This window comes from Trichocoleus sp. ST-U2 (assembly GCF_039961875.1).
In the GTDB taxonomy this organism is placed as follows: Bacteria; Cyanobacteriota; Cyanobacteriia; order Cyanobacteriales; family FACHB-T130; genus FACHB-T130.
The window spans coordinates 1-57,671 of the sequence record NZ_JAMPJY010000016.1 but is presented as its reverse complement, the minus strand read 5'-3'; the positions used below and the strand labels follow the sequence as shown (position 1 = coordinate 57,671).

52 protein-coding genes and 1 tRNA gene (1 of these 53 running past the window's edge) are annotated in these 57,671 nt (G+C 47.1%); 25 read left to right on the top strand and 28 right to left on the bottom strand.

What is annotated here, in order from left to right:
- Nucleotides 1–320 carry the 3' portion of a DUF3172 domain-containing protein gene (locus NC996_RS13025; RefSeq protein WP_190434040.1) on the top strand. Its footprint begins 220 nt before the window's first position, so the window shows 320 of its 540 coding nt (coding positions 221–540); its start codon lies off the left edge, out of view; the stop codon is at nucleotides 318–320.
- A 103-nt stretch (nucleotides 321–423) separates the two neighbouring features.
- On the opposite strand, the gene NC996_RS13020 is transcribed toward NC996_RS13025, so the two are convergent.
- Nucleotides 424–1,830, bottom strand: a complete 1,407-nt coding sequence (locus NC996_RS13020; protein WP_190682428.1) for an AMIN domain-containing protein — start codon at nucleotides 1,828–1,830, stop codon at nucleotides 424–426.
- Between the two features lie 235 nt (nucleotides 1,831–2,065).
- Between NC996_RS13020 and NC996_RS13015 the strand changes: the two genes are divergently transcribed.
- The gene (locus NC996_RS13015) at nucleotides 2,066–3,640 is read left to right on the top strand and encodes an ATP-binding protein (protein ID WP_190682426.1); all 1,575 of its coding nucleotides are present in this window, start codon (nucleotides 2,066–2,068) and stop codon (nucleotides 3,638–3,640) included.
- A 2-nt stretch (nucleotides 3,641–3,642) separates the two neighbouring features.
- Here NC996_RS13015 and NC996_RS13010 read toward each other — a convergent pair whose 3' ends face one another.
- Nucleotides 3,643–4,065: a pentapeptide repeat-containing protein gene (locus NC996_RS13010; RefSeq protein ID WP_190411938.1), complete on the bottom strand. Its 423-nt coding sequence runs from the start codon at nucleotides 4,063–4,065 to the stop codon at nucleotides 3,643–3,645.
- A 323-nt stretch (nucleotides 4,066–4,388) separates the two neighbouring features.
- On the opposite strand from NC996_RS13010, the gene NC996_RS13005 reads away from it, so the two are divergent.
- On the top strand, nucleotides 4,389–4,604 hold the full coding sequence (locus NC996_RS13005) for an RNA-binding S4 domain-containing protein (protein WP_190682423.1): 216 nt from the start codon (nucleotides 4,389–4,391) through the stop codon (nucleotides 4,602–4,604).
- A gap of 4 nt (nucleotides 4,605–4,608) precedes the next feature.
- On the opposite strand, the gene NC996_RS13000 is transcribed toward NC996_RS13005, so the two are convergent.
- The 5 genes from NC996_RS13000 to NC996_RS12980 all read right to left on the bottom strand — a co-directional run bounded on the left by NC996_RS13000 (nucleotide 4,609) and on the right by NC996_RS12980 (nucleotide 10,726).
- The gene (locus tag NC996_RS13000) at nucleotides 4,609–5,103 is read right to left on the bottom strand and encodes a hypothetical protein (RefSeq protein ID WP_190411775.1); all 495 of its coding nucleotides are present in this window, start codon (nucleotides 5,101–5,103) and stop codon (nucleotides 4,609–4,611) included.
- A gap of 295 nt (nucleotides 5,104–5,398) precedes the next feature.
- Nucleotides 5,399–6,652, bottom strand: a complete 1,254-nt coding sequence (locus NC996_RS12995; protein WP_242037446.1) for a pentapeptide repeat-containing protein — start codon at nucleotides 6,650–6,652, stop codon at nucleotides 5,399–5,401.
- A gap of 203 nt (nucleotides 6,653–6,855) precedes the next feature.
- A complete protein-coding gene (locus tag NC996_RS12990; RefSeq protein WP_190411776.1) occupies nucleotides 6,856–7,503 on the bottom strand; it encodes a pentapeptide repeat-containing protein in 648 nt (215 codons plus the stop codon).
- Nucleotides 7,504–7,642: 139 nt separating this feature from the next.
- Nucleotides 7,643–9,055, bottom strand: a complete 1,413-nt coding sequence (locus tag NC996_RS12985; RefSeq protein WP_190682420.1) for a DICT sensory domain-containing protein — start codon at nucleotides 9,053–9,055, stop codon at nucleotides 7,643–7,645.
- A gap of 99 nt (nucleotides 9,056–9,154) precedes the next feature.
- Complete coding sequence (locus tag NC996_RS12980) at nucleotides 9,155–10,726, bottom strand: photosystem II high light acclimation radical SAM protein (protein WP_190526405.1); 1,572 nt, start codon at nucleotides 10,724–10,726, stop codon at nucleotides 9,155–9,157.
- Nucleotides 10,727–10,761: 35 nt separating this feature from the next.
- On the opposite strand from NC996_RS12980, the gene NC996_RS12975 reads away from it, so the two are divergent.
- From NC996_RS12975 to NC996_RS12945, 7 genes are all read left to right on the top strand, one after another.
- Complete coding sequence (locus NC996_RS12975) at nucleotides 10,762–10,917, top strand: hypothetical protein (protein ID WP_190536950.1); 156 nt, start codon at nucleotides 10,762–10,764, stop codon at nucleotides 10,915–10,917.
- Nucleotides 10,918–11,382: 465 nt separating this feature from the next.
- Nucleotides 11,383–11,769 (top strand): DUF1830 domain-containing protein, encoded by a 387-nt coding sequence (locus NC996_RS12970; protein ID WP_190536951.1) that lies wholly within the window; start codon nucleotides 11,383–11,385, stop codon nucleotides 11,767–11,769.
- Between the two features lie 318 nt (nucleotides 11,770–12,087).
- Nucleotides 12,088–12,525, top strand: coding sequence for a DUF4079 family protein (locus NC996_RS12965; RefSeq protein ID WP_190411781.1), 438 nt, complete (start codon nucleotides 12,088–12,090; stop codon nucleotides 12,523–12,525).
- A 258-nt stretch (nucleotides 12,526–12,783) separates the two neighbouring features.
- Complete coding sequence (locus NC996_RS12960) at nucleotides 12,784–13,107, top strand: hypothetical protein (protein WP_190526401.1); 324 nt, start codon at nucleotides 12,784–12,786, stop codon at nucleotides 13,105–13,107.
- 355 nt (nucleotides 13,108–13,462) lie between these two features.
- Complete coding sequence (locus tag NC996_RS12955) at nucleotides 13,463–14,368, top strand: PhnD/SsuA/transferrin family substrate-binding protein (protein ID WP_242034047.1); 906 nt, start codon at nucleotides 13,463–13,465, stop codon at nucleotides 14,366–14,368.
- Between the two features lie 68 nt (nucleotides 14,369–14,436).
- Nucleotides 14,437–16,344: an ATP-binding protein gene (locus NC996_RS12950; protein WP_190682417.1), complete on the top strand. Its 1,908-nt coding sequence runs from the start codon at nucleotides 14,437–14,439 to the stop codon at nucleotides 16,342–16,344.
- A gap of 379 nt (nucleotides 16,345–16,723) precedes the next feature.
- The gene (locus NC996_RS12945; RefSeq protein ID WP_190411785.1) at nucleotides 16,724–17,839 is read left to right on the top strand and encodes an AI-2E family transporter; all 1,116 of its coding nucleotides are present in this window, start codon (nucleotides 16,724–16,726) and stop codon (nucleotides 17,837–17,839) included.
- A 7-nt stretch (nucleotides 17,840–17,846) separates the two neighbouring features.
- Here the strand turns inward: NC996_RS12945 and NC996_RS12940 are convergent, their stop codons facing one another.
- A complete protein-coding gene (locus NC996_RS12940; RefSeq protein WP_190682414.1) occupies nucleotides 17,847–22,586 on the bottom strand; it encodes a PAS domain S-box protein in 4,740 nt (1,579 codons plus the stop codon).
- A gap of 270 nt (nucleotides 22,587–22,856) precedes the next feature.
- On the opposite strand from NC996_RS12940, the gene NC996_RS12935 reads away from it, so the two are divergent.
- From NC996_RS12935 to NC996_RS12920, 4 genes are all read left to right on the top strand, one after another.
- Entirely contained in the window at nucleotides 22,857–24,755 is a 1,899-nt protein-coding gene (locus tag NC996_RS12935) for a response regulator (RefSeq protein WP_190682411.1), read from the top strand.
- A 469-nt stretch (nucleotides 24,756–25,224) separates the two neighbouring features.
- Nucleotides 25,225–26,814, top strand: coding sequence for an ADP-ribosylation family protein (locus NC996_RS12930; protein WP_190682408.1), 1,590 nt, complete (start codon nucleotides 25,225–25,227; stop codon nucleotides 26,812–26,814).
- 192 nt (nucleotides 26,815–27,006) lie between these two features.
- A complete protein-coding gene (locus NC996_RS12925; protein WP_190682404.1) occupies nucleotides 27,007–28,068 on the top strand; it encodes a DUF3365 domain-containing protein in 1,062 nt (353 codons plus the stop codon).
- A gap of 71 nt (nucleotides 28,069–28,139) precedes the next feature.
- On the top strand, nucleotides 28,140–28,586 hold the full coding sequence (locus tag NC996_RS12920) for an NADAR domain-containing protein (RefSeq protein WP_190682401.1): 447 nt from the start codon (nucleotides 28,140–28,142) through the stop codon (nucleotides 28,584–28,586).
- 256 nt (nucleotides 28,587–28,842) lie between these two features.
- Here NC996_RS12920 and NC996_RS12915 read toward each other — a convergent pair whose 3' ends face one another.
- The 13 genes from NC996_RS12915 to murG form a co-directional block, all read right to left on the bottom strand.
- Nucleotides 28,843–29,604 carry a phycobilisome rod-core linker polypeptide gene (locus NC996_RS12915; protein ID WP_190411791.1) on the bottom strand — a complete coding sequence of 254 codons (762 nt, stop codon included), beginning with the start codon at nucleotides 29,602–29,604 and terminating at the stop codon, nucleotides 28,843–28,845.
- 80 nt (nucleotides 29,605–29,684) lie between these two features.
- A complete protein-coding gene (locus NC996_RS12910) occupies nucleotides 29,685–30,431 on the bottom strand; it encodes a phycobilisome rod-core linker polypeptide (RefSeq protein WP_190411792.1) in 747 nt (248 codons plus the stop codon).
- Nucleotides 30,432–30,502: 71 nt separating this feature from the next.
- On the bottom strand, nucleotides 30,503–31,336 hold the full coding sequence (locus tag NC996_RS12905) for a phycobilisome rod-core linker polypeptide (RefSeq protein ID WP_190529577.1): 834 nt from the start codon (nucleotides 31,334–31,336) through the stop codon (nucleotides 30,503–30,505).
- Between the two features lie 72 nt (nucleotides 31,337–31,408).
- Complete coding sequence (locus tag NC996_RS12900; protein ID WP_190682398.1) at nucleotides 31,409–32,032, bottom strand: HEAT repeat domain-containing protein; 624 nt, start codon at nucleotides 32,030–32,032, stop codon at nucleotides 31,409–31,411.
- 247 nt (nucleotides 32,033–32,279) lie between these two features.
- Nucleotides 32,280–33,152, bottom strand: coding sequence for a HEAT repeat domain-containing protein (locus NC996_RS12895; RefSeq protein WP_190429924.1), 873 nt, complete (start codon nucleotides 33,150–33,152; stop codon nucleotides 32,280–32,282).
- A gap of 68 nt (nucleotides 33,153–33,220) precedes the next feature.
- Nucleotides 33,221–33,598 carry a phycobilisome linker polypeptide gene (locus NC996_RS12890; RefSeq protein ID WP_242030379.1) on the bottom strand — a complete coding sequence of 126 codons (378 nt, stop codon included), beginning with the start codon at nucleotides 33,596–33,598 and terminating at the stop codon, nucleotides 33,221–33,223.
- A 65-nt stretch (nucleotides 33,599–33,663) separates the two neighbouring features.
- On the bottom strand, nucleotides 33,664–34,539 hold the full coding sequence (locus NC996_RS12885) for a phycobilisome linker polypeptide (protein WP_190411796.1): 876 nt from the start codon (nucleotides 34,537–34,539) through the stop codon (nucleotides 33,664–33,666).
- A 132-nt stretch (nucleotides 34,540–34,671) separates the two neighbouring features.
- Nucleotides 34,672–35,160, bottom strand: coding sequence for a phycocyanin subunit alpha (gene cpcA, locus NC996_RS12880; RefSeq protein ID WP_190411797.1), 489 nt, complete (start codon nucleotides 35,158–35,160; stop codon nucleotides 34,672–34,674).
- Between the two features lie 92 nt (nucleotides 35,161–35,252).
- Nucleotides 35,253–35,771: a phycocyanin subunit beta gene (locus tag NC996_RS12875; protein ID WP_190411798.1), complete on the bottom strand. Its 519-nt coding sequence runs from the start codon at nucleotides 35,769–35,771 to the stop codon at nucleotides 35,253–35,255.
- Nucleotides 35,772–36,327: 556 nt separating this feature from the next.
- Nucleotides 36,328–37,287, bottom strand: coding sequence for an RluA family pseudouridine synthase (locus tag NC996_RS12870; protein WP_190682395.1), 960 nt, complete (start codon nucleotides 37,285–37,287; stop codon nucleotides 36,328–36,330).
- 173 nt (nucleotides 37,288–37,460) lie between these two features.
- Nucleotides 37,461–37,976 carry a DUF29 family protein gene (locus tag NC996_RS12865; RefSeq protein ID WP_190682392.1) on the bottom strand — a complete coding sequence of 172 codons (516 nt, stop codon included), beginning with the start codon at nucleotides 37,974–37,976 and terminating at the stop codon, nucleotides 37,461–37,463.
- Between the two features lie 138 nt (nucleotides 37,977–38,114).
- The gene (locus NC996_RS12860; RefSeq protein ID WP_190411801.1) at nucleotides 38,115–38,465 is read right to left on the bottom strand and encodes an S-layer protein; all 351 of its coding nucleotides are present in this window, start codon (nucleotides 38,463–38,465) and stop codon (nucleotides 38,115–38,117) included.
- Between the two features lie 147 nt (nucleotides 38,466–38,612).
- Nucleotides 38,613–39,671 (bottom strand): undecaprenyldiphospho-muramoylpentapeptide beta-N-acetylglucosaminyltransferase, encoded by a 1,059-nt coding sequence (murG, locus tag NC996_RS12855; protein WP_190434002.1) that lies wholly within the window; start codon nucleotides 39,669–39,671, stop codon nucleotides 38,613–38,615.
- 147 nt (nucleotides 39,672–39,818) lie between these two features.
- Between murG and NC996_RS12850 the strand changes: the two genes are divergently transcribed.
- Together NC996_RS12850 and NC996_RS12845 are read left to right on the top strand one after the other, a co-directional pair.
- Complete coding sequence (locus NC996_RS12850) at nucleotides 39,819–40,646, top strand: nuclear transport factor 2 family protein (protein WP_190682390.1); 828 nt, start codon at nucleotides 39,819–39,821, stop codon at nucleotides 40,644–40,646.
- Between the two features lie 180 nt (nucleotides 40,647–40,826).
- Nucleotides 40,827–41,600 carry an SDR family oxidoreductase gene (locus NC996_RS12845; protein ID WP_190682387.1) on the top strand — a complete coding sequence of 258 codons (774 nt, stop codon included), beginning with the start codon at nucleotides 40,827–40,829 and terminating at the stop codon, nucleotides 41,598–41,600.
- 83 nt (nucleotides 41,601–41,683) lie between these two features.
- Here NC996_RS12845 and NC996_RS12840 read toward each other — a convergent pair whose 3' ends face one another.
- The gene (locus NC996_RS12840; protein WP_190411804.1) at nucleotides 41,684–43,045 is read right to left on the bottom strand and encodes an NAD(P)/FAD-dependent oxidoreductase; all 1,362 of its coding nucleotides are present in this window, start codon (nucleotides 43,043–43,045) and stop codon (nucleotides 41,684–41,686) included.
- Between the two features lie 511 nt (nucleotides 43,046–43,556).
- On the opposite strand from NC996_RS12840, the gene NC996_RS12835 reads away from it, so the two are divergent.
- On the top strand, nucleotides 43,557–44,195 hold the full coding sequence (locus NC996_RS12835) for a Uma2 family endonuclease (protein WP_190682385.1): 639 nt from the start codon (nucleotides 43,557–43,559) through the stop codon (nucleotides 44,193–44,195).
- Between the two features lie 176 nt (nucleotides 44,196–44,371).
- Here NC996_RS12835 and NC996_RS12830 read toward each other — a convergent pair whose 3' ends face one another.
- Together NC996_RS12830 and NC996_RS12825 are read right to left on the bottom strand one after the other, a co-directional pair.
- Nucleotides 44,372–44,962 carry a TetR/AcrR family transcriptional regulator gene (locus NC996_RS12830; RefSeq protein ID WP_190682382.1) on the bottom strand — a complete coding sequence of 197 codons (591 nt, stop codon included), beginning with the start codon at nucleotides 44,960–44,962 and terminating at the stop codon, nucleotides 44,372–44,374.
- Between the two features lie 92 nt (nucleotides 44,963–45,054).
- Nucleotides 45,055–45,609: a GNAT family protein gene (locus NC996_RS12825; RefSeq protein WP_190426544.1), complete on the bottom strand. Its 555-nt coding sequence runs from the start codon at nucleotides 45,607–45,609 to the stop codon at nucleotides 45,055–45,057.
- Between the two features lie 248 nt (nucleotides 45,610–45,857).
- Here NC996_RS12825 and NC996_RS12820 point away from each other — a divergent pair, with 248 nt between their 5' ends.
- The gene (locus NC996_RS12820; RefSeq protein WP_190682378.1) at nucleotides 45,858–47,207 is read left to right on the top strand and encodes a cytochrome P450; all 1,350 of its coding nucleotides are present in this window, start codon (nucleotides 45,858–45,860) and stop codon (nucleotides 47,205–47,207) included.
- 376 nt (nucleotides 47,208–47,583) lie between these two features.
- Nucleotides 47,584–49,446: an aspartate kinase gene (locus NC996_RS12815; RefSeq protein WP_190682375.1), complete on the top strand. Its 1,863-nt coding sequence runs from the start codon at nucleotides 47,584–47,586 to the stop codon at nucleotides 49,444–49,446.
- A gap of 159 nt (nucleotides 49,447–49,605) precedes the next feature.
- On the opposite strand, the gene NC996_RS12810 is transcribed toward NC996_RS12815, so the two are convergent.
- The 3 genes from NC996_RS12810 to NC996_RS12800 all read right to left on the bottom strand — a co-directional run bounded on the left by NC996_RS12810 (nucleotide 49,606) and on the right by NC996_RS12800 (nucleotide 51,578).
- On the bottom strand, nucleotides 49,606–50,001 hold the full coding sequence (locus NC996_RS12810) for a phage holin family protein (protein WP_190411809.1): 396 nt from the start codon (nucleotides 49,999–50,001) through the stop codon (nucleotides 49,606–49,608).
- A gap of 107 nt (nucleotides 50,002–50,108) precedes the next feature.
- A complete protein-coding gene (locus NC996_RS12805) occupies nucleotides 50,109–50,792 on the bottom strand; it encodes a biopolymer transporter ExbD (RefSeq protein WP_190411810.1) in 684 nt (227 codons plus the stop codon).
- Between the two features lie 102 nt (nucleotides 50,793–50,894).
- Complete coding sequence (locus NC996_RS12800; RefSeq protein ID WP_190411811.1) at nucleotides 50,895–51,578, bottom strand: MotA/TolQ/ExbB proton channel family protein; 684 nt, start codon at nucleotides 51,576–51,578, stop codon at nucleotides 50,895–50,897.
- 214 nt (nucleotides 51,579–51,792) lie between these two features.
- Here NC996_RS12800 and NC996_RS12795 point away from each other — a divergent pair, with 214 nt between their 5' ends.
- Complete coding sequence (locus NC996_RS12795) at nucleotides 51,793–52,110, top strand: YkvA family protein (RefSeq protein ID WP_190411812.1); 318 nt, start codon at nucleotides 51,793–51,795, stop codon at nucleotides 52,108–52,110.
- A gap of 148 nt (nucleotides 52,111–52,258) precedes the next feature.
- On the opposite strand, the gene NC996_RS12790 is transcribed toward NC996_RS12795, so the two are convergent.
- A tRNA-His gene (locus NC996_RS12790) sits at nucleotides 52,259–52,331 on the bottom strand.
- A 121-nt stretch (nucleotides 52,332–52,452) separates the two neighbouring features.
- Here NC996_RS12790 and NC996_RS12785 point away from each other — a divergent pair.
- The 5 genes from NC996_RS12785 to cobA all read left to right on the top strand — a co-directional run bounded on the left by NC996_RS12785 (nucleotide 52,453) and on the right by cobA (nucleotide 57,320).
- A complete protein-coding gene (locus NC996_RS12785; protein WP_190411813.1) occupies nucleotides 52,453–52,833 on the top strand; it encodes a DUF4359 domain-containing protein in 381 nt (126 codons plus the stop codon).
- Between the two features lie 177 nt (nucleotides 52,834–53,010).
- On the top strand, nucleotides 53,011–54,426 hold the full coding sequence (locus tag NC996_RS12780; protein ID WP_190682371.1) for a serine/threonine-protein kinase: 1,416 nt from the start codon (nucleotides 53,011–53,013) through the stop codon (nucleotides 54,424–54,426).
- A 292-nt stretch (nucleotides 54,427–54,718) separates the two neighbouring features.
- The gene (locus NC996_RS12775; RefSeq protein WP_190411815.1) at nucleotides 54,719–55,408 is read left to right on the top strand and encodes a manganese catalase family protein; all 690 of its coding nucleotides are present in this window, start codon (nucleotides 54,719–54,721) and stop codon (nucleotides 55,406–55,408) included.
- Nucleotides 55,409–55,644: 236 nt separating this feature from the next.
- Nucleotides 55,645–56,511 carry a sirohydrochlorin chelatase gene (locus tag NC996_RS12770; RefSeq protein WP_190682509.1) on the top strand — a complete coding sequence of 289 codons (867 nt, stop codon included), beginning with the start codon at nucleotides 55,645–55,647 and terminating at the stop codon, nucleotides 56,509–56,511.
- Nucleotides 56,508–57,320 (top strand): uroporphyrinogen-III C-methyltransferase, encoded by an 813-nt coding sequence (gene cobA, locus NC996_RS12765; protein ID WP_190682368.1) that lies wholly within the window; start codon nucleotides 56,508–56,510, stop codon nucleotides 57,318–57,320. Before NC996_RS12770 ends, cobA begins: the two co-directional genes overlap by 4 nt.
- Nucleotides 57,321–57,671 lie beyond the last annotated feature (351 nt).

Genomic DNA, 57,671 nt, shown 5'->3' with positions numbered 1-57,671 from the left:
TGCAGTTTGGAGCCAGCGCGATGGTGATGGATACTCGCGTCTATGTAACCCTAAATCCCTTTAACGTTTACGTTTCCCAGCCCAATATGCGACCGGGTTGTGTTTTGCGTAGTAACAACTGGTCTATTTTGGAACAAAGAAAGCTGGTAACAGCGGATCAGGTGCGGGATTGCAAGAACCGGATGAACACCTTTGGCTATACCGGCAGTTTGGACGGGCAACCAGATATCCGCTGCATCTATCAGAATGATGGTGCCCAGAATTTCTTCCTGAATCAGCCAGGAGCAGGCGCACCGCCGCCGGAAACAAATAATTTCTAAGGGGAATGGCTAATGGCTAATCGGTAATCGGGATTGGTAATCGGGATTTGTTCGTTCCAATAACCCATTACCGATCGCCTTTGTTTGCCATTAGCAACTCACTTTACCGCCAATCTTCGCTGAGCTGAACTTGCAGTATTTGATTCGGTTGAATAATAGCGGTTTGAGGAGCTGTCAGATAGGTAGTGGCAGCACCGGCGGCAGCGCCTCCCAACAAACCGACGCCTGAAAAGCCTCCTAATAGCATGACGGCTAAGGCACCAATGGCAGAATTCCGGACAACTCGGTTCTGTGAAACTTGACGGTTGCCATCTAGGGAGTCTGATTGGGCGAGGAGGGGAAAATTGCGTCCACCCAGGCTAATCGCTTGGGTAATGAAGCGACTGCCGCGCCGGTCGATCTCAAAGCGTCCGATCACCTGCGTACCGACTGGGGCGATAAGTTTACCAGTGCGATCGCGTATTTCTTCCTCTAGCAGCAACACTTCCTGGCGCGAAACACCATCTCGCAGTGTTAAAACCTTGTCGCCCGGATAACGCAGGCTCAGCGGAGTGCCAGAAGGCAGCAGAACGTCTGGATTCAGAGATGCCGTTGGCGCTTGTATCGGTGCCGATATGGAGCTGGAAGGATCGGGCACAACCGTCGCCGTCTTAGGTAGGGGCGGCACGACAACCATTGGAGAGGCGGTGGTTCTCGGTGCGGCAGTTGTCGATGTGGCAGGTATTGACATGGGCACAGACGCACCCGCTTCTAGAGAAGGTACTGGGGCTACTCTGGTTCTCCTTGCAGGCACTTGGGGGGGATTTTCCTCCATCGGCAACGGTTGACCAAATTCAACCACTCTGGTGACAGAGGAAGACTGAGGCTGCCTCACGGGTACTGGTGGTGCTGTAGCGATCGCGCCAGAAAGAGGAGGTACGCTCACTAACACAGGATTATTCGTCGCAATTCTCCCTGGAGGAACTGTTGGCGTCGCTAAATTGGGTAACGTAGTTGAGTTATTCAGAGACGGCACGCTCACGACACCCGGCGTTGGGTTCCCTGGGAAGATAGGGGGAGGCAGGGACGGAGAAACCCCGCTCCTGCTGGGAGGCACTGCTTCTGGAGCGAGAACGTTAGCAATCAGGGGACGCAATACCCAGCGATTCCCAGGTTCTACTTGCAATTGCACTTGTTGGGGGGATAAAACTACCTCTGGTGCGAGATCCAGCACTATTCGGGTAATGCCAGCCTCGAACTGAGAGACTCGAATTTGGCGGATTGGGCCAGAGTAACTTTGTTGAGTTTCCACCATTCCCACTTGAGTATTGGGTAAATCCAGAACAATCCGAGACGGTTGAGCCAGAAGAAAATAACGCGGCGTCGTTCCCTCATCCAGAGTGATTTCTAACTGATTCAGCGCTGGGTCAAATCGCCAATTTGTTAACCGGGCAGCGATCGCTTTTAACTCCATGCCGCTCCCTATAATCGCGATCGCGCCAACCAAACTAAGCGTTTTCAATCTACTCATAAAAAGTCGAAATCCCAGTATCAATTTTTCTCCCCACATCGCAATTGACTGAAATAACGTTCCAGATACAACAATTGTCTCCGTAATTTCAGCGATCTACATCACAAATAAAATGGATTTATATCACCAAATCATCACATAAAAGATCACACTTCAAACGCGAGTGCTATCACCCAGTAATTTCTCGGATGGTTTCATACTACGAGTATTGGCTAACTAAACTCTGAGACGTCCCATGTTCCTAAGCCGTGACAATGTGCCAATTGATGCTTCTAGCTGGGTGGAGCGGTGGAAAAAAGTCCAGAGAAAGCTTGTCAAGCGAACGATGCAGTTGCAGCAAGCCAATCGAGAACTAGCGCAGCAAATCACCGAGCGTCGGCAGGTGGAAGAGGCTTTGCGGCAAGCAGAGGAAAAGTATCGGAGTATTTTTGAAAACGCTGTCGAGGGAATATTTCAGACAACTCCGGACGGGCGTTACATGAGTGTGAATCCAGCACTGGCAAGGATTTACGGCTACGCTTCACCGGAGGAACTAATTGCCCATCTAACGGACATCAAGCACCAGCTGTACGTAGATCCCAATCGGCGTGACGAATTTCTGTATTTACTGCAAGAACACGGTTCGGTGAGTGGGTTTGAGTCTCAGGTTTATCGAAAAGACGGCAGCATCATCTGGATTTCGGAAAATGCACGGGCAATACGCCAAGAGCTGCGATCCGCGAAGCAATATGAAGCGGTAAGCAGCTATAGTGTGGCATACACTAAGGACGAGCAGTGCTTCGGTCATACATTATGCGATCGCGCGGCTGCCTTACTCTACTGCGAAGGCTTCGTCACCGACATCACCGAACGAAAATCTGCTGAAGCAGCCTTAAAAGCATCGGCAGTAGAATTCAAACAACAAGCGAACCATCTGCAATTAGCCCTGTGCGAACTTCAACAAACCCAGACGCTTCTGATCCAAAGTGAAAAGATGTCTAGTCTAGGGCAGTTAGTTGCTGGGGTTGCCCACGAAATCAACAACCCAGTTAACTTTGTTTGCGGCAATCTGGTTCATGCGAATCAATATGCCCAAGATTTGCTAAACCTCCTACAGCTTTATGGCAAACATTATCCCCAGCCAGTGCCTGAGATTGAAGAGGAAGCTGAGGCAATCGATCTGGATTTTTTAATTTCGGATTTCCCCAAAACCTTATCCTCCATGCAAATCGGGGCTGACCGCATTCAGCAAATTGTCCAGTCCCTGCGAAACTTCTCGCGGATTGACGAAGCCCAGATGAAGGCAGTTGATATCCACGAAGGCATTGACAGCACGCTACTAATTCTCCACAGCCGCTTGAAATCCAGAGGAGTCAATACGGGGATTGCCATTCTCAAAGAATACGGCGATTTGCCATCCATAGAGTGTTACGCCGGACTCCTCAACCAAGTATTTATGAATCTCATTTCTAATGCGATTGACGCCCTGGAGGAGACAGAGGCGCGAAGAGGCAGCGCACAGGAGATGCTACATTCTTCCTTGCTCGGCTCTTCCCCGGCTCCCCTGCCTTGTATTCGGATTCGTACCGATGTCCTCGACAACGGAAAAGCAAGTATCCGGATTATCGACAATGGCCCCGGAATGAGCGAAGAAATCCGCACTAGAATTTTTGAACCTTTCTTTACGACAAAGCCCACTGGTAAAGGCACGGGGCTGGGTTTGTCAATCAGCTATCAAATCATCGTCGAGAGACACGGCGGCGTTTTGAAGTGTAATTCAGCACCAGAGCAGGGAACCGAGTTCGTCATCGAAATTCCGATTCGGCAGTAAATTTAGGAATAAGTATCTTTTAGCAGGTTGGTACCGTCTAGTTTCGCGCCTGTCAGGTAAGCCCCCCAAAAGTTTGCTCCGTCCAAGTTTGCCCCGCTCAAGTCTGCTTCTGTCAAATCTGCCATTTTCAAGTTTGCCCCGCTCAAATTGGCACCCCTGAGATTTGCCCGAAACAAATTCGCTCCACTAAGATTCGCCCCGCTCAAATTTGCTCCACTGAGATTGGCTGTGCCTAAACTTGCCTCCATTAAAGAGGTTTGGCTCAGGTTAGCTCCACTCAAGTCAGTTTCGCTGAGCGATCCCTCCTGGAAGTTCGCTAGACTCAGATTTACGCCTTTAAGATCGGTTCCAATTAAGTCTGCACCTTTAAAATCTCGTTCTCCCGCCGCATATCGCTCCAGCAGTTCATCCTTCTCAACGATCATCCACTCCTCCTTTTCTGGTTGGTTAATGTAGCTTGGCGCAACTGCTGAAATTTTTGGTAGTGGTAAATCTGTAGCGCTCGGTTGGGTTTTGAGGCAGCAAAAGAGTTTTTTCTTTCAAAACTCAGACGCGAACTGACAAGTCAGCGCTAGGCTAACGCCTCGCTTCGCTGTTTTCATGCCCAAAGGGCTGTACGCTATCGCTGCAAGTCTTTTCCAACTTAAAACTTTTTACCACTTACCCAAAAACTGTTATTCCCATATCAATTAGGATTGCTATATTAGCCCTCAGCATAATACGGTTACGTTGGAGTGCAACACTTCTTATGGCGGTAAATGACAGCACAATTAAGCTCGATCAGTTTTTAAAGTGGGTAGGGATGGCGCAGACGGGTGGACAAGCTAAGCTTTTGATTCAACAGGGTTTTGTTCTAGTCAACGGCACCCTGGAAACCCGGCGAGGACGACAGTTAGTTTCCGGCGATCGCGTAATGGTGGGAAAACGAACTGTTGAGGTTGAGTTGAACAATGTTGAGTCCTAGCAACTTAGAAATTTGTTCCTTTTAACAGATGTCGTCTGATTGCGTTGACGTAAGCAAAGACTGGGAATTGATAATACTCAACAACAACATCTACGACAAAAGCAAGATGAGCTAAAAAGGTTAACCCAATCCAAAGAGTAGGCACCCAAGATAAGGGAGTACCGGGTATTGGGGGGAAAAAGTAGGTAGACAAGGCAACAAGAGTAGTCGGTAATAAGACTAAGGCAACTGCTGCCAACCCAACACCCCAACCCAACTCATTCCCCTTACGATGGGCACCTTGCCAAGTTCGACCATTCCAGCGCCAAGTTATTGGTGATGCGCTATCTGCCATTTTCACAGATTGTTGAATCGGATCGGCAGTGAAAATATGATTGCAAAAGTTACAAGCCCATGCCTCCATTAACGGCATTGCTGCAATCTCACCGTGCCGACAAACTGGACAAGTGTAAACACCGTCCAACCTAAAATTGTTGTCTGGATTTATTGAATGAAACATCCGCTTAACAAGTATGAAAATTAATCAAGGCTTTCTTTGAATTATAATAACAACCAAATATTTGCGGTTTAATCGTTGGAGTGATTTATGATTAAATCTAGACAATTTATATAAAAAAAAGACTGAAAATTTTTAATATTTATGCAGAAAAAGATTGGTGGATAGATAAAAGTTTAATCTTATCGTTGTTGCTGAAGCAGTGATTCAAGAAAGTTTGATGGGTTTACAGTGGCTGAAAATGCTGCGGTTAGTGGCTGATTTTATAGCTGGAGTGGTGACGCTGAGGTAGCGATCGCTAGTCCTCCTCAAAAATTGCCCCTCGCTGCTTGAGATCGAGCTTCATTGCCTCAGAAAGCCCCAAAACTCCTTCAAACAAAGCATCCTCCACATTTGCACCCTTGAAATCGGCACGCTTAAGCTCAGCATCTTTGAAATTTGCGCCGCTCAAGTTAGCACCGCTTAAATCAGCATCGCTGAGATTGGCAGCCGTCAGGGAGGCATTCGTCAAATTGGCATTGGGAAGGTATGCACTGGTTAAATTTGCACCGCTAAGGTCGGCACTAGTTAAATTGGCACGGGGCATTTTAGTCCGCAAATCTGCTTGAGTAAGGTTCGCGTGCAACAGATGAGCATCTCGCAGATTCGCATTACAAAGGCAGGCATGGGAAAGGTTGGCACCGCTTAAGTTGGCACGGCTCAAGTCGGCAAAGGTGAGATCGGCATTGCTGAGATTGGTATGATTGAGATCAGCGTTGCGGAGGTTGGCGCTGCGGAGGTTAACACCACTCAAGTCGGCTTCAGCAAAATCCTCAGATGGATTGATGCCCAGCATTTTCGCGCCGCTGATGAAGTCATCTGCCTTGGCTGCTGCCAATAGTTCCCGTATGATTGTCAGATACTGCTGCTGGTAATCGCGAGCCGCCGGCAAGTCTCCGAGGGCGGTGTAAGCAAGTCGGAGATTTTTAAGCGCCTGTCCTTCCCCCCGAACGTCTTGTAATTCTTTGGCGATCGCTTTTGACTGGTGAAAGCAGAGAATCGCTTTTATATGTTCTTCCAAAGAATGATAAGCCGCCCCCAAATTCGAGAGCGTTTGCACCTCACCTGGACGATCTTGGAGTTCCCGCACAATCGCTAACCGTTGTTGCTGGTACTCAATCGCTTTTGTATCCTCACCGAGAATGTAGTAAGCATTTCCCAGATTTCCCAGCGCATTTGCCTCGCCGCGCCTGTCTTGGATACGTTGAGCGATCGCTAAGTGCTGTTGATAGAATGCGATCGCCTGAGGTAAATCTCCTAAAGCCTTATACGCAGCCCCCAAATTGCCTAAAGCCGCTCCCTCAACGATACTCGCTTCGCTGCCTCGACAGAGGCTAAGTGCCTGTTGCCAAGACTGCATTGCCTCTTGTAGAGATGTAATAACCTTTGTTTCTACATACGTCTGATATTGCTCAATTCCTTGTTTCAGTAGTCGGTTCGCTTCGTCGATCATCACCGCAATGTACAGATGAAGTAAAGCTTTTCGAGGCTCAAACTTTTCGCTCCCCGGCATTGTCTTCACTCCCGAATCCTCCCCTACAAGGCAGGAACAAAGATTAAATTTTTTTAGGCTGGAGAGGGGCTGGCTCCCCTTCCCCGTAGAAAACATTTATTCGGCTTCCCTCTCCTTGTAGGAGAGGGTTAGGGAGAGGTGGGAAGGGGCTGAGGGTTAGGTTTTTTTGAGTCCACTGAGAACCGCTAGCAGCAGAGATTTTCTCAGGCTTTTGAAGCCATGCGCTCCGCACAGGTTCCAGTCAAACAAGCTCGATCCAAAGTTACACCAGTCAAGTTAACACTATCTAACTCAGCGCAGAGCAAATTTGCTCCTGTCAAATTTGCTCCGGCAAGATTTGCACCCCGCAAGTCTGCTTCTTCTAGATTTGCTTCGCTAAGCAAAGCGCCACGTAAATCCGCTTGGCTTAAGTCTGCACCTTGCAGATTGGCACCGCTCAAGTTTACACCCCGCAAGTCAGCGCTCCGCAAATCCACGCCTTGCAAGTTGACACTCATTAAGTTGGCACCACTCAAGAAAGCACCAGCAAAAGACGCTTGAGTAAGCTTGGTTCCCATCAAGTTAGCGCCTCGCAAATTTGCCCCGCGCAAGTCAGCACCGCATAAGTCAGCTTGCATCAAGTTAGCGCCCAGCAGGTTTGCCCGCAAGTCAGCGCCTACAAGTTGCGCTTCGATTAAATTTGCACCATCAAGACGGGCGCGTTCCAAGTTGGAGCCACTAAAATTTGTGCCGACGAGGTTGGCACCGGCGAGATTGATACCTCGCAAATCTACTCCTGAAAAATCTTCGTCTTCTAAATCTGTACCTGGCAGTTGCTTGAGTTTGCCGGAGCGAATTGCTTCAATGTCCATTTGCTAATTGCTAATTGCTAATTGAAGGATTGCTAATGAGGAAAAAAGTTTTAAGTTGTAAAAGGCTTGCGGTTATCGCGTCTGAGTATGGCATTAAAAAGCTCTCTTTTCACTCAAAACTCATAACTCATCACTTTCATTACCCATTGCCCATTAAGGATGGTTGCACTGCTGTACCGGCATAGAGATTTGCATCCAAGAGCCACATTCCCGCCGTCACTTTGCTTGGCGTGACAGGTAGAGTCAAACCCTGTTGCATCCCCATGACGAGGAGTGATAGAGTTTCAACCAATTTGGGATCGAAGCGATCGCCCTGTTGTTGCCGACACTCTTCCAAAGCTTTGGATAAATTCTCTTCGCTGTCGGGATTGGCATTTCTCGCTTGCGCCAGTCGCCACTGAAAGTCTGAGACTAATTCCAAAATTCTCGATTCCAAGGGAATTTCATCACCCGCTAACCCGGCTGGCTCACCCGTCCCGTTCCACCACTCGGTTTGGTGAGTGACGATTTGGGCAACTGCCCGCAGTTGTGACATTCTTCTCAATACTTGCGCTCCTGGCACCAACGGACAAGTCAGCGCACAACTCGGTGCCTCTTCGTCGTAGCGACTCGACTTAGCCGCAGCCAATACACTTTCCGCCCCTTGCAACGGATCGATGCGGTGCAGCAACCCGGCAAGGCGCAGGCGTTTCATCTGCCAAGCGGGTAAATCGAGCATTTGCCCGATCATTTCGGAGAACGCCACCACTTCTGCTGCTGCCATTGGGTTAGTGACATCTGCCATATCCATGAGTTGCGCCATCCGCAAGAATGCCTGGATTTCGTTGGAAACTAAGTTTCGATCCAGCGCTTGTTGGCGAGATCCGGCGGGGATGTCTAGATTAGTGCCGGTTGATATATCTTCTTGCCCATGCTGGAGATACTCCACTACGGAAGACACCACTGCACCGAGATTGTAAGGGGTTCCTAAGGAGGGCTGCATGGACTCCTTGCAGGCGATGAGTTTTTTCTCTAGTTCCGGGTTGTAGCGACCAATATGGGCGATCGCTATATCCACCGTTTCTTTCACTAACTCTGGCTCAAACGTCCACAGCCCATAGAATTTGCGCTCCAAGTCAGACGCGGGTAGCCCTGCTGCACCATAATCTTCTTCCGAAAGCTCTTGACACAGCACCATCGCCGTGTACGTCGGCGAAAAGATGATTAAGTGCCACTCTTGGGCAACCGGATCGGAGGGATCTAAGCCCACTAAATCCACGTTTGGGCGTTGGCTAGTTGGGTGTTCGGTAAACCCCGAATCTGACGCCGCCATAATCGCGATCTGACCTGCTTTCTGTGCGATGTCTCCATAGCGATCGGCTTCTTGCAGATACCATTTGCCTCTTTGAAAAGCGGCAATGGTCAAGGGAGAACTGTCCTCCGTTAAGATGTGGTCTTCTAGCGCATGGCACAGGGCAACGAGGGTGTTTTTGTAGTACACCCCAAATCGAATTGGTCTTTTACTCGATCTGTGGGCAACTTCTAGCTGTTGCAGAATGGAGCCTTCTAACATAATTTTGGTTTTATTAAATGAACCGCAAAGACGCAAAGAGCAAGGGAAGAAGAGCAATGCAGGCTAGGGTGGGCAATCGCTACTTAGCTATTTATGAAGCTAAGATACCGTAACTAGGTGTTTTTCTTTTGGCTGAATCGGTGCCGCAAGGGCTTCTTCTAAGTCGGCACAACCAAGTTTTTCCTCTAGGATTTTCATCACTTCTCGCCCGAAATCGTTGGGGTTTTGTTGCCATGCTTGCAGGCAAACTTCCCCAAAGAATGAGCCGAGGGGTTCTGGATTCCAAAGTAATTTTTTGGCTGTCCACGGCATAATGCTCATGGGATTGTATCCGGGTTTAAGGACATTCTGCTCGAAGGCATATTCTTCTAAATGAGTATGGGGTTGTAAACCAATAAAGAAGATTGCCGGTTCGACTTTATCTGCACCAAATATCCGCTCTAGTTCCCGGTGGTAGGCAATGGTTTGGCGAATCGTTTCATGCGTTTCGTCGATTACATTAAATGAGTAATTGACGGAAACCAAATCGTTGAAGCCTGCTGCTTTTAAGTCGCGGCAATTTTCTAAGACGGTTCGCAGGTTATAGCCCATCCGCATCTTCCGCACAAGTTCTTGGGAACCGCTGGTAATGCCGATTTCAAAGTAGTTCATGCCGGTTTTTGCCATCAAGTCGCATAACTCAGGCGTTAAATTGTCTGCCCGAATATAAGCTGCCCAATGGATATCTTTCATCCCAGCATCGAGGATTTTCTGCAATAGCTCAACGGCGTCATCGATAAATTTCCGAGCTGGGATAAACTGAGCATCAGTAAACCAGAAGTTACGAATCCCTCGGTTATAAAGTTGTTGCATCTCTGCGACAACTTCATCGGCTGGGTTAATCCGTACCTGCTTGCCCTCAATCACTGTATAAATGCAGTAACAACAGTTGTGGGGACAACCCCGCTTTGTCTGCACGCCAACGTAGAAATCTTCGTCTTGCAGATAATATTGAAACTCAGGCCAAATGGTTTCGATGTAGTCGTAATTGCAGGCGGTTTTTTCGATATTCGTAGGACGTTCGTGGATCATGCGATCGCGTGGCGTTGTCTCTCCCACCACATAGCATCGTTCATCCCGAAAATCCTGCCCTCGCAGCATTTTCTCCAGCAGCGCTTCGCCTTCACCCACCGAAACAACTGTCCCGGATGGCAGACTCTTACCGAGTTGTTCGTAAAATACGCTCACAGCACCGCCACCGACAACGGCTTTGGCTTCTGGATGATATTTTTGAGCGCGTTTGAGTCCCCGTTTGATTAATCCCAGGTTGCGCCACAGTTCGGTGTAGTATGCCGTGGTGACGCGCAACCCTCCCAGTGCCCCGCGCAATTTCAGCAGCGGATTTTTGGCGTAGTAAAACTCAAAGGCGTGCTGGAGTGGGTTGCCACCTCTGCCGCCCACGGGCGCATAAATCTGAATATCGCGCCAGGAAAATACCAGCAATGTGGGTTTGAATTCATCAACACACGTATCCAACGCCCCAGTGAAATCCAGAGGCGGCACGGTTCCTAAGTCAAAGATCCGCTGTTCGACTTCTGGGAATTGCTTGTGTACGTGATCGGATAAGTAAACCACTCCGATAGGGAAAATCGGGTTGCAGGGGAGGCGGACGTAGAGAATTCGATTATTCATCGTGGTTTTTTGTATCTAAATTTACTACTACTGAGATGGAAAGCGACAAATGCGATCGCTTTCTCAAAAATTATTCTGGCTATGACTTGCTCTCAGGATTCGAGCCATGTTTGGTATCTTTAGCGACTAGATGTGAATCCGCCATTGACCCGCAGGCATTACTGGCGACAGCAGCACCTCTGTATCTATAAATGAAATGATTCTGAAAGGTCTTTATATAACTTTACGATAACATTGACTATCCTCAGTCTTGCCCTGATTTTGGTTCTGGAGCCAAAAAAGAAAGCCGAACACTGCAAAATCGATCTCTAGTGGCAGCCGGTTCTCAACAACAAGTCAAAATTCAGCACCAATTCATTGCTTATCCTGGAAAAACCTTGGCTTCGCTTGCATTTTCATCTGGCAATGCTGGCATGAGACGTGAGGGAGGTATTTTTACCGGGAGTCATAGTGCGAGTCGGAAGCTTAAGCACGGAAAATTGCCGTTACAATCGCCAGTAGCAAAGGTTACTAAAAGGGGAATTTTTTCCTCTAACTTTGGGGGGATATCTCACCAGAATATTCAGTTGGTATTCGTGTTTACAACAAGCCGGGATCGCCGAATGTTAGCTTAGTTATGGTAATCCTAGGCAGTGGCGCAAAGCTCCTCAGCAGTTATGGCTCAAATACTCGATCCCCTTCCTTCTGGTAACAGCGATCGCATTCTGTGCTGCTACGTTAATGCTACAAGCCACATTCAAATTGCTCGGATCTCTAACGTTCCGAACTGGTACTTTGAGCGCGTTGTCTTTCCAGGACAACGCTTAGTGTTTGAAGCAATGCCCGAAGCGAATCTGGAAATTCATACAGGGATGATGGCAAGTGCCATCCTCTCAGATACCATTCCCTGCGATCGCTTGTGTATCAGTGAAGGCAATGATTCTGAGTCAAATACAATCGACCTACACGATCAAGAAAACAACGATAATACCCGAAAGCTTGAAATCCAGAAAAAGAGAAATTTAGAAACCGTAGAATCTTTAACAACCGCTTATATTGGCTAGTTTTGCTGAAAAAATTCAGTAATTTCAGGGTTGTCATAAGCGACAGCTCTTTTTTATAGGATTTTTAGCGATTAGCGATTAGCTTTTAGGGAAATTAACTGGTTAATTCTCGTATACGTAGATAGACAAATTCTTTTTTCTCAGCGATCTAGCAGTCCTATTATGATTCGTAAAAGCGAGATCCTAGGGCACCTCTTCCGAAGTCGGGGAGCTGAAGGGCTGGTATCTCTCCGCTAAAAGTAGGATTGCTATTGCACCAAGCGAACAGCTTAAGATGAAAAGTAGATGCTGCTGTAGCTGAATGTAAATAAGTAACGAGTGAATCTACCTTCTTTTCTCTGGCTCTGGAAAATTGCTGCATGGTCGATGGGCTTGTCGATATTAGCCTACCTATTGCTGGGAGTTACTGGCAGTTGGATGTTTGCGGCTCGTCAGCAAAGAAGTTCGCAACCGCGATGGTTGCGTCTTTTTCACTACGCCACTGGCGCAATTCTGGTGGCTCTCGTCTTGCTGCTGCTCGCCATTGGGATTGTCGGCACGTTAGGTCATTATGGCAGCCTCGCTCATTCGGCGCACTGGATTGCCGGGTGGGCAGTGGTTGTATTAGTGTTGCTCTCAGCGGGAAGTGCAATTCTGATTAATCCCAACCGAGCTTGGGCGCGTTCGGTTCATATTGCAACCAATCTAGTGTTATTCGTAGGATTAGCTTGGGTTTCGTTAACCGGCTGGAGCGTGGTACAAAAGTATTTACCCTAGATTTAACCTTACTAGGATGGTCACAGACTAAAGTCTATGCTGTTTAGATAACCATCTTTCTTCGCAAAGCTGGTGAGCATGGATGGGAAACCCCCGCCGCTACAGAGCTTTTTCACGGAGCAGGCTGGAAATCCGTCGGTGGGGTGAGTGGCACTAACCGAAAATTCGTGAAAATACACAAAGTTATTTCCTTAAGCGAACAGCTTAGGGTTTTTGACTCGACTAAGATGAATTAAAGTAAGCCTTTACCGCTGAGCGATGCGCGATCAAATAATCCCAGGCGTGATTTTCGTAGTAGCTCTTGCTATTTTTTTAGGCGGTATCGTGGGCGTGCGCTTCCCCCTCGGTAGTGAGAGTGCGGGGCAAGTAGTTCCTGCGGGTAGTCAAACGACAACACCATCGCCCTCTCCTACACCGACCACTACGGTTAGCCCAGTTCCAACCGTAACCCCTACGGCAACAACCCCTCCAGTAACGCAACAGCAACAACAACAACAACAACCTGCAACCCGCAGCAATCCTTATACCCCATCGCAGGTAGACCTACCACCCGAAGAAGATCCGGTGCCAGCGTTGTGGTAATCGGCTGTTAGAAATTGCAAAGGAATACAACGTGCGATGGAGTCGCTACACGAGGTTCGTGTAAGCGATCGCATTCCTCTCGCCATAAAGTCGTATCGTCGCCTACAGTAAGACAAGCGCGAACCGACAGGTCGGCGCTTCGCTATCGCCAAGGTTAATACTCATAGAAATATGGGCGGCTTTAATCTTGCGTTCTGCAAGAAAATCAGCCGCTTATGCCTGCAACTTTAATAACGACAAACCTTTTTATAAGACTTTTAAAGTTATTTTTTTATTCTACGATTAGAATTAAATAGCTTACGACCTATTCTTAACCAAAATCTAATTTTAATTAGTTAGAATTATTTCTATTTGTTTGTTGGCAAAAATTATGCGTCGCCGCCATTTTTTTTGGTATTCCCTAATATTAATCACAAGCTGTACCGCAGCAAGTAACCCTAATGATAGAGATTCGCCTTCAAATGCCAGAAATTTCCCTGAAAAGCTCCGATTTACAGTAACCGAGATTCCGAGCCTTGAAGAGTTGCAGCGTAATTATGGGGGATTGCGGACGGCACTAGAGGAGGTACTGGAAACGAAACTTGAGTTTGTTCCCGTTGAAACATACATCGCCGCCGCCGCCGCCTTACAGTCAGATCAGCTGGATCTTGTTCTCACAGGCCCCTCGGAATATGTAATCATGCGTGCTAGGACAAATGCGGTTCCTGTCATCGGCATTACTCGACCAAACTACCATGCAGCTATCTGTGTCTCTGCTAACAGCAAGATCGAGTCAGTAGCACAGTTAAAAGGTAAAAAAATTGCCATGTGGCAGTTAGGCTCAACCAGCGGTTATCTGGGTCCCACCAAGTTTTTGATTGATGCTGGATTAGATCCTAAATCTGACCTAAAAATCCTCATGTTAGGAAGTCAGGGACTACCCGCCTTGAAAAAAGGTGAGGTCGATGCTTGGGGAGGGTCTACTGTTAAGTATGAGAAATTCCTCCAAGATGAAGGCTTATCTGAGAGTGAGTTACCGCTAATCGTGAAAGGGCCGCTTCTCCCCAAGGACTTATTTGTTGCCAGTAGTAAGCTCGATCCTGAATTCGTTAAAGAGATGAGAGATCGCGCAATTAAAAATCAGGACAAACTAATTCAAAGTCTTTTATCCGTCGAGGAAGGTAAGTACAAAGGCTCTCAGATAGTTCCGGCGAATGATGCTGATTACAATATGATTCGCGAAGTCTATAAAGCTATTGGACAAGGTAGTTTTGTTCAATAGCTTTAATCGCTTGATTCGACTATTTTTGGATATTTTTCTTGTTTTTTTAAACCTCTAGACTTTCCTCAATGGATCTCAAAAGACATGGGGTTGCAGATAAGCCTAACTTAGATAACCAAGGGAACACCTTGAAATTTTCTACAAACTGGGTAAGACGCTTCATTCCGCGCTTGAGTATAGCCAAAAAAATTGGTTACGGTTATTCCTTGGCTATCGGCATAGCGGTTTTAGGAACAACGATTGGTCTAATTAGCGGAGATTATTACGAAAAGAAGGCTCAAAAGCAGCTAATAATTGCCGAGAAGCAGCAAAATCTCCTCAGTAACTTAGAAAATGCTGTTGGTGAACTGCGAGCGCACCCACAGCGGCTGGTTACTGTACTAGGAGAACCAATTTGGTTTGACTACGAAACTGCTAAATTTTTTACAAGTGTTAATCGGAGTGAGACAATATTATCAGAATTTCACTCTTTTATAGACAGCTACCCCGATAATTTAGCAACAAAGCCTACAGATTTAAAGAATTTATTGAATGGTTATGAAACCAATACCGAATCCTACACTCAGTTAATTAAGTTTCTCTGGCGGCAGATTGATCCAGCTAACTTGAAAACAGAAGAAATTTCGGTAGCGCAGCAAAAGTTCTTGAATTCTATCACAAGCAAAACAGCGACTAATATCATTGTTAGTTTCGACCGATTAGCAGAGAGTTTAACTAGGCTGAAAGAGACAGCAGAATCTCAACAGATAGAAGCAAAAAACAAGCTTGGGCAAGCCGAGACACTAAGGCTGCAAATTATTGTTGGGAGTATGCTGCTGTCAGTGGCGATCGCGGTGGCGTTGGCGATTATTACGGCTCGTGCGATCGCTCGTCCCCTCGAAGCAGTCACTCAAGTTGCCAGAGCCATCACTCAAGAATCTAATTTTGACCTCCGCAGTCCAGTTACCACTGAGGATGAAGTGGGGTCATTAGCAACCTCTCTAAATTGCCTAGTGCAGTGGGTAGGAGAATATACCCACGAACTAGAGTTAGCTCGTCAGACACTAGAGGAGCGAGTAGAACAACGAACCGAGGAATTGACACAAGCGCTTCAAGAACTCCAACAAACCCAATCTCAACTCATTCAAACTGAAAAAATGTCCAGTTTGGGAGAGCTAGTTGCAGGTATCGCTCATGAAATTAATAACCCCATCAATTTCATCTACGGTAATCTGGAACACGCTAACGTTTATACGCAAGAACTGCTTAATTTAGTACATCTGTATCGGCAGCAGTACCCTCACCCTACCCCTCTTCTTCAACACGAGATTGAAGCAATTGACGTGGACTTCCTTACGGAAGATTTTACCAAAATCCTGTCTTCTATGAAGATGGGCACTGAACGTATTCGGCAAATTGTTTTGTCTTTGCGAAACTTCTCCCGGCTAGATGAATCTGAGATGAAACCAGTCGATATTCATGAAGGGATAGAAAACACGTTGTTGATTCTCAATCACCGCCTTAAGCGGGGAATTGAGGTAATCAAAGAGTATGAAGATTTGCCTCTCGTTGAGTGTTACCCAGCTCAACTCAACCAGGTATTTATGAATATTATCAGTAATGCAATTGATGCTTTGGAAGAGACCAAGAGCAAAAATGAGAGACAGGAAGAAGCGGAAGCAATAAACAAGGGATTTCCCATCCAAAATAAAAAAATAATAACCGAAAAATCGCAGATTCTGATTCACACGGAACGGTTCAAGTCTAACTATATTCGGGTAAGAATTCGAGATAATGGTTTTGGAATTCCTTTGGAAATTAGAGACAAGCTGTTTAATCCCTTCTTCACAACGAAGCCGGTAGGTAAAGGCACTGGCTTAGGACTCTCCATCTGCTACCAAATCGTTGAAAAGCACAAGGGGAAAATCGAGGTAATTTCGGAGTTTGGACAAGGAACAGAGTTTGCGATCGCATTGCCTATAAAAACTCACAACTAGCGTTAGCTCTTAAAAGAACTGCTATAGCAATCCGATTTGAGTTGTGAGATGCCAGCGAAAGCGAGATCCTAGGGCAACTCTTCCGAAGTCCGGGATCTCGGTTTCGCTGTGAAGAGCGTATCCCTTTGCTAAGGCTACAAAAAAGGAGGCAGAAGTTTATCTGTTGCAGACAAACAACAAAATAGTATATCGCTTCACGCGCAAACCCCGTCCTCTCTATCGTTGCCTCGCAGATGGATGTTAAATTGTTTAAGATCCTCTGCAAAGACTTTCACAGCTTGCCCCCAAAGAGCGGCTGCTGTCTTGAAAGCAAAGTTTTTTCTAAATAACTTTAGCAGGAGTCCTACGACCCACTCTCCCCCATTGAGATAGAGCAAAGATGAATCGTGCCTTTTCACCCCTCCAACAGTTTCTAATCACTTGGCTGCTCGTTCTGACAAGCGGTTGGGTGACGATTTTGGCTCTGAGATATGTGGGTGAGTTGATTAGCATTTTGCTGACCGCCGGACTGATTGCATTTTTTCTTAACTATGCTGTTGCCGTTTTGCAAACTTTCTTGCCCCGGAGTGTGGCAGCAATCTTAGTTTATTTAATAGCAGGCTTAACTCTGGTACTCATTGGTCTGACTGTAGTACCGCCAGTGTTTAATCAGGGGCGGCAATTGGTGACAAATCTACCTTCGCTCCTAGAGTCTGGACAACAGCAATTAGCCGCCTTCCAAGCTTGGAGTGCCGAACACAATTTACCGTTTGACGTGCGAATTTTGGCTTCTGAGTTGTTGGCACGAGTACAAGCGCAAGCCCAAGCGATCGCTACCAGAGGTTTTGGCTTAGTATTAGGCACTTTTAACTGGTTTTTTGACTTAATTCTAATTCTCGTTATTTCTTTTTATATGCTCATTGATGGTGAGCGAGTTTGGCGGGGACTGACGAGTATTTTCTCATCCAAAATTAAAGATGGTTTGACAGAATCATTGCAACGAAATTTGCAGCGATTTGTGTCGGGTCAGGTGTTATTGGGTGTGTTTATGGCAACGACTCTTTCCCTGGCATTTTGGGCATTGCACGTGCCATTCTTCCTAGTATTTGCAGTTTTTATTGGGTTGATGGAAATCATTCCCTTTATCGGAGCAACTTTAGGAATTGCCACGGTTGTGATTGTGGTAGCGTTTATCAATTGGTTTCAGGCGCTGCAAGTCTTAGCCATAGCGATCGCACTTCAGCAGATAAAAGATAATTTGGTCGCACCCCGAATTATGGGCAATTTGACAGGTCTATCGCCAGTGATTATCTTTGTCTCTCTCCTACTCGGAGCGAAATTGGGGGGATTGTTAGGAGTGATTCTAGCAATTCCCCTAACAGGTGTCGGGAAAAGTCTTGCAGAAATTGTCCTCGATCCCATGCTGCCACCTCAAACCGGATCGTTTTTTCACAACCCCTTTGCGAAGGAAGTCGTTATCACCACAGAGGAGCAAAGGGGAATTCCTAGCAATTAGCAATTCCTTAAATTTCCTTAACCCAAGATTGAATGCGGCTGAGCGCTGTTTCTAACGCAGATACTATCTCAGTCGTTCCTGCAAGTTGGTAGTGGGAGGCGAGTTCCTCCAGCTTTTGGGCATTGCTTCGCATCCCCTCTACTCCGACGTTGGCACTCGCACCTTTGATGTGATGAGCTTCTTTTGCAAGACTATCAAAGTCATTGATAGCGATCGCTCTTTTCACCGATTCTAGATGAGCCTGAACTTCCGTGAAGAACATTTGCAACAGTTCCAACTCAAACTCCCTGCTTCCCTCAGAAAGTTGATGCAGATGTTCCCAATCCACTAAATCTTGTAAAGACGAGAATCTCGTTTCTACATCTTCCCGTGTGGCAATACCGCCACTGCTGGCATTTGCACCCTGAAAAATGACTTTCGTCCAATGCTCAATTACCACTGCTAACTGTTCCCTTGATACTGGCTTACTCAAATAGTCATCCATCCCAGCATCAAGACAGCGTTTGCGGTCTTCTTTCATCGCGTTAGCGGTTAGAGCAATGACAGTGGTACGGCGCGAACCTTCTCCTTGTCGCCGCCGAATCTCTCGCGTTGCTTCATAACCATCGAGAATCGGCATCTGACAGTCCATCAGAACTAAGTCATAGGGAATTTTTTCCAATAACTCTACGACTTCCTTCCCATTCGCAGCGACATCGGCTTCATAACCCAAAGTGTTTAGCTGTTTGAGGGCAACTTTTTGATTAATCAGATTGTCCTCAGCTAGCAAAATTCGCAACTTGCTTTGGGGAATTGGAATTCGGGAAGGTTGGGGTGAAAAATTCTTCTCCTCTACTTCTTTGCCTACCTCTTTGCCTCTGTCCCGCTGTTCCTCTTGCTTCCCCAAGATGGAGACAATGGTATCCAATAAGCGAGATGGCTTGACTGGCTTAATCAAATGGGCAGCAAATCCTGCCTTCGTCGCCCGTTGCGCCTCCCCTCGCTGATCGGCAGAAGTGAGCATAATCAAGGGTAAATTAGCCAGCATGGGATTTCCTTTGATTTGCTCGCCCAAAGTAATGCCATCAACGTTGGGCATTTGCATATCAATCACCGCCACATCATAGGGAATTCCCCACTCCAGAGCTTCTTGCAAAACTCTCATGGCGGCGGCAGCACCATCCGCCTCATCTACTTGCATTCCCCAGTGCGCCGCCTGAGAGCGAACCACTTTGCGGTTCGTGGCATTGTCATCAACTACTAGCAGACGCCGTCCCGCTAGATTGGTAGAAGTTTGGATGGGTGGTGTTATCCGTTCCGCTTGCTTTTTGAAAGGCACGGTAAACCAAAACTTGCTTCCCTTCCCTGGTTGGCTCTCAAAGCCAATTTCTCCTCCCATTAAGGTGACGAGCTGTTTGCAGATGACCAGTCCCAAGCCGGTGCCGCTATACTGGCGCGTGGCAGAGGAGTCTACCTGGGAAAAGGGTTGAAACAATTGGCTCATATTTTCTGGGGTGATGCCAATGCCCGTATCGGTGACAGAGAAGCGAATCGTTACCACGTCCTCTGATTCGCCCTTCCCAAGAGAATTAGGGGAGGTGTCTGATGGTAGTTCTGCCCTGACCACAATTTCACCGGCGTTGGTGAACTTAATGCCATTGCCAATCAGGTTGGTGAGAATTTGCCGCAGACGACCAACATCGCCTTGGAGGTGGGTAGGAACGTTGCGATAGACCAAGGCAGCAATTTCCAGATCCTTGGCATGAGCTTGGGGAGCTAATAAATCTAAGACTTCTTCTACACAAGTAGATAAGTCAAAGTCTAAAACTTCCAGATCCATCTCTCCAGCCTCTAGTTTGGATAAGTCCAAAATCTCATTAATCAGGCACAGCAGGGCATCTCCACTAATGCGAATCGTTTCAACAAAATCCTTTTGCTCTGTAGTCAAGGGCGTGTCTAAAAGCAGCCCAGTCATTCCCAAAACGGCATTCATAGGGGTACGGATTTCGTGGCTCATGTTTGCCAAAAAGGCGCTTTTGGCTTGAGAAGCTGACTCAGCTTGGTGACGGGCGATCTCTAGTTCCTGGCGCTGGAGGGTTTCTTCTTCTAGGAGTTGGGATTGAGCCAGGGCAATACCGACTTGGTCTGCGAGTTGTTGCAGCAGTTCGACTTCAAAGCTAGACCACTGTCGGGGTGAGGTGCATTGGTGGGCAATCAGCAGTCCCCAAAGTTCGTTTTTCTGCAAGATCGGGATGACTAATTTTGCCTTGACTGCCAAATGCTGCAAAAATTCCCGATGACACGGTGAAATCTCAGCATTTTCTACGTCAGCCACAATCCTGATTTTTCCGTGGCAGTAGTCCTCATGGTAAGCTTCGGGGAAGATTTCCGCACTGAAAGTTTGCCCTAATAAGGCGGGCAGACCAGAAACGACATTTTCGGTGACGATGGTACCCGTTTTATCGGCTGCCAGACGATAAATCACTACGCGATCGCACGCGAGAGATTTTCTGACTTCGGTAACGGTGGTTTGAAGAATTTCTTCGAGTTGTAAGGACTGGCGAATTTTTAGGGTAATTTCGGAAAATAATTGCGATCGCAAGTTCTGCCGCTTTAATTCCTCTTGTGCCTGTTTACGCTCGATCCACAGGGCAATCCTGTCCGCTGCAAATTCCAGCGACTGGAGAACAGATTCATTGAGGGGTTGACGAGCAAATATTGCCATCACTCCCATCACAGAGCCTTCAATAATCAGGGGATATCCAGCGAAGGCGACCATTCCTTCCCGCACCGCCCATTCTCTATCCAGAATCTGAGGATCGTCTACGACAGAATTGGTTAGGTAGGGTTGGCGAGTTTGGGCAATTTTGGCGATTTTCAGGGTGCCGATCGGAACGCGGCGATATAAACCCTCAACCTGCGCGTACATCCCAGCACTGGCTTGCAGTTCCAGCATCCTCTCTTCCCGGTTGAGCGTCCAGATCCGCCCAAATGCTGCGTCCAAATACTTCACCATTGCCTCGGTGCAGCGCTGCAAAATGCTTTGCAGGGTGTCGCTTTGAGTGAGGGCAGAATCCACCTCGGCGCGGAAGTGAGCGAGACGGGCTTGCAGCGCTAATGCTTCTTGTGTCCTTTTGTGGTTGGTAATGTCCCGCGTCACTTTGGAGAATCCGCGCAGGTTTCCAGCGTCATCATATAAGGCGGTTACGACAGCGTGCGCCCAAAACCGCGAACCATCCTTCCGCACGCGCCAGCCTTCGGCAACGCTATTCCCTTGAGCGATCGCGATTTCTAGTTCGCTTTGCGCGATCGCTTGTTGATTTTCTCCTGGCTCATAAAAACAAGAAAAATGTTGACCGATGATTTCCTCCGCTCGATATCCCTTAATCCTTTCTGCTCCCGCATTCCAGCTCACAATATATCCCTTGGGGTCGAGCATATAAATTGCATAATCTTTGACCCCTTCTACGACTAAGCGGAAGCATTCTTCGCTTTTTCGCAGATCCTCCTGCGCCTGCTTGCGACTGGTAATATCTTCAGAAATCCTTAATAAATACTGTGAGTTTCCTTGGGCATCTAAAATCGGTAATTTTTTAGTATGTAATATTCTTAAACCTTTATCTTTTGTCTGTATCCGCTCTTCTGGGATATCTAAAATTTTTCCGGTTGCCAGCACTTCTCGATCGGTGGCGGTGAAAAAATCTGCTTCTTCTTTGGTAAACAAGTCATAGTCATTCTTTCCCAGCAACTCTTCAGGGTTACGACCAATTAATTTTTGACCCGCTTTATTGAAACGCACAAAATTAAGTTCTTGAGCATCCTTGACGAAAATAATGTGGGGAATATTTTCGACAATTGAGTTCAGAAATGTCTGGGTATTCCGCATTTCTTCTTCATGACGCTTGCGCTCGGTAATGTCATGAGCGACTGCGTAAATCGCTTGCTGTTCAGACAAGGGCGTTGCTTTCCACAACAGCCATCGATAAGAGCCGTCTTTGCAGCGGTAGCGATTTTCAAAAGAAATTGTATCTATACCTGTAGAAAGTTGTTGCACTTGGGCAATCGTTGCTTCCCGGTCGTCTGGATGCACAAATTCGATAAACGGTTGGCTTTGCAGTTCCTCATTGGTGAAGCCGAGAGTCTTTGACCATGATGGATTTAGACGTTTAAAATAGCCATCCATCCCGGCAATACACAGCATATCTAGAGACAGGGTGAAGAATTGAAGCTGTTCTTCTTGTGCCTTGTCGCGCTGTTTTATCGCCTGTGCCAATTCACGATTATTCCGTCGCAACTCCAGTTGCGTCATCACCTCCCGGCTGAGTGCTTGCAGCGCCACCCGCTGTTGGGGACTCAAATCTCGCGGTACGGAGTCAATCACACACAAAGTTCCCAGTGCCAAGCCTTCTGGGGTTAACAAAGTAGCACCCGCGTAAAACCGGATATTCGGATCGGAAGTCACGAGGGGATTATTGGCAAACCGCTCGTCAGTGGATGCATCGCGGATAACAAATAGGTCGGTTTGCAGGAGAGCATGGGCACAAAAAGCAATATCACGAGGAGTTTCCTGAGCCGTGATGCCAACTTTTGATTTAAACCACTGCCGATCCGTATCAACTAAGCTGACGAGGGCAATTGGTGTACCGCAGATGTGTGCAGCCAAAAGCGTCAGATCGTCAAATGCCTGTTCTGCGGCGGTATCGAGGATTTCATACTGCTGTAGCGCTTGAATCCGTTCTGGTTCGTTTTCGGGTAAAGGTGCTTTCATCTACGTTTTTGAAGGGTAGCATTCTAATTTTTACAGGTGTATTCAAAGCAATGCATATTTGTAAAGTTATTCAAATCGAGGGCGATCGCTATATCTCCTGCCTCGTTATGGCTTCCCTAAGAGCGATCGCCCAAATTTTCTGTTAACATCCACAAAAATGCCGATTGCAAGAAACTGCTGGAACGTTCCAGATTGCCTGCTAATGTAAGTAATTATACAGACAATAAATTTCCGCTCATTTAGGCAAGAGTGAAATCATTCATCATTTCTATGACCAAGCAAGAATACCTAAAAATTCTATTAGTTGAAGATAGCCTTGTGAGTCAGACGGTTGTATTTAAACAGTTAAAGAAGTTAGGGTATGAAGCAAATGTTGCTGCTAATGGTCAAGAAGCATTATGGATGAGATCCCAAGGAAAATATGACCTAATCCTCCTCGATTGCCAGATGCCGATACTAGACGGTTATGAAACTGCACAAAGAATTCGTCAATTAGAAGGTGATGCGCGACAGACAATCTTGATTGCAATGACTGCCAACGGCATGAAAGCAAATCGGGATCGCTGTCTAAAGGTCGGCATGGATGATTATCTACTTAAGCCGGTTCGTGAGGAAGAGTTGGCAGCTAAATTAGAAAATTGGATTGAAGTTATTATTAAAAATAAGCAGGCAATCGCATCCTCATCTGCCTCCTCATCTATAGATTTAACAAGTAAAATTATTCCCGTTGACTCCAGTGCCAACCCGGACGAGTCAAGCGTCAATGACTGGGTGGATTTAAATCGCTTAGACGATATAACCTTGGGGGATCTGAAATTGCGAAACGAAATTCTACAAGCCTTTTTAGAAGATACAAAAGTAAACTTATCATCGATAAAATCAGCAACTTTTTCTAAAAATTTTGAAGTGATTGAACATAAAGCCCATCAAATTCGGGGTGCTAGTGCGAATGTTGGCGTCAACAAATTAAAAAATTTAGCCGATCGATTAGAACTTCAGAGCCAACAAAAAAACTTTAAGGAAGTGACTCAATTGGTAATTCAAATAGAAAATCATTTCCAAAAGATTCAATCTTTTTTGTTTGAGATAATTGACTGGGAGAGGGTGGAGGGTGAAACTCCAGTCCTTCTTCACGCCAATCGGTCTGGAGGGACGCAGGTTGGTTCCACGTCAAAAATTTTAATTATTGATGACGATCCTAGCGTTCGGTTAGTCGTCAAAAACTCACTCCAACTTCTAGGTCATGAAGTCATAGTAGCGGCTAATGGTGAAGAGGGATTAAAGAAAGCAAAGCAGCTACACCCTCATCTAATTATTTGTGATTGGATGATGCCAGTCATCAATGGGCTGGAAGTGTGCCGTCAGGTTAAATCCGATCCAGAATTATCTTTGGCATTTTTTATTTTGCTGACGATTCGTGGGGATGTAAAAGACCGGGTGGAGGGTTTAGATACTGGAGCTGATGAGTATCTCCCAAAACCAATTGATATGAGTGAATTACGGGCGCGGGTGGGCGCGGGATTGCGATTGCAGCGGTTAACGCAAGAATTGAGCGAAGCGAATCAGGCACTGCGACAAGCGAATCAGCAATTGACTGCCCGTAATGAATTGCTAGAATCTTTGTCGCTGACCGATCAGTTAACAGGTTTATTAAATCGGCGGGCAATGGATCAGGCATTGCCTCATATGCTGCGGCAAGTCGGCAACCGCGATGCGAATACTCGCTACCGTTATTTGTGTGTATTTCTGATTGATGTGGATCATTTTAAGCGGGTGAACGATACGTATGGTCACACAGTGGGGGATTGTGTGCTGCAAGCGATCGCCGGACGACTACAGTCCAATGCACGCCCTAGCAGTCTGTTGTATCGCTATGGTGGTGAAGAATTTGTCTGCATCACCCTGGGACTGAATCTGCACAATGGTTTAGAGTATGGTGAAAGTTTACGCTCTTGCATCGCCGAATGCCCTTTCAAGATTTCTAACGATCTGCTGCTACCCATTACGATTAGTATCGGTGGCGCGATCGCTAGCGCTGTTAATTTAGTTGATTCTCAAGATTTATTACATCAAGCAGATCGAGCGCTTTACAGAGCTAAGCATGAAGGTAGAAATTGCCTACGAATGTTTTCCTCGTGGGAAAATATTGTTGAGATGGGTCACGCTTAAATTAGTTTGGAGTTTGCGATCGGAGCGTTACCGTAATGCTTGCACTTCAGTATTTACCGTTGAGTTTTATTAATAGAAATTTTTAATTTTAGGATAGTGAAAATAACAAATACAACTATTTTTAAACTAAAATTATATAAACAAATAATTATATTTTATTTAATTTAATTATCAACATTTTTAGAAAATTTTATTTAAAATTACAATCATAAAAATCATAAAACAATGAAATTTAATTTTTGATTCTCGATTGCTTGTCAGTGGCTGTACAGGAAACAAAAAGTCAATAGCAGTGATTCCGAGCCTAGCAGAAGGATGCCCAAAAGTTTAGATTTGCCGCCAGTCATCAGATTAAAATTAAGATGGTTTAAGAGCCTGACAAGAGAACTTCAGACAAGCGAGGAGTGCTAGTTGCAAGACCGCTGCGCTTACCCCGCATCCGCTTGGCGATGCTGTGAGGAGGGAGGAAATGAAAAATTTCAAACCAGGAAGCGTAGGAGCGATAACCGCAGGCCCATTTAGTGATTTTCAGGGTGTGGTAGTTAAGTTGCAGCCTGGAGAAAAGATTGTTGTTGAAGTCGAAATATTGGGTCGCAAAGCAGAAATCACCCTAAATCAAGAGCAATTCGAGCTACTGGGTGAAGACCCCCGTCCGCGTTTCCGGGACGAGATTGAAAAAGATATCGACCAGATGCTTCAGGAGGAATTTGATAATTGGTGGCTGAAGCAGTTGGATCGACCAGAGGATGATTTAGTTGCCGAGTGGTCTGCTTTCCAAGCATTTCGTCAAGAATTTGAAGCGAAAGTTGCTGTAGAACGACAGACTTTGCTCAATGCTTTTGAAGCATCTTTTACAGCGATCGCAGAACATGGCGTTTCATGGGCAAAACAACGCTGGGAAACAGAAACAGAACGCTGGACGCCAAACGCCTATCGGCACGAAGAATTCTACAAAGCTGCGCGTCAGCAAATTAAAGAATGCCCTGATGATTCAGGTCATTGGACGGATATCTGGCGACATCTGTGGCAAGCGGCAAATGAACGTTCCTGGAAAGCGGAATATATGGCATGGCGTCAGGAAAATCTGCCGGATGCTGCCACGATTGAGCAGATGCGCTTGGACGCCCGACAAAAAGCACAAGCGTTGGTGGAAAGAGTGCGAGCGCTGGTACAACAAACCCACGGCTTGACCTTACCCGACCATGTTTTTGCATTCTGGGCTTTCTGGCTCAGCTTAACTCCGATTGAGCGGCAAGAAATGCACTGGATTGCAACGCCTTGCGGTTTGTTTGATTTATTTACTGAAGAAGGTTTGCAACGAAAACCCATAGCAGAACTTGACCATCGCTTACATTACCGCTATTACCGCGATCCGCCGGAGTTTCTCACTTTGCTGTACGGGGGCGGCGATGGTCTGCATTTTGGTCTTTGGTACGATGACCCCAGAGAACTGCCCACGGGTGTGATGTATTACTGGAACAACGATGGCATTCCCGTCTGTGATGACGGTTGTCAAACATTGCTCCAACAGGTTCGCTTCCAAATCGAAAAAGCGGTCTCTCAGCTGGAATATGACCGCTATGACAACGATTCTCGGCATCGACGAGTTAGACTCTCAGCACTCCGCGATGCGGTGATGGCGTTTGAAACCGCGGAACGCCCTGAAATGGGAAGTCTGTACGAGAAAGCCTACAAGCAACCACCGCTGGGTGCCAGGATTGCGACTGAGGATGGTGCGGGGGTGGCAATTCCCGGCTTCAGCGCCGAAACTTTCCCTCAGCGCGATCTTGAAGTAATTAGAATCGCTATCTTAGGGGATGCACCAATTGTCCAAGACTGGATTGTGGCAGCACTAGAAGCTTGTGCCGAGGGTCAACCGGCTGAGGCGCTGGCATTCGGTCGGGACTTGCACTGGCTTTCCGGTGGGAATCCCGAACGAGAAGCGGCTGCTGCCAAACTGCTGGATGCTGCCTACCGCGCACTCGGTCGAGATGCTTTGGCTGCGATCGCATTCGTCCATTTTCAAAAGCGATCGCTCCAGTCAGTGAATATTTATTAGCGATAAAGTTATAGCTACCAGAAATAGTCAGCGATCGCGCATTACAAAGCACGAATTTCTTGCCGTATTGGGTAAAGAACTTTTAAACAATACTCTTGCGTTGATGTCATTTAAAGCCCTTAATTTTAGCCCTCAATGACACCTGTAATCAAAGATACTGGGCGCTCATTGTGATAAAACAGGAAAATAATCATGTTGAATAAATTCAAGCTGGGTACCAAATTCACCTTACTTCTATCGCTAGTTTTTATCTTTGGGATTGTTGTTAGTGGGATTGCTTTGTCTAAGGCACTTCAGCACAGAGCCGAAAATGAAATTATCTCTAAAGGTGTAGTTCTCATGGAGACAATGAACTCACTGAGAGACTATACAAATACTCAGATTAGTCCTCTCTTAGCGCAGAGTGCAGAAGCTCAACCAGAATTTATTCCTGAAACAATTCCTAGCTTTTCTGTAAGAGAAGTTTTTGAAGGTTTACGTCAGAAAGGAGAATATAAAGATTTATTCTACAAAGATGCTACTCTGAATCCTACAAATTTGCTAGATAAAGCAGATAACTTTGAAGACAAAATTGTAAACCGCTTTCGCAACGAACCAGAAACGAAAGAAATCTCAGGTTTTCGCTCTTTATTTGGCAAGCAAGTATTTTATAAAGCTTTACCGATTGCGATTGAACAAGAGAGTTGTCTCCGCTGCCATTCGACTCCAGCCGCAGCGCCGAAGAATTTGATAAAAACCTATGGCAGTAAAAACGGTTTTGGTTGGCAATTAAATGAAATTATTGGTGCTCAAGTCATCTATGTCCCCGCCGAGCAAGTTTTTGAGAGAGCCAACCGTTCTTTTTTCCTAATTATCGGAATTTTTCTCGGCATTTTTACTTTTGCCGTGCTTATAATTAATTACTTATTAAAACGAACTGTTGTTCAGCCAGTTAAACTCATGGCTAAGCTGGCTCAAAAAATTACTGCTGGTACAACTTCCGATAAAGTTGAGGAATTCGATTTAGAAAGTTTAAAAGATGTTGCCCGTCGTGCCGATGAATTGGGACAGATGGGGCGGGTTTTCGAGAGCATGGCGCGTGAAATTTACGCCCGCGAACAACGCCTGAAACAACAGTTACAGGAACTCCGGATCGAGATTGATGAAGCCAAAGCAGCGCGTCAGGTAGCTGAAATTACAGAGTCGGACTATTTTCAGGAATTGCAGAAAAAGGCTAAACATCTAAGGAAAAGATCCAAAGAATCCGATACATAAATTTAAATTTCCTATCTTGTGTAGCAGCTTAGCATTTAGTCTTTACTCAGCTAAAATTTACACATTTTCCAATGACTATTTACTTTTACAGGACCCGCGAAAAATATGGTTGTTTCTCTAATTTTTCGCCTCACGGCTTTGAATTAGATGGGTTTTATTGGCCTACCAGCGAACATTATTTTCAAGCGCAAAAGTTTGTTGGAACGCCTCACGCTGACCAAATTCGCCAGGTAAAGACACCGAAGGATGCGGCGAGAATGGGACGAGAGAGATCGCGGCCCCTGCGTCCCGATTGGGAACAGGTAAAAGATGACATTATGCGAAAAGCCGTGCTACGCAAATTTGAGACTCATGCCGACATTCGCGAAGAATTACTTTCTACAGGCGATGAGTTAATTGTTGAAAATGCACCTGGTGATTATTATTGGGGTTGCGGTGCTGATGGTAGTGGCAAGAATATGTTGGGGCAAATTTTAGTAGAAGTGCGAGAGATACTACGCCTTAGCAACCAGCAATAACAGAAAGAATCGGCTCAAGCTAGAGCAGAGCAATTAGCAGAGAGATTGCGCTCAATGGGGATTAATCTAGATGAGGTGTGAGTAGGCGATCGCCTATGCCGTATGCACCCAAAAAGTTTGTGGCTCTGATGACCGCTCACTCTAACGACTAGATGTCTTTATAGGACATTATCTAGCTGTATTGAGAGCAGGAATCAGAGCCACAGTTTAGTTTTATCAGAAGTGCAAGCAGTCTAGGAAACTAGCACTTTATCCCTTAGCGGTTGCCACGCACGGGCACTCGGCTGAGGTAGTCAATGTCAAACGCAGAGACCCGTTGTGGGTAGTTGCGCTTGGTACTGAGCGACGCCGCAACCTCGCGGAACCGGCGGGGATCGCCTTCGGGAAGTTGCCGTTCTTGGTTCTTGCGGCTGTAGAACTTCTCCACAGTGAAGCGCCAATCGGTCTTGACTGTGCCAGCACTTTCGCGGAAGTCTTCGCCATAGCGAGGCGTCACCAGGTTAAAAGGACGCTGTTCCATCCGCTTGCGCTGGTAGGGTACGGTGAAGTCCCCAAAGTTGTCGGTATATTCTTCGCTGTTCACCAAGGCATCAACAAAACCGCTGAAGCCCAAAGTGGCAATTTTAATCGACCAAGCGATTTCTTCGGCTTTGTTGTAAGGCTCCCGACCTAAAAAACGCTTGAGACAAATGTTTACAAGGCGATAGTTGTTATTGACCGAGACAACCACACGGTAAAATGCCTCTGACTTCGCCAGACCAGCAATAAATTCCCTTACTGTAATCGTCGCATTTTTCAGCTGAGATTCTAGGGTAATCTGACGGTTGAATCTGAGGATTTCATGCTCGCTGAAGACTTGGCGATAAGCCGCCCAAATCAGCTGCTCCATTTCTATCGGTGAATTGGCATCTTCCACGCGATAGATGTATGGGGTATCTTCGTTAAGATCCGCTTTTCCAAAGCTCTTAACTCGTTGGTTTTGGGTGGTTGGTTTGTATTCAAGTAATGGCAGTGCCATTTAAAAATCTCCCTTATAAAGTGGTTGAGACTTCCTATTTTCCAGCATCGGGGTATCCTCTGGTCGATGGAATCCCCGTGCTACCGGAGAGGAAAACTTACTTGCGAGTTAATCGAGACTCGTGTCTCTTGCGCTGTATTATCCCGTGTCATGTCGGGAATTTTGATGTTAGCCGTGTTAACGGTAACAGTATTGGTGACAGCTTTCGGGTTGATTGCCCGTGCCATATCCAAGAAGTTTTGCACATTGCCCCATTTGTAGCGTGCACTTTCTTCCTTATCGCGCCAGTAATCGGCGTAGCTAGGCGTCACCAAGTTAAAGGGTCGATCTTTGTAGCGACGACGCTGATAAGGCACCGTACTGTCGCCAAAGTTAGACTGATACTCCTCACTATCGACTAGGGCATCAATGAAGCCGCTCAGTCCCTTAGTGGCAATCTTAATTGACCAGGCGATTTCTTCGTCTTTGTTGTAGGGTGCCCTGCCCAAGATCCGTTTGAGGCAAACTTCGACGACTCGATAGTTGGAGTTTTTCTCAACAACCAAGCGGTAAAATCCCTCAGTCTTCGCCAAACCTCGGATGAAGTCGCGCACAGTAATGGCACGGTTCTTCACTTGAGATTCTAGGTCAACCTGACGAAAAGAATTGAGGATTTCGTGTTCGCTGAAAACCTGACGGTAGGCTGCCCAGATTAATTCTTCAAGGTCGCTATTGTCAATGCAGTTTTCAAGGCGATAACTCCGGGGAGTATCTTCGTTTGGCACTTCGTAACCCGATACTCGCTGGTTCTGCGAACTGGGTTTGTATGAAAGCAAAGGGATGGACATAGGTAAATTGTTAGTTCCTATCTTGTTGGATTGCTAATTGCCATGAACCATGAACAATTAGCCATTAGCCTTTAGGCTTTGGGCGTTGGATAAAGGTAGCGGTAAGGAAGGGCTACGTCGGTGCGACCTACAGCAGGTTGCAAGTTGGCAGCTTTGCTCCTCGTGTCGGGAATCTCCATGTTTTTAATTTGAGAGAGTACCCGATCTCTGGTGCGCTGGTAGTTGACTTCGCTAGGGGCAATACTCCGAGCCATTTCCAAGAAGTTGTTTGGAATTGCTTGACGAACCGAGGTTTTACCCGTTGCGTTTTGACCCCCCACTTGGAAGTAACTCCGAGTATCTAGACCCATCATGCGACCGCGCCAGTAATCACTGTACCGGGGGTTGACCAAGTTAAAGGGTCGCTCGTTAAACCGGCGGCGCTGATAAGGTACAATCTCATCGCCGAAGTTCTGGCGGTATTCTTCGCTATCAACAACGGCATCGATAAAGCCATGCAATCCCTTGGAAGCAATTACAATTGACCAAGCAATTTGCTCGTCTTTGCCATAGGTAGCGCGTCCCAGAAACCGCTTGAAAGTGATGTCAACTAAGCGGTAGTTGGAGTTCGTGTCTGCCACCAACTGCCGATAAACATCGGACTTGCCCAATCCTCGAATAAACTCGCGCACGGATATGGCTCGATTCCGCAGTTGAGATTCTAGAAAAGGTTGGCGGTAGCTTTCTAAAATTAAATGTTCGCTGATGATTTGCCGGTAGGCAGCCCAGATCAAGTCATTAATTGCCGTGTCTGAGGTTGCATCTGTCAATCGATAAATCTGTGCGTCGTCCTCATCAGGTACTTCGTACCCTTCTACACGCTGATTCTGCGTGGTTGGTGTAATTTCAAGAAGTGGAATTGGCATATTTTTTGTTGTTAGTTGTTAGTTGTTAGCTGTTAGTGATGAGTCCATGAATAAAAGACGAATGGGCCTTTGCTAAGGACTCATCACTAATGACTGGTGAGCCAGCTGAACTCTGGCACGAACTGCTGGGTCATTATCTAAAGCCATTTCCGCTAATCGCTTTTGGATGGACGGGCGGACTTCCAACTGAGTGGAGAGTGCTTGCAAGCCGACGACAGCGGCGTAGCGAATCGCCCAGTCCTGGTCTTGAGAAATGAGCAGCAGGGTTTCCAATGCCCTAGCGATCGCGCTTTGAATCTGTTGGGCATTCAACGTGTTCCACCGGAGGTTTCCCAGCCCTTTCGCAGCAGCGCGGCGAACGCTGGGCGCGAAGTCGGTGACTGCTGCCTCTACTAAGATGTCTAAAGCGCGGGGGTCGGCGATTCCGGCTAGGGCACGAATCGCATAAGCCCTGGCACCGTAGTCATAGGCGTCCAGTTTTTCCAGCAAGGGTTGTACGGCGATTTCCCCTAACTGAATCAGCCCTTCTACTGCTGCTACTGCCGCTCCTGGGTTGTTATAACCTAAGACGGCGATCAGGGTAGGAATCCCAACTTCTAGACGGGCGGCAGTTAAGGCTCGGACTGACGCCACCAAACGTCCGGGGGAATCTGCCTGTTCAATGGCACGAATCAGTTCTTGGGGCGAATCAGTCATTAGTCCATCATCGGCGCTCGGTGGTCAATGGCGAATTGCGAATTGTCAATTGCCATTTGTTAAGTAGCTGAGCATAAATAAACGAAGCAGTAGGGTGGGAACTGCCACCCGTGCCGTGCAATGGGTGGGCAGTGCCCACCCTACCTATAGGCTACGTGCTGTTTAAGTTATGTCTACCTACTTACTGATTGCTAGTTGTTAATTGCCATTTGCTACTTGCGATTAGCCATTAGAAAACGACAATTGACTATAACAAAGCATCCATCAGGGTCATCACCCTGATGGCGTCAGCAGATAGCGAATTCGGTTCATCTGGGTGTAAAGACGCGATCGCTCGCGCCTGTACGTGTTCCAGCAGCCCTTTGAGGGCAATGAGTTTGAAGCTATTTTCGGTGGCAGCACTGGCGATCGCTTCCGCTGCTGGCAGATAACCAATCGCACCCAAGTCTGATAATACGATGCGGCGCAGTTGCAGATCGCTGCCTTCCAATGCTTGAACCAAGCGTTCCCCATAAACGGAATCTTCCGTTAACTGGTACATTGCCCGCGCTGCTGCATATTGCACCCGCGCGACAGGATGCTCCAGAAACGGTTGAATCTGAGCAGTTGCTTCCGCCGCTTGAAGTGCTCCTAAGGCTTCCAGCACTGCTTCATAGGGTTGTGTCAGATGGGGTCGCCCTGGTACTGGCAGAGCGGCTGCCACACCCCCTTCTAGCAGTTGCATCAGTTCCGGAATGCAGGTGCGATCGCCTAGCATTCCCAAAGACTGAGCTGCGGCTTCTCGAACATAGAAGTCGGAGCAGCGCAAACAACGAATCAGCCCTGGAACGGCTCGGCGATCGCTTAGTTTCCCTAGCGCTCGTGCGGCATTGCGACGGAGGGGGTATCCACCTAGCTCTGTCCGATCCGATTCATCCTCCAAAGCTGTAATCAGAGCTTCTACAGCAGCAGACTCGCGCACGCGGAATTTACCCAGCCACCAGGCAGCATAGTAGCGGAGACTTAAATCTTCATGGCGGAGATTGGCAATTGCCTGCTCCACCGTTAGCGGTTCGCTACCCGGTGGATTTCCGGACGGTGAGTCTGATTCAGAATATCGATCGGGATTAGGCGATCGCATCGTAGGAGTGCAATGACTTGGCTTTTACGAACATGGCTGAATGGGCTTTCTGGGTAAGCTGAATCGGCTTAGCGCTTGCCTTCAGCGTCATGATTTTGATGGGCTGTTGTCGCTTGGCTTTTAGCTTCGCTGTCTCCATCCAGAGTTAAAGGCTGAATGTTGACGATTCTGCCACCCATGCGGTTAATCCGCTGCATTTCTTCATTCATGCGGCTGTAGGGCACTGTGATATAGAAACTGCCACTACGGCGAATGGGATAGCTGAGTTTGTCAGATTCGTAAGTCTGACGTAAACCTTCGACTTCGTAGCGAAATACCCGATTGGCAGCGTCACCCAAAGTACCGCTCCCAAGTGCAGTTTGTCCAAACATCGTTGAAATAGCTCCTGTAATTGGGTTGAAAACAGTTGAGGGGGTGATGACATGAAACTTGATAGTTGGTGTCATCACCATTGTCAAAAAAGACTCATTCAAAAAAGACTAAGTGCGATGACACTTAGAATCTGCTCACCTTAAGCGGGTGTAACGCTGACAATTTTGCCGCCCTGTTTCGTAATTTGCTGTAGTTTTTGGGACAGCTGCTCGTAGGGCACTAGGAAGGCGTTGCTACTGCGACGGACTTTCGGGTAGCCTGGGCTGAGAATTCCAGACACTTCAATGCGATAAACCCGTCCGCTTTGTTCCTTAGTACCGCCGAGGGCTTTTCTGGGGGCCGCGTCTTGAGGAATCGCTGCCGATCTCCAGGACGAAGAACTGCCAGAGGGTTGGAAAATTGTAGAAGCCTCATTTCGGCTCAATTCGCCCATCAGTCGGGGAGTTTTTCCTCCAACTTGGGAGCGATCGCTATTCGCATAACCCCGATACAGGCGGAACATACGAGTAAAGCCGGTCGTTCTCACTCCCGGCTCTACCATAAATCCACGATAATAAGGGACAACGTTGTTTCCGAAGTTGGCTTCATACTCAACGCTGTCGATGTAGGAATCGATTTCTGCGTCGTACCCCTGTTCCTCATAGATATTGAGGTGGGAGTTTATCTCATCCTCTGCGTAAGGTGCCCGCCCTAGCAAATGCTTGTAGTTGAGTTCGATCAAGCGGGTATTGGAATTGCGAAAGAAAAACTTGTTTTTGTATAGATCTGACTTAGCGATCGCGCGGACAAAATCTCTTACCGTTATATTTCCTTGCCGAAGCTGCGATTCAGCATAGGTTAGGCGTTCCGACTTCATGATGTAATCGTTGCCTAGTACCTGACGGTAAACCGCGCGGATTACCGCTTGCAGATCGTCCTCTGTCCAGTCAGGCCGCAGTTCCACCCGTGTTTCATCAAATGCAGAAAGACCTAGGCGGCCTGCTGCTGCTAAATTCGACGCCACTAAACCGGCCATTCTTGCTCTCCCAACGCAACAACTTTTTAAGATTTTTATACTCAAATTGAGAAAAACAATGCCCGGAAAAATTAGCAACTGCTAGCAAGCACGCCAACACTCGCTGATTCTTCCGGGCACCGCACCTGAATACTAGCTCAGGGCGTTAATGGCGTAGTCGATGTAGGTGTTGGCTTCGTTAGCAGCTTGACCAGTCAGACCATGATTGGCCTTGATGTTCTTGAGGGCTTCTACGTACCAGCTGTTGGACAGCTCGAATGTGCGGTTGATTTCATCCAATCCGGCAATCAGGTACTCGTCCATTGGACCTGTACCACCAGCAACTAGACAGTAGGTAACCATCCGCAGATAGTGACCGATGTCACGGGCACACTTGGATTTACCACGAGAGTCAGAAGCATACTGAGGCCCCTGCATCTGGGTGGTGTATGGGAACTTTTGGTACACGGCTTGAGCAGCACCATCAATCAGTTGCTGAGCCTTTTGGGTCAATGCACGGGCAGCTTCCATGCTGGCAGCGGCACGCTCAAAGCGACCGTTAACAGCAGTCAGTTCGGTGTTGCCTAAGAAACGACCTTGGGTATCGGCTGCGCCGATGGCTTCAGTAATCGGGGTCTTCATTGTTGAGGTATCTCCCTAAAAGTGTTTGCAAAGTTTTCGACTAAACAACGCGAATGTTCGCGTCTATCCAACAGCAAGCTTGCTAGTTGTTCTTAAGCAACAGCAGATGAGGCACGATCGAAGTAGCTAGCTACTTCAGACATCAGTTGGCTACAGTCGCCCTTGGTGATGCCATTGGGGTCATTAGCGATTTTGACCGCAGCTTCTTTCATCTTTTGGACGCCAGCAGCAACAGAACCACCAGGAACGCCTAGAGCTTGGTAGGTTTCGCGTAGACCGTTCAAGCAGCGATCGTCCAACACGCTAGAATCACCAGCAATTGTGGCATAGGTAACGTAGCGCAGGATGATTTCCATGTCGCGGAGGCAAGCTGCCATACGACGGTTGGTGTATGCGTTTCCACCTGGTTGAATCAGTTGAGGCTGCTCTTCAAACAAAGCACGAGCGGCGTTGGCAACAATGCTGGAAGCATTGCTGGTGATGCGGTTAACGGTATCCAAACGCTTGCTGCCATCCTTGACAACATTGGTCAGGGCATCGAGCTGCTCGGTGCTCAAGAATTCACCGCGGGCATCAGCCTGAGAAACAACCTTGGCGAATGCATCTAACATGAACTCAATCTCCTACTACTGATTTGGATGAGTGTGGTTTTTTAAAACGTCGATATTTGTCAAGCAGAGCTACTTCAATCTATTGAATCAGCTCTTGGATTGGTCAAGCCCAGACATAAGTCCAACACGCTTTTTAAGTCGCTCTCCCATCCCTTCTGTTACTTTACCTGCAACAAATTGGTTTTCACAGAAATATGAGAAAAGTCCGTGCTTTTATGAGAGATTTGCAACCTTGATAAATCCGTGTCTTGTTTAACTTTTGTCTGTTATTGATCCCTCCGGTTATTTTTATACAACGCCTTCGCAGCTTTGTTTTTTAAGATTTATTAAGCAATCTCAAGAGCCATGAATAAAAGCTCAAATCCTTACCCTTCCAAGGGTCTTGGATTTTATTTCCCACATACTTCGTTACAATTCTCCAAGTATTTATACTCAAAAAAGCCAAGGTTTTTGTTTTTATGGTTTTTTAATATTTGTTTAAAAAGTTTCTCGGCAAGGGTTAGGGGTTTTTTGGAACTAAATGTAATTATGTAGTTTTATGTAAATATATAAAGCCTTATCGGTCTATCGATTGTGGATTAGTGGCAGCAATTCGTCTTCGCAGCACATCGAGAAGCTTTACAAATGCTGAGGGTAGGGGTGCGATCGCTTCTATCAACTCCCCGGTTACTGGATGCTGCAACCGGAGCCGCCAAGCATGGAGCGCTTGACCGGGAAGATTGACGCCGACTGAGTGACCGGAACTGTAAACGGGATCTCCCACAATCGGATAACCGATGTAGGCGCTGTGAACGCGAATTTGGTGGGTGCGACCTGTTTCGAGTTGGAAAAGCATCAACGTGTGGTTTCCCAGGCGTTCCTGCACCCGCCAGTGAGTCATCGCCGCTCGTCCCCCCTTCTCTAGCGGTACGACAGCCATTTTTTTGCGATCGCCTGAATGACGACCGATAGGCTGGTCAATCGTGCCGCCCTCAGCGCGGGGAGAACCGTAGACGACGCCCAAATATTCCCGGCGTGCGGTTTTAGCTTTTAGTTGAGCTTGCAAGTGTTGGTGGGCTTGGTCGGTTTTGGCAACAACCATTGCCCCCGTCGTATCCTTGTCAAGACGATGGACAATTCCCGGACGTTGCACCCCGCCAATTTCCGCGAGAGGACAGTGGGCTAAAAGAGCGTTGACGAGAGTGCCTGCTTCGTGTCCTGCGGCTGGATGAACGACTAAACCCGCCGGTTTGTTGATGATAATTAGGGAATCATCTTCATAAAGAACATCTAAAGGGATTTCTTCTGGTTGCAGGTCTAGCGATCGCACTTCTGGAATCGTTAAAGATAGGCGATCGCCCATTTGCATGGTTGCTTTCTTGGACGTGCAGACGGTGCCGTTCAGTAGCACGTTGCCGTCTTCAATTAGTCTCTGGATGCGCGAACGGGATAAATCTGGTAGTTGTTGGGAAAGATAGCGGTCAATGCGACTGCCTGTTTCTTGAACTTCGAGAGAGATTGAATGGGGGGAATTCACGAATTCACTGTTTAAGTTGGAAACGAACCGCAGAGGACGCAGAGGACGCGGAGGAAGAGAAACAGGAACAAAGGTTAGTGAGGGCGGCGCAATCGCATTTTGGTACGAGTGGGAAGACTTGTTTCTTAATAGTAGCAGTGTAATTACTGCATCCTAGCCGAAACAAATTTACTTTATTTTCCTAATTTCCACTCTTTTGCGCCTGGTAATTTACTCAATTCCTCACTAATAATGTCGCGCAATGCCTTGGCTGAATTGGAATAGGTCAAGCTTAGAAGTTTATTTGCTGCGACAATTATCTCCGTTCTGCTTACCATATCTTGTAGTTGAAATGGGGTATAATTCCCATTTAAAACTTCCACACTTGCCGCGAATATAGCATCTTCAAAAGAATTTTCCAGGTAAGATTCCCATTCATCCTGGTTAATATAGAAGGAAGTTTTATTTTCTTTAATATTTAAAGCTTGAATTTTTAGAAGTGAATCTCGAATAGAAACTGCCCAAGAATTAGTTAAACGCTGCTCAATTTTATTCTTTATCAAGTGAACCAGCATTCTACTGAGAAAGCTCTCAATATTCTGCAAAATAGCTTTTTTACTCATCCCTTCCAAATCATCCACCAGGGACAAAGCATCTTCGTATCTTCCTTCCAGAATGGAAGCTTTTAAGTCGGTGAGTTCTTGAGTCATTGTCAACTGACCTCACTTTTACATCGCAAAATTATGTGGTACGCGGGTATAGACTAGGCTATTGACTATCAGAAGGATGCGATCGCTCTCGGCACTTTTCTGAGAGCGATCGCATCCTTACTTATACACAAAATCCTCCTAAGTTTGAGGAACTTTCACTCTAGTTTTAGGCAGATTGCTGCTTTGTTGAGGAATCTGTTGTTGCAGAAATGGTTTAACCCTCTCAGGTGAACTTGACCCTCGATAAGCGCCACAATAATACATACTTAGAACCGCTTTGAATGCCCAGTGATTCGACGGCACATCTGAGAAAGGATTGGGTAAAGTATCGGCTTGGTCTTGGGCGCAGGCTTCCAAAACTGGATCTGAAGTCGGTTGCGCTGGAGATGAGGGCGTTGTTGGGCTGAGTGGTTCGGAATCTTGCGCTTTAGCTGGAGCCACGAAGCCAATAGTGGCAAGGAGTATAGCTGTTGCGATTTTGAGTTTCATGGTTTGCGAGGAACAACTGTACGGGCAACTTTCTCTTAAAGTTGCCCCTCCTCAAAACTAACAATTACTGGCGTTACATTGGCGGTTCCAATTTGTGGATAAACCCTAATTTCTCATCCAAAGGCTTTGTGACTGAAAGCCTTTTAGCTACAGCGTTCGGCGCACCAGATCGGCTAAACGTTCGGCACTGTCAGGAACTGCTAGCGTAGCAGCCTTTTGAGCCATTTGTTGTAGCTGTTCGGGCGACTGCAATAAATTCAATACCTTACTTTCTAGTAACTGAGGCGTCAGCTCTGACTGCCGGAATACCAAACCAGCGCCTGCTGAGTTAAAAATTGCCCCATTGTAGACTTGATGATCTTCAGCGGCGAAGGGGTAGGGAATGAGAATCGCTGGGGTTTGCGTAACGGCAAGTTCGGTTAATGTCCCAGCGCCAGCGCGGCTAATTGCCAGGTTCGTCCGTTGCAAAAGTGCCGCCATATTGTCATAAAACGGCATGGAAAGATACTGAGGATGCTGGAAACTTTGGGCATCAGGGTCATTATCGCCCGTCAGATGGACAATCCAGGCACCGGCATTCAACCACGCGGGGGCGCACTCGCGGACGATTTGATTAACGGCAACAGCGCCCTGAGAGCCACCGACGACTGCAATCAAGGGGACATCTTCAGGAATTGGCAACTCCAGCTTTTGGGGGGTGCGAAACTGGGCGCGAACTGGGGTGCCTGTGTAGGCGGTTCCAGCGCGGGGTAGGTAATGCGCTCCATATTCAAACCCCAGCGCCACGCTATTACACCACGGACTCAACCAGCGAGTCACTTTGCCGGGGAGGGCATTGGATTCGTGCATAATCACGGGGATTCCAATGGATCGCGCGGCAATAATCGCTGGTGCGGCAATATAACCCCCAGTGCTGAATACACCCTGAAAATTCTTATCTTTAAGTAGCTGGCGTACCTGCCGGATGGAACCCGTCAGTCGCAGCAGAATGCCCAATGTCCCCAGTCCAAACCCTTGTTGAAACCCTTCCACCTCAATGGTGTTGAGGGGATATTGAGCCGGAACTAACTGGGTTTCTAGGCGGTTCGGGACACCCAACCACTCAATTTCATAGTCTGGCAGTTTCTCGGCTAGCGCGATCGCGGGAAATAAATGTCCCCCAGTACCACTCGCTGCAATTAACAATCGTTTCGGTTCATTTGCCAAAGTTTCTATCTCCTACTGGCTGTCCTGGCTCGGATAAGATTAAAAATCAGTTATAAATTAGCCAATAGAGCATCCAGGATTTCTACTCTTTAGCACGTCTGTTGCTCGACACGGTTTTCTTTATCCAATTATTCAAACACGTCTGTGATGCGTAACCAGATAACTCCGTCTGTCAGCTTGTTCCAGTCTCTCATCAAGCAAAAGTCGAAAATTTTTGCCTTTATAATTTTTACGTCCCTGCTTCATCCAAACACTGTTCGAGCAGCGAGTCCAGAAACAGCACCCGCCGAGCTAAAAAATTCTCTCACGCAAATTGATGCAGCTGCCAATCGTCAGGATGTCAATACGGTGATGCAGTTCTATAGCCAGAATTTTACCCATTCTGATGGCTTAAATCGTCAGAGCCTGCAACAGACTTTAACTCAACTCTGGAAGCGCTACCCAAACCTGAATTATCGTACAGAACTCAAATCTTGGGAAAAGGAAGGCGATGCGCTTGTTGTGGAGACGGTGACTCAGATTACTGGCACCCAGCGAATGGATGGCAAAAATATGAAGTTTGAGTCCGCCTTGCGATCGCGTCAGCGCTTTCAAGGTCAAAAAATTGTCCAGCAGGAGATTCTGGGAGAACGCACTCAGACGACCGCAGGCGTAAAGCCTCCCACGGTGGACATGAAGTTACCGGAAGAGGTTCGCATTGGTCAATCCTATAGCCTTGATGCAGTCGTCCAAGAACCCCTAGGCGACGATTTGATGTTGGGAGCAGCAGTGGAAGAACCCGTGCGGGGCGATCGCTTTGCCAAACCCGCGCCGGTGGATCTGGAGTTACTGTCATCGGGTGGAATTTTTAAGGTAGGTCGCGCTCCCCTGACAAAAGGGAATTATTGGGTATCAACGGTTGTAATCCGCGAACAAGGCATGACAACAGTTACTCAGCGCCTGCGGGTTGTAGAAGGCAGTCGCCCTTCCAAATAGTTTTGAGTTTTGAGTTTTGAGTTTTTAATTTAATTAAGAATTCAAAGCTCAATTTTCAGAATTTATAGCAATTTTGTTTGATTTAAAAGGAGTCTTTTTAAAGACTGCAAAAAACGCGAATAAAAGAAAAAAGAGGGTTTTAAGATTTACTTAGATTGCCATAAAATTTCGTTAAACCGAATGATTTCTATCAAAGACAAAATCGTTGTAATTACTGGCGCGAGTAGTGGAATTGGTGCTGCTTGTGCCAAGATGTTTGCCCAAGCGGGTGCCCAACTGATCTTAGTGGCTCGACGCCAAGAGCGGTTGCAGAAACTCGCAGATGAACTTAGCAAAGAATTTTCTTGCCAGTTGCATCTACTAGCAGTAGATGTACGCGATCGCGCTTCTGTTGAATCCGCCTTTTCTTCTCTGCCAGATGCTTGGGCTGATGTAGATATTTTAATTAACAATGCCGGTCTTAGCCGGGGGTTAAATAAACTCCACCAAGGCAGCATTCAAGACTGGGAAGAAATGATCGATACCAATATTAAAGGCTTACTTTATTGCACCCGCTATTTAGTGCCAGGAATGGTAAAGCGGGGTAAAGGTCATGTGGTGAATCTTGGCTCCATTGCCGGTCATCAAACCTATCCCGGTGGTAACGTCTACTGTGCTTCTAAAGCCGCTGTAAAATCAATTTCCGAAGGTTTGAAGCAAGACCTCCTAGGAACGCCCGTGCGAGTTACTTCAGTCGATCCAGGGTTAGTTGAAACGGAATTTAGTCAAGTGCGATTCCACGGAGATAGCGATCGCGCTCAAAAAGTTTACCAAGGTTTAACGCCTTTAACACCAGAAGATATTGCGGATGTCATATTTTTCTGCGTCACTAGACCCGCGCACGTTAATATCAGCGAGGTACTTTTAGTACCTACCGACCAAGCCACTGCTACCCAAGTTCACCGACGAAATTAATTTCGTCTTTTTAAACACAAAGGTTCCCAAAGAGCTATCTTTCCTCGGCGAACCTTTGCGTAAACCTGCGCGTACCTTTGCGTTTAAACTTCCACCGTTTCTTTACTCTTCAGGGGCACGTAATAATCGCCGTTAGCGTCAACTCCTACCTTCCCAATTACCTCGTCGCCGGTAATCAATCTTGCCCCACGTTTGCGAGTCCAATAATTCCAACCCCACTGGAGCATGACGATGAGTTTATTATCAAACTCAATTAAGAAGTAAATGTGAACAAATACCCAGGTGAGCCAAGCGAGCAAACCGGAAAACTTCACATAACCCAAATCGACTACCGCAGCATTCCGCCCGATAACAGCCATACTGCCTCGGTCAATATATTGGAAAGGTGCCATACTGTAACCGGCAATCCGCTGTCTGATCAGGTTAGCAACATATTCCCCTTCTTGCATCGCCACGGGTGCAACACCTGGTAGTGGTTTTTCATTTTGATGAGAAAAACTTGCCAAGTCACCGACCACAAAGATATTAGGATGTCCTGCTATACTCAGGTCGGATTCAACAATAACCCGCCCCACTCGGTCAATTGCAGCGCCGGTGCGTTCTGCCAGAACCTTTCCCATTGGTGAAGCTTTGATTCCCGCTGCCCATAACGTTGTTCTCGCTGGAATTTGTTCGATTTTATCGCCTTGTTTTGTGGTGATAATATTCTCTGCAATATTCGTCACCAGGGTCTTTGTCTGCACAGTAACACCTAAGCGCTGAAGAGAGGCTTCTGCTTTTGCGGATAACTCTGGTGTGTAGGGAGGTAGGATGCGATCCATCCCTTCCAGTAACAAAATTTTGGCTTCAGAAGTGTCAATGTTGCGGAAATCTCGCTTCAGGGTACTGTAAGCGAGTTCTGCGATCGCTCCCGCTAATTCTACTCCCGTCGGCCCTCCGCCGATGATCGCAAACGTCAACCAGGCACGTCGTTTTTCGGGATCGGTTTCCTTTTCTGCCGCTTCAAACGCCATAAAAATGCGACGCCGCATTTCCAGCGCATCTTCAACGGTTTTCAATCCTGGCGCTACAGTTGCCCATTGGTCATTGCCAAAGTAAAAATGGCTCACACCTGTAGCAACGATTAACGTGTCGTAGATCAGTTCTTCGCCAGCGAGGATGACTTTTCGCTGTTGTGGATCGATATCCTTTACCTCTCCCATCAGCACTTTAGTATTTTTGCTCTCGCTGAGTACCGCACGCAGAGGAGATGAAATATCTGCTGGGGATAGCGTTCCGGTAGCGACTTGATAAAGGAGTGGCTGAAACAAATGAAAGTTACGTTTATCGACCAGTGTCACATGGACAGGTGCGCCGCTCAATGCCTTGGCAGCATAAAGTCCGCCAAAGCCGCCACCGACAATCACAACATGGTGAGGAGACTGATTTTCCACTGCTACTACCATAAAATTGACATCCTTTGTTTTATGTTGCCCGTGGCTACGGTTGAACTAACATTTCTTTACCAACTGGCAAGGCTTCCGTTACAGATGTTCATATTAGCCTAGTGTGCCAGGGTTAAAACAGGCGTAGCGACGGCTACAGGTAGATTGTTGTGCCTGGAAAGTCTGCCATAAGAGGTATTCAGCACAGATTTAAGCTGATGCTAGACAATGGCGCGATAGCGAAGCGCTGACTTGTCAGTTCGCAATGAGAATGAAAAAAGACGCGATCGCCCTTTTGACTTGCCTTGTTACTCTAAACTCGAATATTCACATTGCCTAAATTACCGATTCATTGCTTCCAAAGGGTTTTCCAAAAATTTCTCCTTATCAATTTTTATGAGTTTAGGAAAGGATTAATCAGCCTTCTGATCGGGCACTCTATGCTTTTTTAGGGCAGAACTTTTTTGTTGCGCTGCGACACGATGGTTAGGTGCGATACAAGGATTACAGTGGAGATGGAGGTATAAGTCCAATGTTTGCAGTTATCACACCAGAAAAAATCCAGTTACCCCCAGGATCGGTGGTGCGCCTACCCGGTAATTGGCAGGACTATCAATCACTCACTCAGCAACTAGGTGATCGCTCGATTCCTCGTATCAAGTATCGACCCGGAGAAATTTTGTTAATGTCACCGCTACCCCGACACGGACGAGAAGCCCACATTATTGCAATGGTGGTAGCAGCTCTCCTAGACCATTTAGGGCAGGACTACGAGGCATTTACCCCGATTACGATGGAACTCCCAGAGATTAGCGGCATTGAACCGGACTACTGCTTTTATATCGATAACTGGGCAGCAGTTGCAGGAAAAGACCGCATCAATTGGGAAATAGAGCCATCCCCCGATTTGGTAATTGAGATAGATGTAACCAGCTATACGGATGTAAACGACTACCTGCCTTATCAAGTGCCGGAAGTTTGGCTATATAAAAAGAATCAGCTTAAGATTTACAGCTTGCAGAGCGATCGCTACACGGTTGTAACCAGCAGCCGCTATTTCCCCAATATGAATGTTTTAGAAGTCATCGCGGAATGTTTCCGAATTGCCTCCGAGCGCAATACTAGCGTTGCGATTCGGGAGTTACGACAGAAATTAGCAAGCGAGAATTAAATCCGAAAAATACAGAAGATTATAATGCGATCGCAATCGGGAATCGCTGGTGAACAGAGTTGTTAAAGTTAGTGGCTCTTGTGATAAATCTATGGTTGGCGTCGTAAAGATACCAAGCAAGTCGAGCAACTTCTAGAAAAGCTTAACCGATGCAGAACACCTGCCTCAATGCGATTTTAGGCAGTATTACCTTTGAGACAAAGCTCCAAAGCACGACGGATATATGCTTGAAATGTCTCATCAGTTGGCTGAAAGACCATCGCATATAACATTGCTCCGCTCATCAGGTCAAAGACTAAATCGGGTTCTATATCTGTGTGAATTTCATTTCTAGCTTTAGCACGTTCCAGCACGACTCCAAAGGCTTGCCGTCGCGGTTGTAGGTATTTTTTCCAGTAGACCTGGGCAAAAGTCGGACTGCTAGACGCTGTACTAATAATTAGGGCAACAGTTTGACGACCTAAGGGGCTAAGTACCATTTTCGCTGCATTCTCAATAAGGATATCAATATCTCCCCAGAGGCTGCCTGTGTCTAGTATCAATATTTCCTCTCTGAGGCTTTCAATCGCGTCTGCAACCAGTTCTTCTTTAGAACTGTACCGCCGATAAATGGTAGTTTTGCCCACTTTAGCGCGTGCAGCGATCGCTTCGATGCTCATAGCTTGATATCCCATTTCTGCTAGCAGCTCAAGAGTTGCTTGTAGAATCGCTTGATGAGATTTTTCGCTACGTGGGCGTCCAGGCGGGCTTTTGATAGGTTTACTCATAAACTCATCTTCGCCCAAACAACGTTCATCAAGGGAAATTTGCTGCAAGCGTTCTCAAAGAATTGTCAAATGGGGAGTTGCGTTAGATGAAATCAGTCTTGTTTCTTAATCTGCTCCCACTCCTCGCGCAATATTCCCATGCACAGCGTATCAACGTATCTGCCGTCATACCATTCGTGACCCCGGAGGCGACCTTCTTCCACAAATCCACAGGATTGATAACAGCGAATCGCTCGTTCATTCCTTGAGTTTGTCCTTAACCAAACTCGATGTAGATTCCAGTATCGAAACGCATAATTCAGCAGCAATGCGATCGCTTCACGACCGTAGCCACGTCCCCAATATTCCTTATCCCCAATTGCAATGCCTAATTCGCAGACACGCGCCACCCCCTGAAATATATCAAAACCAACCAAGCCGCACTGCCCAATGAACTTGCCATCTGCCTCGATCGCAAACCAGGTGCCATCTCGTCCACCTTTGGCGGCATTTTGATCAAACTCTGCTTGCAGTCGTTCCAGGGATTGGGGTATCGGTGGATCGCCTCCACCTGCCAATTCAACGGCTAAATCATTGTTAAACTCGCACAGTTTTGGTAGATCGTCTCGCCGTATACCCCGTAGCGTTACTCGTTCTCCCTTCAACATCGCTGATTGTCCTTGATTTTATGTCTGTACTCATCCATATCAAGTTTGTCAGGAGGCGGTAATGATTCATACAAAAGAAGAAAACAAGTTGGGAGTTGGAATAGCCTGGTGAATTTTAAAAGCTGTGGCTCTGTCTAAAATGTCCTGCTACCCTAAGGCAGCTCCTCTTGACACTCCCTATTGCAATTACGATACTTAATCGTATCGATATTAATCCGAGCCTTTTGCTGTGGAGCCAAGAGGAAACAATGACAACGACCAAACAAGCGCGATCGCTACCTTTACCTCCTGGGAGCTTTGGTCTACCAATTATTGGCGAAACCATCAGCTTTTTACGCGATCCAAACTTTGTACAGAGGCGATACCAGCAATATGGACAAATCTTCAAAACTCATGTGTTGGGTCGTCCTACCATCTTCTTGATTGGAGCCGAGGCAACCCGCTTTCTATTTGCCAACGAGAAACACTACTTTTCTGACGGAATTGCGAATGGTGTCCCCCCGCAGACCAAAGCGTTGATGGGAACGGGATCGGTCGTGATGCAAATGGGGGATGAACATCTAAGACAGCGCAAACTGCTATCGCAAGCCTTCCAACCTCGCGCATTAGCAGGGTATGCCTCCACAATGGAGGAGATTAGCCGCAGTTATCTCCACAAGTGGGAGCTTTTGGGTCAGTTTTCCTGGTACTTGGAACTCAGAAAATACACGCTGGATGTGGCTTGTAAGTTGCTGATAGGAACCGAAGCTGCCAGCGATCGCGATTTTGGCGAGTGGTATGAAATTTGGGGAAAGGGGCTACTTTCCATCCCCGTACCCTTACCTTGGACAAAGTTTGGTCGGGCGTTACGATGTCGCAAGCTGATACTGGCGCGAATTGAGGAGATAGTCAAAGAGCGTCAACAACAAGCTACATCGACTCAAGATGTCTTAGGGTTATTGTTGCAAGCGCGAGATGAAGCAGGAAACGCTCTAAGTTTACAGGAACTCAAAGAGCAACTTCTAACCCTATTATTTGCAGGTCACGATACGTTGTCATCTGCCCTTTCTTCGTTATGTCTTCTATTAGCGCAGCATCCAGAAGTTAAAGAGGCTATCCGTGCAGAGCAAAAGCAATTGGGGTTTCCCCAACAGCTGACGCTGGAGCATCTGAAGCAGATGACCTATCTAGAGCAAGTCTTGAAGGAAGTTCTGCGAGTGTTTCCTCCATCAACTGGTCCTAGAGAAGTCATTGAATCTTGCGATCTTAATGGCTACTTAATCCCCAAAGGTTGGAAGGTACTTTATCACAGCGGTACGACTCATCAAGATAGCCGCATCTATACTCAGCCAGAATGCTTTGACCCAGAGCGTTTTGCCCCCGAACGGGCGGAGGATAAACAAAAACCGATGAGCTATATCCCCTTTGGTGGGGGACTGCGAGAATGTCTGGGCAGGGAGTTTGCCAAGCTGGAGATCAAGTTGTTTGCTGCGTTGTTAGTCCGCGAGTATGAGTGGGAACTGCTTCCCGAACAAAACTTGGATATGGTGATGCTACCGACAGTCTATCCCCGCGAGGGTTTAAAGGTGAAGTTTTGGCGGAGAGTGCAGCACGACTAGGAAAGCGCCTCGCAATGCTTATCAAATCGCACTAGAGCCGTCAGGTGGGCGGTGCCTACTCAACTAACACGGCTATCTTTGAATTTGTGCATCTGGAATTTTTAGCGATTGCATGATCCTTGAAAATCCTCAAGCCTTCGCCCTATCTCCACACTACCTGCGATAGATGTTTGACGATAATCAATCAACACAATCTAAAGTCAGCCTGTTTTGTCCCAGCAAGTCTGATAATTTAATTAGGTTAAAAGAAGATAAGATGCCTTGCCGTGTCAGCCTGTCGCACCTTTAGTGCGCTTACGAGCTTAGGCAGGCTTGGTTTGTGTAGCCACAGGCTAAAGCCTGTGGGTATATCCTAGGCAGGATTGGTGAGAGAATTATGGCGTTAATTGTCCAGAAATACGGTGGCACTTCAGTTGGTTCGGTGGAACGCATTCAGGCAGTCGCTCAGCGGGTTTTAAAAACAGCCCAGATGGGCAACTCGCTGGTTGTCGTAGTTTCGGCAATGGGGAAGACAACTGATGGATTGGTGAAATTAGCCAACCAAATCTCTACAAATCCCTCTCGTCGGGAAATGGATATGCTGCTCTCTACTGGCGAGCAAGTCTCAATCGCCTTGCTGAGTATGGCATTGCAGGAATTGGGACAGCCAGCGGTTTCTCTCACTGGCGCACAGGTTGGAATTGTTACCGAAGCCGAACACACCCGCGCCCGGATTCTGCATATCCAGACACATCGGATGGAACGTCACTTAGACGCGGGTAAGGTGGTTGTGGTGGCGGGTTTCCAAGGCATCTCCAGCACCGAAGAGTTAGAAATTACCACCTTGGGACGCGGCGGTTCTGATACTTCGGCAGTAGCACTGGCGGCAGCTTTACGAGCAAGCTGCTGCGAAATCTACACCGATGTGCCAGGAATTTTTACCACCGATCCCCGGTTAGTGCCAGAAGCCCAGCTGATGGAGGAGATTACCTCCGATGAAATGCTTGAGTTAGCCAGTTTAGGGGCAAAGGTACTGCATCCTCGCGCGGTGGAAATTGCCCGAAATTATGGCGTAGAGTTGGTGGTACGTTCCAGCTGGACGGACGATCCTGGGACTAGGGTAATTTCTCCAATGCCTAAGCCGCGATCGCTCCAAGATTTAGAAATTGCCCGTCCTGTGGATGGGGTAGAATTTGACACCGACCAAGCGAAAATAGCGCTGCTGCGGGTACCCGATCGCCCCGGCGTGGCGGCGCGGCTATTTGGTGAAATTGCCCATCAAGCCTTAGATATCGACCTAATTATCCAGTCGATTCACGAAGGCAATACCAACGATATTGCATTTACAGTTAGCAAAAACGTCATCAATCGGGCGGAAGCTGTAGCCGCAGCGATCGCACCCGCCCTCCGCAGCTCAAACAACCCAGAAGACGGAGAAGCCGAGGTGATGGTAGACAGGCAAATTGCCAAAGTCTCGATCGCGGGTGCGGGAATGATTGGGCGTCCGGGTGTAGCAGCGCAGATGTTCGCTACGCTTTCTAGTGCTGGGATCAATATTCAGATGATTTCCACCTCGGAAGTGAAAGTTAGTTGCGTCATTGATGCGGATGATTGCGATCGCGCGATCGCTCTTTTGTGCCAAACCTTCGAGGTCAACAATTCCCCACTCCACCAAAACAGAATTGTAGAAAGTGGTGTGGAACAACAGGGCAAAATTTCTCAGTCCTCAGCCCTGAGTCCTCAGCACTCCGCTCCCCCCGTGCGCGGTGTTGCCCTTGATTTCAATCAAGCGCGTCTCGCCATTCGTCATATCCCCGATCGTCCAGGGATGGCAGCTCAAGTTTTTGGACTCTTGGCTGAGAAAAATATCAGCGTGGATATGATTATCCAATCCCAACGCTGTCGCGTGGTGAATGGGATCGGGACCCGCGATATTGCCTTTACTGTCGCCCAAGCAGATGCAGCAGAAGCGAAAGCAGCACTCGAAAAACTCGCACCATCCTTAGGCTGCGGTGAAGTTTTAGTGGATACAGCGATCGCTAAAGTAAGTATCGTCGGTTCCGGTATGGTCGGGCAACCCGGTGTCGCCGCCCAAATGTTTGAAGCGCTTTCCCAACACCAAATCAATATTCAGATGATTACAACTTCTGAAATAAAAATCAGCTGCGTCGTAGCAGAAAATCAGGGCGTCACCGCCTTACAAGCCATCCACGCCGCTTTTGGACTTGCCGGCAGCCAAAAAATTCAAGTTCCCGCTTAAAGTTCTTGCAACTTTTTCAGCGCCCCCTGGAACAAGGGAGCGATGAGGGATCTCCAGCCGAAAAACTGAGCAGCAAAAAGCCCGGTTTCTATCAGAAAACGGGCTTTTAAAGTTATTGGTTAGTTTACGCTAATTGATGCCTACCCCTCGATCGACTCTTTACGCAATTGCTGTTGGCTGACCAATCACAACACTGGTAATAAAGCTGCTGACAGCGGCGAGAGCGATCGCACCGATGACCGCACTCCAAATCCCTTTTTCCAAACGAAAGCCTGTAATCAATCTCGCGGCTATTGTCAGTGCAATGACATTAAGGACAAAAGAGAATAAACCCAAAGTCAGAAGCTTTGCAAAAAATCCGTAGATGCCAAATGTTAGCGTATTCGGCAAGGTAAAAAATACAAAGCTAATCGCTGCATTTAAAATTCCAAAAACGGCTGCCGAAATATAACCAATTCCTGGGTTATCAATTTCAACTCCGAGTGGCAGCTTGCTAATAATTAACAAACTGGCGGCTGTTACCAACCAGGTAATCAGCACATCAATTAAATCCATATTTATAAACCTCCTATCCAGAAGTTGAGGCGTGAAAAAATCTTTTGATTATCCCTACCTTAAACAAACAATCGCGCCTCGACCTCTGTAAATTGACAGAATTGTCCCTACCTCTTGGGAGCAGAATCAGTCCCTTGGGGAGCCGGAACCGTCGGTGTCACGGGTACAGTACCGGGAATCGTAGTACCGGGAATCGTGGGATTAATCTCTGGTTGTCCCGGAGCCACCGGCAATTGCGGCTGACCCAGATTGTATGGATTGGCTGATGGACTGGGTGGCGCATAAGGATTATAAGGTTGGATAGGAGCGTTGCCGGAATAGGGCGCTAAACCGGGACTAGGAGCCGTAGGAACCTGCGTATTAGAGCCAGCCGCCGCATCACCGGACCCGGGTAGAGTCGCTAAAGACACGCGATCGCCTCCCACATCTCTCAGCAAATCCAGTACCTGAATGACATCGTTGTAACTTGCAGTCCGAGAAGCGTACAGCACCATCAACCCATTTGGATTTGTCGAGCGGTAATTCTGCAACGACTGAGTTAGCTGATCTTTTGAATTGATCTGCTGTTGCTCCACGTAAATTTGACCAAAATCATCCAAGCTCACCATCAACATCTCTCGCATTTGCGGAGTGCCGCTACTAGCCTTGGGCAAATCCACGCTAATTGCTTGCTGACGAGTAAGTTGCAACGCTGCCAACAAAAAGAACGTCAGGATACAAAAGATGACATCGATCAGGGGAATAATCTCAATTCGGGCGTCATCACCCGGAGTATCCAAGTTAATCTTCATAAGTTCAAACAACAGGGGAAGTTAAAAAGTCATGAGTCTTTAGTCTCTAATTCTTTGCTACTCACTAATAACCCATGACTAATGACCAATGACAATGGATTTCTAGGGTTCAGCCGTATCTGAAGTTTCTACTTTCGCCTTCATCGGATGACGATCGATACCAAGTTTAGGCCATTCCTGGCGGTACATTAACTCCAGCTCATTTCCCGCTCTCCGGAAAATTTTGGCTTGGTTAAACAAAAAACCTTGAAACAGCCGATAGAAAACAAGGCTAGTAATGGCGACTATCAGCCCAGCCGCCGTACTAATCAGAGATTCGCTAATCCCTAGAGTCACTCCAGCGGTTGAAGATGTTCCGAGATCGCCGAGGCGAATACCACTCAAGGATCTGATCAATCCCAACACGGTTCCCAACAATCCTAGTAGGGGACCAAGGGCAATCACTGCTTCTAGAATTTTGTCGCCTTGGCGCATCGAAGCCAATTCCTCGTCTGCGGCTGCTTCCAGTGCCAGCCTAAACAATTCTGGATCGGGGTGAGAAAGTCGTAAGGGAGCATACAGAAAGCGCCCTATCGGCTGTTTTCTGGCTTGGTGAGCAATCTCAGTGGCAACTCCCCAGTTGCGAGTTGCTGCTTCTAGCACCCGATCCACAGTTTCTCTTTCTTTGGTCAAGATTCTTGCCCAAAACCACAGGCGCTCAAAAATAGTGCCTAGAGACAGCAGCGATAAAGCCAGCAGAGGCCACATCACTGGCCCACCTTTCTCGATTAGTTCTTGAAAAGTCACGGTCGATTCTTTCCTCCTACACTCCCCAAGCTTTTAATTTTCTTTAACAACTTGAAGCCATTCCAATTTTAGACAAGCATTGTCATTCAGACTGAACTAAAGGACGAGGTTCTCCCGTGAGTGTCGAATCTTCTAGTCAAACTTCGGGTGGATATCCACACCTACATAATGCTGGTAGATTTGTCAATATTAAAAATAACTAGAGGATTCAATAATGAATAATTTTTCAATCCAATCAATTTACAACTGGTATCGCAACGCGATCCGCAATCCCAAATATCGCTGGTGGGTGATTCTAGGGTCATTACTTTATCTTTTCAGCCCGATTGATATTGCCCCGGATTTCATACCCATCATCGGATGGATTGACGATGGTGTGATTCTGACGCTCCTGGTTGCTGAAGTTTCCCAAATGCTATCTCAGCGCCTCAAGTCTCGTGACGAGCAAGCGGTCTCTGAAGCGGATGTTGCAGGTGTGGGATCAACTTCCAATTCAGACACGGTTGATGTAAAGGCTGTTCCCCTCAAGTAGTGTGCGTCACAACAATAATATTAATAACCCCTCCCAGTGTTGCAGCCATATTCCGCAGGCTTCTGGAGAGGGGTCTTTGTTTGTAGTAGTCGCACCCAAAAGTAATGACTTTTGAGAGACGGATGATCTACGTCTATACAAGAGCCAGGGCGAACGAGGGGACTTGAACCCCCGAGTGGTGGAACCACAATCCACTGCCTTAACCACTTGGCTACGCTCGCCATTTCAGATTTTTAATATAGCATTGTGCTTGCCAGTTGATCCAGTCTTTCGTCAGTTAACCTGGAACTCAGACGGCGATCGCCGTAGTCAAAGGCTACAAAAGAATGGTTTTAACATCCCATGAAGGGTTTACAGGTTATTACAACGATTGCGGGAGTCGCCTTGGCTGGGCTGGGTGTAGCGATGGCGCTGACGAATCCCACTCAGGAGGAGTACGAAGAATTTGCCTTACAGCAACTAACGGTGTACATAAAAGACAATGTTTGTGAAAAGGCTCCAGAAAACTTTGAGAATTTTTTGAAGCGTCAATGTATGTTATTAGTTGAGACGGGCAGCCCGCAGGTGAAGCGGCTGATTGCTGAAACGACAGAGCGGCAAAATTTTATCTTTTTTAGCATTTATCGTACCGATTTGTCGGTTAGTTCGTTCCTGCCTTCTTATCATTTTGAGTCGGTGGGAGCCTTCGACAATGTCTATATTTACCAAGCCGAGAAGCAATAATCTTGTTAGCAAAGGATTATTGCTTCAAGCTGCGCGATCGCTTCTTAAAGTGCTGAGAAACGGGTAAAGCCGCCAGTTAACCACACTCAGCTTTATAACAGATACACCCTATGGTCATCTCTCCAATTGAGGATATCTTGGAGATGAATATCAACAGGGAGGGTGATCGCGGCTGCCATGATCTATTGTGTTGGCTCTGGATGTCAAAGACCCCAAAATCCTTCTGACCAAAGATTTTGCCTGTGTTGCGGGCAAGCGTTATTGCTGAAAGACCGCTATCGCCCAGTCAAACCTATTGGTAAAGGTGGCATGGGAAGAACTTTTTTGGCGGTGGATGAGCATATTCCCTCTAAACCCAAGTGTGTCATTAAGCAACTGTGCTTCCCACAGCAAGATTCAACCAGTTTTAGAAAGGTCGTTTCCTTATTTCGTCAGGAAGCGATACACCTGAATGAACTAGGGAAACATCCGCAAATTCCCTCTCTCTTTGCCCACTTTGAACAACAGCAGCAGCTGTATTTAGTGCAGGAGTTGATTTGCGGGCATACTCTAGCGGAGGAATTGCAGCAACGGGACATTTATAACGAAACGCAGATTTGGGAATTTTTGGAGGATTTGTTGCCAGTTTTGCAATATATCCACGAACATCGGGTGATTCACCGAGATATTAAGCCAGCGAATATTATCCGACGCACCCCCTCAACCTCCCCTTCCCCAGGAGAAAAAGAAGGTCAATTGATCTTGATTGATTTTGGAATTGCCAAGCTATTCACAGACACTGCTGTGTTTAACACCGGCACGATCGTTGGTAGCCCGGATTATATGGCACCCGAACAAACGCGAGGCAAAGCCCTGCCCTCCAGCGACCTCTACAGTTTGGGCGTCACTTGTATCTACTTGCTCACAAGCGTTTCGCCCCTGAATATGTATGACATTATGAATAACGGGTGGGCGTGGCGCGATTTTTTGCCCAAGGAGAGAAAAGTTAGCGATCGCCTGGGTCAAATTTTGGATCGGCTGCTACAAAATAACATTAAAGATCGTTACCCAGACGCTGCCTCTGCCTTGCAAGCGGTACAGCAAAATTTAAACCCCAGACCTACATCTCCGGTTCCAACTCAATCTCAACGACCGGGTGGTAGTGCCTTGAATTCCGAGGTTGGAGTTGACTATACAAAATTGCGGGATTTACTCGCTAAAAAGAAATGGAAAGAAGCCGATCGGGAAACCTGGGCAGTGATGTGTCTGGTAGTCGGCAAGTCAAACAATAACTATCTATTCAACAGCGATATTCAAAAGTTTCCTTGCGAGGATTTATGGACGATTGACCAGTTATGGGTAAAGTACAGCCAGGGGCGCTTTGGTTTCAGCGTGCAAAAGCAAATTTTTCTGGAGGTTGGGGGAGAATATAGCAATTTTTGCGATCGCGTTGGCTGGCCTACCCACAACCCGTATATTCCTGACTCTGGTTTGAAATTTAGCGACAAGGCACCTATTGGACATCTACCATCGCGGCGGTGGGCGGGTGGTTATGAATGGTGGCGTCACGCCAGTGCAATGGCTGGAAAACTAGAACAGTGCAGTATTGCTTAGCTTTTGCTGCCTTATCAGCGATTTTCATCCTCGGTTGAGCGATTGGAACGGTTTTAGCTAAAAAATTGCCTCAACTGAGATTTCAATCTTGTTTTTTGTGTCCTCCTCTGGTTATAGAAAAATCCATGAGCTAAGTCTACCCGATGAGGCAGGAATACCTTTGACAGCCGATCTAAAGTATGGGTATATACCTTGATTTGTGAAGGAAAAAGAATCGTTTTTTTTGAATTCCTTTACAAAAAATATTGGCAAGCGCTCAACGATCCGGCAAATAGAGGAAAGGAATCCATTCATGTTTTTCCATAAAAAAGAACCCATTCATACTGTTAATATCACAGAGCCGAATCCACGTTATGCCCAGCTACTGCTAGAGCAGTTTGGGGGAGCAACGGGTGAATTAACAGCCGCTTTACAGTATTGGGTGCAGTCATTTCATTGCGAAAATCCTGGTATTCGGGATATGCTCCAAGATATTGCAATCGAAGAGTTTAGCCACTTAGAAATGGTTGGCAAACTGATTGAATCACATACCAAGAATGTCGATCAAACAGAAGCGTACCGGAGTACGCTCTTTGCTGTACGCGGCATGGGACCACACTTTTTAGATAGCCAAGGAAGCGCTTGGACAGCGAACTATATCAATGAAGGTGGGGATGTTGTGCGCGATCTGCGGGCAGACATCGCCGCTGAGGCTGGGGCACGTCAAACCTATGAGGAGCTGATCAAAATGGCTCCAGATCAAGGTACAAAAGACACCTTGGTACATTTGTTGACTCGCGAAATTTCTCATACGAAGATGTTCATGAATGCACTTTCTTCGTTGGGCAAATTAACAGATCCTTTCTTTGGCAATATCCAGCCGGATGAAACGGTCAATCTTTACTTCAACTTGTCTACGAATGGTAAAGATGAGCGCGGGCCTTGGAACTCGGAACCGGATTTCCAGTATGTCGCCGATCCATCTGCTGAAGTTAAACAGTAAATCGTCAGCAGTAGAACTCAATTAAAAAAGATAGAGTCACGGGGAGGTGTAGCCCAGTGGCTCTATTTTTATGAATAAGTTATTAATAATATTAGAAATCCTCTAACCATCAGCGGTACCCAAATTGGTAAACTACTGGGATAAATTGTCAATTGGAAACGATTGATACAGAAATTGTTGCTGGAAACGATATCAAATTGAATAAAGAAACTGCTCAAAAGCCTGTAGTTACACACTTGCCCAAGTCATCTGCCTATCTACTGGTCTCTCACGGAAGCCGCGACCCGCGCCCCCAAGCCGCTGTAGAACAGCTGGCAACCCTGATCTACGAGAAGGCACAGAGGTTGGAGATTGCTTGGGTACAGGCATCTCAACCCATTCGCTGTTTGGGTGCATCGCCCATGCTAGAAACGCGAAATTTTACGTCTTTACAAGAACCACTGGTGGGTACAGCAGTGCTAGAATTGGCAACCCAGCCGTTGCACGAGCAAATTCGGCAATTTGGCGTTCGCGTAGCGTCTGCGAAGCAGAATCGCGTGACGTCTATAAAGCAGAATCGCGCTGTTGCATCTGAGTACCATTCTGAGAACCCCTGCATTCAGGTGTTGCCGCTGTTTCTACTGCCGGGAGTTCACGTCATGGAGGATATCCCAGAGGAAGTTGCGATCGCTCAAGCAGCGTTTGGCTCTAAATTGAAACTTGACATTCGTCCTCACTTAGGCACTCACCTTGGCTTGAGCCGTCTGTTAGCCAGTCAATTCGCTTCGATAACAGCAGACGCTCGGATTCTCCTAGCTCACGGAAGCCGCCGTGCTGGGGGAAATCAGTCAGTAGAGACAATTGCCCGGACTTTGGACGCGGTGCCTGCTTACTGGTCGGTGCCACCCAGCCTAGAGGACAGGGTGAAAGCGTTGGTTGAGGCGGGGAAGGAAAAAATCGCCATCCTGCCTTATTTTCTATTTGCTGGGGGAATTACGGATGCGATCGCTCAAACAGTTGAGCGATTATCCCAGCAGTTTCCATCGGCAAAACTCCAGATGGCTGAACCAATCGGCGCTAGCGCAGAATTAGCGGATTTAATTTGGGATTTGAGAAGTCAATGAACCTCACACTGTCAGAGAACACACAGGTAAACAGGAGAACGTGTTTGGGTAAAGTATATCTAGTGGGTGCAGGGCCAGGAGATCCTGGTTTATTAACCCTCAAAGGAAAAGGGCTGTTGGAGTGTGCCGATGTCGTAGTTTACGACGCTCTGGTGAGTCCCCAAATTTTGGCAATGATTAATCCCCAAGCCGAAAAAATTGACGCTGGAAAGCGGATGGGGCGTCATTCCCTGTTACAGGAAGAGACGACTCAACTGTTAATTGAAAAAGCCCAAACTGCGGCAATTGTGGTGCGCCTCAAAGGTGGCGATCCCTTTGTGTTTGGTCGGGGCGGCGAAGAGATGGAAGACTTGGTAAATGCGGGAGTGCCGGTGGAAGTAGTACCGGGAGTGACATCTGGGATTGCCGCACCCGCTTATGCGGGAATTCCTTTAACTCACCGCGCTTATAGCTCCTCGGTGACATTTGTTACCGGACACGAATCCGCCGGAAAGTATCGGCCCGCTGTAAATTGGCAAGCGATCGCCCACGGTTCTGAAACCATTGTCATCTACATGGGCGTTCACAACTTACCTTACATTACGGAACAACTTCAGACAGCAGGCTTAAGCCCAGAGACGCCAGTAGCGTTGGTGCGCTGGGGAACTCGACCGGAACAAGAAGAACTGATCGGCACTTTGGAGACGATTGTGGCGCAAGTCGAGGCGACTGGATTTACAGCACCCGCGATCGCCATTATTGGTGCTGTCGTGAATATGCACCAAATTCTGTCAGGATGTCGTCCACTCAGCTTGAAGATTGAGGGCTGAGGATTGAGGACTGAGGATTGAGGACTGAAGACTGAGGGCTGAGGACTGAGGGCTAAAATCTCAGTAAAAAGCTATAAAAAGCGATCGGTAGTTAATTGGTACGTCTGATTTAAGACCTTTCATACCTTACTCAGCCCGTGCTTCGCACTGCTTTGCTAACAGTCCTCAAACCTCAGTCCTCAGTCCTCAGCACTCAGTCCTCTCTCCTCCCTCAGTCCTCAGCACTCAGTCCTAATTTACGCTTAATGTGAATTATGAGGAACAAGCACCAGCTTGACGAAAAGTTAACACATCAATGGCAAAGCGCCGTTTGAGTAACAATCGTAAGGTATGACTTGCCAATTTAGCGGC

Excerpts from the sequence above, each read along its gene's own strand:
- NC996_RS13020 (WP_190682428.1), bottom strand. The coding sequence starts at position 1,830 with ATGAGTAGATTGAAAACGCTTAGTTTGGTTGGCGCGATCGCGATTATA.
- NC996_RS13015 (WP_190682426.1), top strand. The coding sequence starts at position 2,066 with ATGTTCCTAAGCCGTGACAATGTGCCAATTGATGCTTCTAGCTGGGTG.
- NC996_RS13010 (WP_190411938.1), bottom strand. The coding sequence starts at position 4,065 with ATGATCGTTGAGAAGGATGAACTGCTGGAGCGATATGCGGCGGGAGAA.
- NC996_RS13005 (WP_190682423.1), top strand. The coding sequence starts at position 4,389 with ATGGCGGTAAATGACAGCACAATTAAGCTCGATCAGTTTTTAAAGTGG.
- NC996_RS13000 (WP_190411775.1), bottom strand. The coding sequence starts at position 5,103 with ATGTTTCATTCAATAAATCCAGACAACAATTTTAGGTTGGACGGTGTT.
- NC996_RS12995 (WP_242037446.1), bottom strand. The coding sequence starts at position 6,652 with ATGCCGGGGAGCGAAAAGTTTGAGCCTCGAAAAGCTTTACTTCATCTG.
- NC996_RS12990 (WP_190411776.1), bottom strand. The coding sequence starts at position 7,503 with ATGGACATTGAAGCAATTCGCTCCGGCAAACTCAAGCAACTGCCAGGT.
- NC996_RS12985 (WP_190682420.1), bottom strand. The coding sequence starts at position 9,055 with ATGTTAGAAGGCTCCATTCTGCAACAGCTAGAAGTTGCCCACAGATCG.
- NC996_RS12980 (WP_190526405.1), bottom strand. The coding sequence starts at position 10,726 with ATGAATAATCGAATTCTCTACGTCCGCCTCCCCTGCAACCCGATTTTC.
- NC996_RS12975 (WP_190536950.1), top strand. The coding sequence starts at position 10,762 with ATGGAAAGCGACAAATGCGATCGCTTTCTCAAAAATTATTCTGGCTAT.
- NC996_RS12970 (WP_190536951.1), top strand. The coding sequence starts at position 11,383 with ATGGCTCAAATACTCGATCCCCTTCCTTCTGGTAACAGCGATCGCATT.
- NC996_RS12960 (WP_190526401.1), top strand. The coding sequence starts at position 12,784 with ATGCGCGATCAAATAATCCCAGGCGTGATTTTCGTAGTAGCTCTTGCT.
- NC996_RS12950 (WP_190682417.1), top strand. The coding sequence starts at position 14,437 with ATGGATCTCAAAAGACATGGGGTTGCAGATAAGCCTAACTTAGATAAC.
- NC996_RS12945 (WP_190411785.1), top strand. The coding sequence starts at position 16,724 with ATGAATCGTGCCTTTTCACCCCTCCAACAGTTTCTAATCACTTGGCTG.
- NC996_RS12940 (WP_190682414.1), bottom strand. The coding sequence starts at position 22,586 with ATGAAAGCACCTTTACCCGAAAACGAACCAGAACGGATTCAAGCGCTA.
- NC996_RS12935 (WP_190682411.1), top strand. The coding sequence starts at position 22,857 with ATGACCAAGCAAGAATACCTAAAAATTCTATTAGTTGAAGATAGCCTT.
- NC996_RS12930 (WP_190682408.1), top strand. The coding sequence starts at position 25,225 with ATGAAAAATTTCAAACCAGGAAGCGTAGGAGCGATAACCGCAGGCCCA.
- NC996_RS12925 (WP_190682404.1), top strand. The coding sequence starts at position 27,007 with ATGTTGAATAAATTCAAGCTGGGTACCAAATTCACCTTACTTCTATCG.
- NC996_RS12920 (WP_190682401.1), top strand. The coding sequence starts at position 28,140 with ATGACTATTTACTTTTACAGGACCCGCGAAAAATATGGTTGTTTCTCT.
- NC996_RS12915 (WP_190411791.1), bottom strand. The coding sequence starts at position 29,604 with ATGGCACTGCCATTACTTGAATACAAACCAACCACCCAAAACCAACGA.
- NC996_RS12910 (WP_190411792.1), bottom strand. The coding sequence starts at position 30,431 with ATGTCCATCCCTTTGCTTTCATACAAACCCAGTTCGCAGAACCAGCGA.
- NC996_RS12905 (WP_190529577.1), bottom strand. The coding sequence starts at position 31,336 with ATGCCAATTCCACTTCTTGAAATTACACCAACCACGCAGAATCAGCGT.
- NC996_RS12900 (WP_190682398.1), bottom strand. The coding sequence starts at position 32,032 with ATGACTGATTCGCCCCAAGAACTGATTCGTGCCATTGAACAGGCAGAT.
- NC996_RS12895 (WP_190429924.1), bottom strand. The coding sequence starts at position 33,152 with ATGCGATCGCCTAATCCCGATCGATATTCTGAATCAGACTCACCGTCC.
- NC996_RS12890 (WP_242030379.1), bottom strand. The coding sequence starts at position 33,598 with ATGACACCAACTATCAAGTTTCATGTCATCACCCCCTCAACTGTTTTC.
- NC996_RS12885 (WP_190411796.1), bottom strand. The coding sequence starts at position 34,539 with ATGGCCGGTTTAGTGGCGTCGAATTTAGCAGCAGCAGGCCGCCTAGGT.
- cpcA (WP_190411797.1), bottom strand. The coding sequence starts at position 35,160 with ATGAAGACCCCGATTACTGAAGCCATCGGCGCAGCCGATACCCAAGGT.
- NC996_RS12875 (WP_190411798.1), bottom strand. The coding sequence starts at position 35,771 with ATGTTAGATGCATTCGCCAAGGTTGTTTCTCAGGCTGATGCCCGCGGT.
- NC996_RS12865 (WP_190682392.1), bottom strand. The coding sequence starts at position 37,976 with ATGACTCAAGAACTCACCGACTTAAAAGCTTCCATTCTGGAAGGAAGA.
- NC996_RS12860 (WP_190411801.1), bottom strand. The coding sequence starts at position 38,465 with ATGAAACTCAAAATCGCAACAGCTATACTCCTTGCCACTATTGGCTTC.
- NC996_RS12850 (WP_190682390.1), top strand. The coding sequence starts at position 39,819 with ATGCGTAACCAGATAACTCCGTCTGTCAGCTTGTTCCAGTCTCTCATC.
- NC996_RS12845 (WP_190682387.1), top strand. The coding sequence starts at position 40,827 with ATGATTTCTATCAAAGACAAAATCGTTGTAATTACTGGCGCGAGTAGT.
- NC996_RS12840 (WP_190411804.1), bottom strand. The coding sequence starts at position 43,045 with ATGGTAGTAGCAGTGGAAAATCAGTCTCCTCACCATGTTGTGATTGTC.
- NC996_RS12835 (WP_190682385.1), top strand. The coding sequence starts at position 43,557 with ATGTTTGCAGTTATCACACCAGAAAAAATCCAGTTACCCCCAGGATCG.
- NC996_RS12830 (WP_190682382.1), bottom strand. The coding sequence starts at position 44,962 with ATGAGTAAACCTATCAAAAGCCCGCCTGGACGCCCACGTAGCGAAAAA.
- NC996_RS12825 (WP_190426544.1), bottom strand. The coding sequence starts at position 45,609 with ATGTTGAAGGGAGAACGAGTAACGCTACGGGGTATACGGCGAGACGAT.
- NC996_RS12820 (WP_190682378.1), top strand. The coding sequence starts at position 45,858 with ATGACAACGACCAAACAAGCGCGATCGCTACCTTTACCTCCTGGGAGC.
- NC996_RS12815 (WP_190682375.1), top strand. The coding sequence starts at position 47,584 with ATGGCGTTAATTGTCCAGAAATACGGTGGCACTTCAGTTGGTTCGGTG.
- NC996_RS12810 (WP_190411809.1), bottom strand. The coding sequence starts at position 50,001 with ATGGATTTAATTGATGTGCTGATTACCTGGTTGGTAACAGCCGCCAGT.
- NC996_RS12805 (WP_190411810.1), bottom strand. The coding sequence starts at position 50,792 with ATGAAGATTAACTTGGATACTCCGGGTGATGACGCCCGAATTGAGATT.
- NC996_RS12795 (WP_190411812.1), top strand. The coding sequence starts at position 51,793 with ATGAATAATTTTTCAATCCAATCAATTTACAACTGGTATCGCAACGCG.
- NC996_RS12785 (WP_190411813.1), top strand. The coding sequence starts at position 52,453 with ATGAAGGGTTTACAGGTTATTACAACGATTGCGGGAGTCGCCTTGGCT.
- NC996_RS12780 (WP_190682371.1), top strand. The coding sequence starts at position 53,011 with ATGATCTATTGTGTTGGCTCTGGATGTCAAAGACCCCAAAATCCTTCT.
- NC996_RS12775 (WP_190411815.1), top strand. The coding sequence starts at position 54,719 with ATGTTTTTCCATAAAAAAGAACCCATTCATACTGTTAATATCACAGAG.
- cobA (WP_190682368.1), top strand. The coding sequence starts at position 56,508 with ATGAACCTCACACTGTCAGAGAACACACAGGTAAACAGGAGAACGTGT.